Origin of the sequence: Alcanivorax sediminis (assembly GCF_009601165.1) — a bacterium.
Classification (GTDB): Bacteria; Pseudomonadota; Gammaproteobacteria; order Pseudomonadales; family Alcanivoracaceae; genus Alcanivorax; species Alcanivorax sediminis.
In genome coordinates this window covers 2,695,289-2,752,248 of sequence record NZ_WIRE01000001.1, presented here as the reverse complement: position 1 = coordinate 2,752,248, position 56,960 = coordinate 2,695,289, and the positions used below count along the sequence as shown (strand labels likewise).

The 56,960-nt window shown below is 55.1% G+C and carries 54 protein-coding genes and 1 tRNA gene (1 of these 55 cut by a window edge); 38 read left to right on the top strand and 17 right to left on the bottom strand.

Annotation, left to right across the window (positions count from 1 at the left end; genetic code table 11):
* The first annotated feature begins 91 nt into the window (after positions 1 to 91).
* Together thpR and GFN93_RS12575 are read left to right on the top strand one after the other, a co-directional pair.
* Positions 92 to 601, top strand: coding sequence for an RNA 2',3'-cyclic phosphodiesterase (gene thpR, locus GFN93_RS12580; protein WP_153501405.1), 510 nt, complete (start codon positions 92 to 94; stop codon positions 599 to 601).
* A 57-nt stretch (positions 602 to 658) separates the two neighbouring features.
* Positions 659 to 1,285 carry a YbhB/YbcL family Raf kinase inhibitor-like protein gene (locus GFN93_RS12575; protein ID WP_153501404.1) on the top strand — a complete coding sequence of 209 codons (627 nt, stop codon included), beginning with the start codon at positions 659 to 661 and terminating at the stop codon, positions 1,283 to 1,285.
* A 176-nt stretch (positions 1,286 to 1,461) separates the two neighbouring features.
* Here the strand turns inward: GFN93_RS12575 and GFN93_RS12570 are convergent.
* Positions 1,462 to 1,538, bottom strand: a tRNA-Pro gene (locus GFN93_RS12570).
* A gap of 145 nt (positions 1,539 to 1,683) precedes the next feature.
* Here GFN93_RS12570 and GFN93_RS12565 point away from each other — a divergent pair.
* Positions 1,684 to 2,799 (top strand): methyltransferase, encoded by a 1,116-nt coding sequence (locus GFN93_RS12565; RefSeq protein ID WP_153501403.1) that lies wholly within the window; start codon positions 1,684 to 1,686, stop codon positions 2,797 to 2,799.
* A 128-nt stretch (positions 2,800 to 2,927) separates the two neighbouring features.
* Here the strand turns inward: GFN93_RS12565 and mtnC are convergent, their stop codons facing one another.
* The 5 genes from mtnC to GFN93_RS12540 form a co-directional block, all read right to left on the bottom strand.
* Entirely contained in the window at positions 2,928 to 3,632 is a 705-nt protein-coding gene (mtnC, locus tag GFN93_RS12560; RefSeq protein ID WP_153501402.1) for an acireductone synthase, read from the bottom strand.
* A gap of 172 nt (positions 3,633 to 3,804) precedes the next feature.
* Entirely contained in the window at positions 3,805 to 4,347 is a 543-nt protein-coding gene (locus GFN93_RS12555; RefSeq protein ID WP_153501401.1) for a 1,2-dihydroxy-3-keto-5-methylthiopentene dioxygenase, read from the bottom strand.
* A 2-nt stretch (positions 4,348 to 4,349) separates the two neighbouring features.
* Positions 4,350 to 4,985 carry a methylthioribulose 1-phosphate dehydratase gene (locus GFN93_RS12550; protein ID WP_153501400.1) on the bottom strand — a complete coding sequence of 212 codons (636 nt, stop codon included), beginning with the start codon at positions 4,983 to 4,985 and terminating at the stop codon, positions 4,350 to 4,352.
* A 13-nt stretch (positions 4,986 to 4,998) separates the two neighbouring features.
* Complete coding sequence (mtnA, locus tag GFN93_RS12545; RefSeq protein ID WP_153501399.1) at positions 4,999 to 6,030, bottom strand: S-methyl-5-thioribose-1-phosphate isomerase; 1,032 nt, start codon at positions 6,028 to 6,030, stop codon at positions 4,999 to 5,001.
* On the bottom strand, positions 6,020 to 6,490 hold the full coding sequence (locus tag GFN93_RS12540) for a PGPGW domain-containing protein (RefSeq protein ID WP_153501398.1): 471 nt from the start codon (positions 6,488 to 6,490) through the stop codon (positions 6,020 to 6,022). The genes mtnA and GFN93_RS12540 overlap by 11 nt, the downstream gene beginning before the upstream one ends.
* A 106-nt stretch (positions 6,491 to 6,596) precedes the next feature.
* Between GFN93_RS12540 and GFN93_RS12535 the strand changes: the two genes are divergently transcribed.
* Entirely contained in the window at positions 6,597 to 7,070 is a 474-nt protein-coding gene (locus GFN93_RS12535) for a DUF2489 domain-containing protein (RefSeq protein ID WP_153501397.1), read from the top strand.
* Here the strand turns inward: GFN93_RS12535 and GFN93_RS12530 are convergent.
* Complete coding sequence (locus tag GFN93_RS12530) at positions 7,004 to 7,798, bottom strand: DUF3108 domain-containing protein (RefSeq protein ID WP_328594617.1); 795 nt, start codon at positions 7,796 to 7,798, stop codon at positions 7,004 to 7,006. The two genes, GFN93_RS12535 and GFN93_RS12530, sit on opposite strands and share 67 nt — an antisense overlap.
* A 220-nt stretch (positions 7,799 to 8,018) precedes the next feature.
* On the opposite strand from GFN93_RS12530, the gene GFN93_RS12525 reads away from it, so the two are divergent.
* Positions 8,019 to 8,405: a PilZ domain-containing protein gene (locus tag GFN93_RS12525; RefSeq protein ID WP_235901832.1), complete on the top strand. Its 387-nt coding sequence runs from the start codon at positions 8,019 to 8,021 to the stop codon at positions 8,403 to 8,405.
* A gap of 87 nt (positions 8,406 to 8,492) precedes the next feature.
* On the opposite strand, the gene GFN93_RS12520 is transcribed toward GFN93_RS12525, so the two are convergent.
* Entirely contained in the window at positions 8,493 to 9,101 is a 609-nt protein-coding gene (locus tag GFN93_RS12520) for a hypothetical protein (RefSeq protein ID WP_153501395.1), read from the bottom strand.
* 213 nt (positions 9,102 to 9,314) lie between these two features.
* Here GFN93_RS12520 and GFN93_RS12515 point away from each other — a divergent pair, with 213 nt between their 5' ends.
* The 3 genes from GFN93_RS12515 to thrH all read left to right on the top strand — a co-directional run bounded on the left by GFN93_RS12515 (position 9,315) and on the right by thrH (position 12,123).
* Positions 9,315 to 10,232: a 5'-nucleotidase gene (locus GFN93_RS12515; RefSeq protein WP_153501394.1), complete on the top strand. Its 918-nt coding sequence runs from the start codon at positions 9,315 to 9,317 to the stop codon at positions 10,230 to 10,232.
* Between the two features lie 94 nt (positions 10,233 to 10,326).
* A complete protein-coding gene (gene cysB / locus GFN93_RS12510) occupies positions 10,327 to 11,301 on the top strand; it encodes an HTH-type transcriptional regulator CysB (protein ID WP_153501393.1) in 975 nt (324 codons plus the stop codon).
* A 204-nt stretch (positions 11,302 to 11,505) separates the two neighbouring features.
* Positions 11,506 to 12,123, top strand: coding sequence for a bifunctional phosphoserine phosphatase/homoserine phosphotransferase ThrH (thrH, locus tag GFN93_RS12505; protein ID WP_328594616.1), 618 nt, complete (start codon positions 11,506 to 11,508; stop codon positions 12,121 to 12,123).
* A 258-nt stretch (positions 12,124 to 12,381) separates the two neighbouring features.
* On the opposite strand, the gene GFN93_RS12500 is transcribed toward thrH, so the two are convergent.
* On the bottom strand, positions 12,382 to 13,437 hold the full coding sequence (locus GFN93_RS12500) for an anthranilate synthase component I family protein (RefSeq protein ID WP_328594614.1): 1,056 nt from the start codon (positions 13,435 to 13,437) through the stop codon (positions 12,382 to 12,384).
* Between the two features lie 370 nt (positions 13,438 to 13,807).
* On the opposite strand from GFN93_RS12500, the gene filA reads away from it, so the two are divergent.
* The 14 genes from filA to hepT all read left to right on the top strand — a co-directional run bounded on the left by filA (position 13,808) and on the right by hepT (position 29,497).
* Complete coding sequence (filA, locus tag GFN93_RS12495; protein WP_153501391.1) at positions 13,808 to 14,680, top strand: putative pilus system protein FilA; 873 nt, start codon at positions 13,808 to 13,810, stop codon at positions 14,678 to 14,680.
* Positions 14,681 to 14,841: 161 nt separating this feature from the next.
* On the top strand, positions 14,842 to 15,654 hold the full coding sequence (locus GFN93_RS12490) for a C39 family peptidase (protein WP_153501390.1): 813 nt from the start codon (positions 14,842 to 14,844) through the stop codon (positions 15,652 to 15,654).
* 48 nt (positions 15,655 to 15,702) lie between these two features.
* Positions 15,703 to 16,716, top strand: a complete 1,014-nt coding sequence (locus GFN93_RS12485) for a transporter (protein WP_153501389.1) — start codon at positions 15,703 to 15,705, stop codon at positions 16,714 to 16,716.
* A 29-nt stretch (positions 16,717 to 16,745) separates the two neighbouring features.
* A complete protein-coding gene (locus tag GFN93_RS12480) occupies positions 16,746 to 18,413 on the top strand; it encodes an OmpP1/FadL family transporter (RefSeq protein WP_235901830.1) in 1,668 nt (555 codons plus the stop codon).
* Positions 18,413 to 19,264, top strand: coding sequence for a hypothetical protein (locus GFN93_RS12475; RefSeq protein WP_153501388.1), 852 nt, complete (start codon positions 18,413 to 18,415; stop codon positions 19,262 to 19,264). The genes GFN93_RS12480 and GFN93_RS12475 overlap by 1 nt, the downstream gene beginning before the upstream one ends.
* A gap of 32 nt (positions 19,265 to 19,296) precedes the next feature.
* Positions 19,297 to 21,339, top strand: coding sequence for a hypothetical protein (locus GFN93_RS12470; protein WP_153501387.1), 2,043 nt, complete (start codon positions 19,297 to 19,299; stop codon positions 21,337 to 21,339).
* Positions 21,340 to 21,440: 101 nt separating this feature from the next.
* Positions 21,441 to 22,154 carry a GntR family transcriptional regulator gene (locus tag GFN93_RS12465; protein ID WP_153501386.1) on the top strand — a complete coding sequence of 238 codons (714 nt, stop codon included), beginning with the start codon at positions 21,441 to 21,443 and terminating at the stop codon, positions 22,152 to 22,154.
* Positions 22,155 to 22,163: 9 nt separating this feature from the next.
* Complete coding sequence (gene prpB, locus GFN93_RS12460) at positions 22,164 to 23,054, top strand: methylisocitrate lyase (protein ID WP_153501385.1); 891 nt, start codon at positions 22,164 to 22,166, stop codon at positions 23,052 to 23,054.
* 218 nt (positions 23,055 to 23,272) lie between these two features.
* On the top strand, positions 23,273 to 24,418 hold the full coding sequence (gene prpC, locus GFN93_RS12455; protein ID WP_153501384.1) for a bifunctional 2-methylcitrate synthase/citrate synthase: 1,146 nt from the start codon (positions 23,273 to 23,275) through the stop codon (positions 24,416 to 24,418).
* A 132-nt stretch (positions 24,419 to 24,550) separates the two neighbouring features.
* The gene (gene acnD / locus GFN93_RS12450) at positions 24,551 to 27,154 is read left to right on the top strand and encodes a Fe/S-dependent 2-methylisocitrate dehydratase AcnD (RefSeq protein WP_153501383.1); all 2,604 of its coding nucleotides are present in this window, start codon (positions 24,551 to 24,553) and stop codon (positions 27,152 to 27,154) included.
* A gap of 126 nt (positions 27,155 to 27,280) precedes the next feature.
* On the top strand, positions 27,281 to 28,459 hold the full coding sequence (gene prpF, locus GFN93_RS12445) for a 2-methylaconitate cis-trans isomerase PrpF (protein ID WP_153501382.1): 1,179 nt from the start codon (positions 27,281 to 27,283) through the stop codon (positions 28,457 to 28,459).
* A 249-nt stretch (positions 28,460 to 28,708) separates the two neighbouring features.
* Positions 28,709 to 29,098 (top strand): type VII toxin-antitoxin system MntA family adenylyltransferase antitoxin, encoded by a 390-nt coding sequence (mntA, locus tag GFN93_RS12440; protein ID WP_208993739.1) that lies wholly within the window; start codon positions 28,709 to 28,711, stop codon positions 29,096 to 29,098.
* A complete protein-coding gene (locus tag GFN93_RS17375; protein ID WP_235901827.1) occupies positions 29,086 to 29,271 on the top strand; it encodes a hypothetical protein in 186 nt (61 codons plus the stop codon). The genes mntA and GFN93_RS17375 overlap by 13 nt, the downstream gene beginning before the upstream one ends.
* Complete coding sequence (gene hepT / locus GFN93_RS17370) at positions 29,243 to 29,497, top strand: type VII toxin-antitoxin system HepT family RNase toxin (protein ID WP_328594733.1); 255 nt, start codon at positions 29,243 to 29,245, stop codon at positions 29,495 to 29,497. The genes GFN93_RS17375 and hepT overlap by 29 nt, the downstream gene beginning before the upstream one ends.
* 398 nt (positions 29,498 to 29,895) lie before the next feature.
* Here the strand turns inward: hepT and GFN93_RS12430 are convergent, their stop codons facing one another.
* Positions 29,896 to 30,273 carry a type II toxin-antitoxin system VapC family toxin gene (locus GFN93_RS12430; protein WP_153501381.1) on the bottom strand — a complete coding sequence of 126 codons (378 nt, stop codon included), beginning with the start codon at positions 30,271 to 30,273 and terminating at the stop codon, positions 29,896 to 29,898.
* A complete protein-coding gene (locus tag GFN93_RS12425; RefSeq protein ID WP_153501380.1) occupies positions 30,270 to 30,485 on the bottom strand; it encodes a type II toxin-antitoxin system VapB family antitoxin in 216 nt (71 codons plus the stop codon). The genes GFN93_RS12430 and GFN93_RS12425 overlap by 4 nt, the downstream gene beginning before the upstream one ends.
* A gap of 702 nt (positions 30,486 to 31,187) precedes the next feature.
* On the opposite strand from GFN93_RS12425, the gene GFN93_RS12420 reads away from it, so the two are divergent.
* From GFN93_RS12420 to GFN93_RS12400, 5 genes are read left to right on the top strand one after another with little or no spacing between them, the layout of a single operon-like run.
* Positions 31,188 to 33,191 (top strand): hypothetical protein, encoded by a 2,004-nt coding sequence (locus GFN93_RS12420; protein WP_153501379.1) that lies wholly within the window; start codon positions 31,188 to 31,190, stop codon positions 33,189 to 33,191.
* Positions 33,192 to 33,198: 7 nt separating this feature from the next.
* Positions 33,199 to 33,873: a hypothetical protein gene (locus GFN93_RS12415; protein ID WP_153501378.1), complete on the top strand. Its 675-nt coding sequence runs from the start codon at positions 33,199 to 33,201 to the stop codon at positions 33,871 to 33,873.
* A gap of 2 nt (positions 33,874 to 33,875) precedes the next feature.
* Positions 33,876 to 36,074, top strand: coding sequence for a DUF6160 family protein (locus GFN93_RS12410; RefSeq protein WP_153501377.1), 2,199 nt, complete (start codon positions 33,876 to 33,878; stop codon positions 36,072 to 36,074).
* Positions 36,075 to 36,090: 16 nt separating this feature from the next.
* Positions 36,091 to 37,701 (top strand): hypothetical protein, encoded by a 1,611-nt coding sequence (locus GFN93_RS12405; RefSeq protein ID WP_208993738.1) that lies wholly within the window; start codon positions 36,091 to 36,093, stop codon positions 37,699 to 37,701.
* A gap of 15 nt (positions 37,702 to 37,716) precedes the next feature.
* Positions 37,717 to 38,691, top strand: a complete 975-nt coding sequence (locus tag GFN93_RS12400) for a hypothetical protein (protein WP_153501376.1) — start codon at positions 37,717 to 37,719, stop codon at positions 38,689 to 38,691.
* A gap of 845 nt (positions 38,692 to 39,536) precedes the next feature.
* On the opposite strand, the gene GFN93_RS12395 is transcribed toward GFN93_RS12400, so the two are convergent.
* The 3 genes from GFN93_RS12395 to ppsR form a co-directional block, all read right to left on the bottom strand.
* A complete protein-coding gene (locus GFN93_RS12395; protein ID WP_153501375.1) occupies positions 39,537 to 39,812 on the bottom strand; it encodes a helix-turn-helix domain-containing protein in 276 nt (91 codons plus the stop codon).
* 3 nt (positions 39,813 to 39,815) lie between these two features.
* Positions 39,816 to 41,102: a type II toxin-antitoxin system HipA family toxin gene (locus tag GFN93_RS12390; RefSeq protein WP_153501374.1), complete on the bottom strand. Its 1,287-nt coding sequence runs from the start codon at positions 41,100 to 41,102 to the stop codon at positions 39,816 to 39,818.
* Between the two features lie 245 nt (positions 41,103 to 41,347).
* Positions 41,348 to 42,166, bottom strand: a complete 819-nt coding sequence (gene ppsR, locus GFN93_RS12385; protein ID WP_153501373.1) for a posphoenolpyruvate synthetase regulatory kinase/phosphorylase PpsR — start codon at positions 42,164 to 42,166, stop codon at positions 41,348 to 41,350.
* Between the two features lie 561 nt (positions 42,167 to 42,727).
* Between ppsR and ppsA the strand changes: the two genes are divergently transcribed.
* Both ppsA and GFN93_RS12375 read left to right on the top strand, forming a co-directional pair.
* Positions 42,728 to 45,100 carry a phosphoenolpyruvate synthase gene (ppsA, locus tag GFN93_RS12380; protein WP_153501372.1) on the top strand — a complete coding sequence of 791 codons (2,373 nt, stop codon included), beginning with the start codon at positions 42,728 to 42,730 and terminating at the stop codon, positions 45,098 to 45,100.
* 129 nt (positions 45,101 to 45,229) lie between these two features.
* Complete coding sequence (locus GFN93_RS12375; protein WP_153501371.1) at positions 45,230 to 45,526, top strand: Rieske (2Fe-2S) protein; 297 nt, start codon at positions 45,230 to 45,232, stop codon at positions 45,524 to 45,526.
* Positions 45,527 to 45,628: 102 nt separating this feature from the next.
* Here GFN93_RS12375 and GFN93_RS12370 read toward each other — a convergent pair whose 3' ends face one another.
* On the bottom strand, positions 45,629 to 46,267 hold the full coding sequence (locus tag GFN93_RS12370) for a transglycosylase SLT domain-containing protein (protein ID WP_153501370.1): 639 nt from the start codon (positions 46,265 to 46,267) through the stop codon (positions 45,629 to 45,631).
* 239 nt (positions 46,268 to 46,506) lie between these two features.
* Between GFN93_RS12370 and GFN93_RS12365 the strand changes: the two genes are divergently transcribed.
* Both GFN93_RS12365 and gorA read left to right on the top strand, forming a co-directional pair.
* Positions 46,507 to 48,111 carry an FMN-binding glutamate synthase family protein gene (locus GFN93_RS12365; protein WP_153501369.1) on the top strand — a complete coding sequence of 535 codons (1,605 nt, stop codon included), beginning with the start codon at positions 46,507 to 46,509 and terminating at the stop codon, positions 48,109 to 48,111.
* Between the two features lie 46 nt (positions 48,112 to 48,157).
* Positions 48,158 to 49,525, top strand: a complete 1,368-nt coding sequence (gorA, locus tag GFN93_RS12360) for a glutathione-disulfide reductase (RefSeq protein WP_328594611.1) — start codon at positions 48,158 to 48,160, stop codon at positions 49,523 to 49,525.
* A 158-nt stretch (positions 49,526 to 49,683) separates the two neighbouring features.
* Here the strand turns inward: gorA and GFN93_RS12355 are convergent, their stop codons facing one another.
* A complete protein-coding gene (locus GFN93_RS12355) occupies positions 49,684 to 51,027 on the bottom strand; it encodes a cytochrome P450 (RefSeq protein ID WP_153501367.1) in 1,344 nt (447 codons plus the stop codon).
* A 400-nt stretch (positions 51,028 to 51,427) separates the two neighbouring features.
* Between GFN93_RS12355 and GFN93_RS12350 the strand changes: the two genes are divergently transcribed.
* The 5 genes from GFN93_RS12350 (at position 51,428) to GFN93_RS12330 (ending at position 54,945) form a co-directional block, all read left to right on the top strand.
* Entirely contained in the window at positions 51,428 to 52,207 is a 780-nt protein-coding gene (locus tag GFN93_RS12350; RefSeq protein WP_153501366.1) for a ParA family protein, read from the top strand.
* A 67-nt stretch (positions 52,208 to 52,274) separates the two neighbouring features.
* Positions 52,275 to 52,598, top strand: coding sequence for a YkvA family protein (locus GFN93_RS12345; RefSeq protein WP_235901825.1), 324 nt, complete (start codon positions 52,275 to 52,277; stop codon positions 52,596 to 52,598).
* Positions 52,588 to 53,160: a DUF805 domain-containing protein gene (locus GFN93_RS12340; protein WP_153501364.1), complete on the top strand. Its 573-nt coding sequence runs from the start codon at positions 52,588 to 52,590 to the stop codon at positions 53,158 to 53,160. The genes GFN93_RS12345 and GFN93_RS12340 overlap by 11 nt, the downstream gene beginning before the upstream one ends.
* 150 nt (positions 53,161 to 53,310) lie before the next feature.
* Positions 53,311 to 54,105, top strand: coding sequence for a hypothetical protein (locus tag GFN93_RS12335; protein ID WP_153501363.1), 795 nt, complete (start codon positions 53,311 to 53,313; stop codon positions 54,103 to 54,105).
* 96 nt (positions 54,106 to 54,201) lie between these two features.
* Positions 54,202 to 54,945 (top strand): hypothetical protein, encoded by a 744-nt coding sequence (locus GFN93_RS12330; protein ID WP_153501362.1) that lies wholly within the window; start codon positions 54,202 to 54,204, stop codon positions 54,943 to 54,945.
* Positions 54,946 to 55,016: 71 nt separating this feature from the next.
* Here the strand turns inward: GFN93_RS12330 and GFN93_RS12325 are convergent, their stop codons facing one another.
* Entirely contained in the window at positions 55,017 to 56,141 is a 1,125-nt protein-coding gene (locus GFN93_RS12325; protein ID WP_153501361.1) for an alpha/beta fold hydrolase, read from the bottom strand.
* Positions 56,142 to 56,319: 178 nt separating this feature from the next.
* On the opposite strand from GFN93_RS12325, the gene GFN93_RS12320 reads away from it, so the two are divergent.
* Positions 56,320 to 56,820, top strand: a complete 501-nt coding sequence (locus GFN93_RS12320) for a PaaI family thioesterase (protein ID WP_328594606.1) — start codon at positions 56,320 to 56,322, stop codon at positions 56,818 to 56,820.
* On the top strand, positions 56,817 to 56,960 hold the start of the coding sequence (locus tag GFN93_RS12315) for a PaaI family thioesterase (RefSeq protein ID WP_153501360.1). The gene runs 312 nt beyond the window's last position; 144 of the gene's 456 nt are visible here — the first part of the coding sequence; it begins with the start codon at positions 56,817 to 56,819; its stop codon lies off the right edge, out of view. The genes GFN93_RS12320 and GFN93_RS12315 overlap by 4 nt, the downstream gene beginning before the upstream one ends.

Sequence of the window (56,960 nt, the reverse complement as noted above, 5' to 3'; positions counted from 1 at the left end):
CAGCACATTGGCGTAAAATGCGGGTAGCACTGTCTGAGGCGGGTGCGTTTTGGCTACCCCTGCCGGATCGGCAGTTTACAGGGAGAGGCGGATGCGTTGTTTTATCGGGGTGCCAGTGGGAGGCGAGCTGGCTGAAGAATGTATCCTGCTTGCTGCGGGCCACGCGGGTGCGGCACCGCTCGGCAATCTGCATATGACGCTGGCCTTTATGGGTGAGTGTCGTGCCGAGCAGGTCGAGGCGATGGTTCCCCACTTGAAGACATTGGCCGCATCTTTCGCGGCTTTCAGTCTGCCGTTTACCCGTTGTGAGCCCTTCCCTCAGGAAAGGGGCCCCTTCCTGGCTTTGACTGGAGCCTTGTCACCGGAGTTAGAGGCTCTGCACAAGGGGTTGGAGGAACGGCTCTCGGATTGTGGAATTCATCTGGAGCCACGGCCGTTCCGGCCCCATGTCACACTGGCCAGGCCCGGCCACTCACTGCCTGTGCTGACGGGAGAGTGGCGGTTGTTGGTGTCGTCTTTCTGGCTGTACCAGAGCCAGCGTGGCGAAAATGATTTCCCCATTTACTCACCCCTGGCGCGTTTCCCGTTTTCTTGTCCTTGAAAATCGCGGCGGAAGCCTGTGTCATGAATGCATCATTCCGCCAACTGGAGTCCAACCATGCAGCTAGTCAGCAACAGCCTGACCGATCAGCAGCCCATCGGTGAAAAGTATGTGTTCGCGGTGATTGATCCGGAGAACCACGTTGCCCTGTCCGATAACGTCAACCCCCACCTGGCCTGGAGCGGAGCTCCGCAAGGCACTCGCTCCTTTGCAGTGGTGGTGCATGATCCTGACGTTCCCAGTGCGGGCGACGATGTGAATCAGGAAGGCCGTGAAGTGCCGGCTTCGCTACCCAGAGTGGATTTTTACCACTGGACTCTGTTCGATATTCCTGCCGAACAGAGCAGCCTTGAAGAGGGAGCCTATTGCAGCGGTATTACGCCGCGAGGTAAAAGTGGCCCGGATGCGGGGAATGGCCTGCGCCATGGCAAGAACGACTACACAGGGTGGTTTGCCGGTGATGCCGAGATGGCAGGGGATTACTTTGGCTATGATGGCCCTTGCCCGCCCTGGAACGACAGCATCATTCACCACTATGTCTTTACAGTGTATGCGCTGGATGTGGACACGCTGCCAGCAGGAGACGACCTTGGTGGTTCAGCGCTGGCCGAGATCATCAAAGCGCATGCACTGGATTCGGCCAGCCTCACTGTGACCTACACGCTCAATCCGAGGCTGGCATAAGTCACGGCTTGATTGTTCGCGTGAGGAAGGCCGCCGGCTGCCCGGCTCACGCGCTTACCACACCTTGGGGGCAGGCGGGCCCGAGATGACGCTTGCCGCCATGTTTCATGGGGCGCGGGGCTGGAGCCGCCGATGAAGCATAAAAAAAGGCCGCTCGTTTGAGCGGCCTTTTTAATTGGTCGGAATAGCAGGATTCGAACCTGCGACCCCTACGTCCCGAACGTAGTGCTCTACCAGGCTGAGCTATATTCCGGATCTTGTGCTGGCGCATTCTAGCAGCGAAATCTGAAAATACCATACCTAAATGCAGCTCTGTCGGCCGTTTGCGCATATTATGGCCAGCCGGCGCTTCTGTAGGCAGAATGCGCTCCCGATACCTGGTCACCGGAGCTACCCACATGCATCAACTGACACATCCCTGGGGGAGCCTGACCCTTTATCGCTGGCCTCGCCGCCGCAATGAAACCCTGCAGGCCTGGGACAATGCCGACCAGTATCTGCTGAATACTCTTGCCGAGAGGGGGGGCGAGCGCGGTGAGATCCTGGTGGTCAATGATAGCCATGGCGCCCTTGCTCTTGCGGCTGCCAAGAGGGGCGGGGTGGTGTCGAGTGGCGATTCCTGGCTCGCCCTGGATAATATCCAACGTAATGCGGCAGAAAACGGCCTGGCGGAAATCACACACTGCTGGCCTGACGAAAAACTCCCCACCGTGCCAGGCCAGGTGTTGATGCGCGTGCCAAAGTCTCTGGCGCTGCTGGAATCCCAGCTGGTCTGGTTGAGTGCACAATTGAATGAAGGCACGCCGGTGTGGCTCTGCGGTATGGACAAGCACCTGCCCCGACAGCTGGTGCCGCTCATGGAGAAGTACCTGGGCAACGGCCAGGCGGAATACGGCTGGAAGAAAGCGCGTTTGTTTAGTGGCAAGGCGCCTGGCAGGGTATTAGCCGACTCACCATACCCGACCTCCGTGGATACCCCAGTCGGACAATTGCGTGTCGACGCGGGTGTGTTTTCCCAGCAACAACTGGATATAGGTGCCCGCTTCTTTCTGGAGCACCTCCCCAGTGGGTTGGCCGACGGAGCCCGGGTGGTCGATTTAGGCTGCGGCAATGGCGTGATAGGTCTTGCCGTGCTGCAGCACAACCCTTCGGTGCACATGACTTTCTGCGATGAGTCCTGGATGGCCCTGAAAAGCGCGCGGGAGAACGTGGCCTCTTTTCAGGAGGGAGCACAGGCCCGTTTGCATCATGGCGATGGATTGTCCGCTCTGGATGAGCGGTTCGATTGCATCCTGCTCAACCCGCCGTTCCATGAAGGCCACATTGTGGGCGATCATGTGGCGCGCAGGCTATTTCGCCAGGCCAGCAAGCGACTGGCGGAGCAGGGTGAGTTGAGAGTGATTGGCAATCGTCACCTGGGTTACCACAAGGCGTTGGGCCGCTTGTTTTCCGCTGTAGAAGTGGTTGGTACCAACAAGAAATTTGTGGTGTTTTCCTGCCGGGATCCGAAGTAGTCATGCTCAATGAACTAAAGATGGCGAATCAGGACAGGACCGAGCCACCCCTGAGCGGCTTCGATGCCTGATTCCCCTGCGCAAGCCGGGGATCCTGCCCCATAGGAGCGACGCTCGGCAAGCGAGCGTTAATCCGCTGTGGGCCTTTCCTGGAGATTGGCGACATCGATCTGGTTAAAACAGGTGACAACCTGATGCTTGCTAACCCCCTGGCTGCCTTCCCGATCCAGGCGGATGGTCCTCAGGCCGGCTTCGGCTGCGGCGTCCAGCTCTGCCTCCACATCGGACAGGAACAAAAGCTGTTCGGCGGGTAGTCCAATGTCAGCCTGGATATTGCGATAACTCTGTACTTCCTGTTTGTGGCCGGAGGTGGTGTCGAAGTAGCCGCTGAACAGCGCAGTCAGGTCGCCTTCGTCACTGTAGCCAAAAAACAGTTTCTGGGCCGGGATTGATCCTGAGGAGTAGACGTACAAATCCAGCCCATGTTGTTTCCACTGCTTGAGGCACTTCGCCGTGTCGGAATAGAGGTGAGCCGTGTAGTCACCATTCTGGTAACCCTGCTTCCAGATCATTCCCTGCAGCGCTTTGAGCGAGGTGGCTTTGCGGTCTTCGGCAATCCACTGCTGGAACAGGGCGCTGGCCTTTTCCGGCGTTTCCAGTGTCTGCCCACTTTCCTCGGCGGCGGCACTGATCAGAGCCTGCACGGTTTCATCTTGCCAATGCGCGTCCAAAAACCCGGGGAACGCCTTCGCCGCGTAGGGGAACAGCACTTCCTTCACGAACGATATGCTGCTGGTAGTGCCTTCGATATCGGTGACGATTGCCTTGATCATGGTGCTATCCGTAATTGAGGTTCGCTGGGTAGTAAGGTACGGGAAAGCCAGAAGCGGGTTTCGAGTTGCGAAAACCTAAACCACTTTTGCTTCAGGTTCTGGCGGGGTTTGCTCTTCGAAACTCGCTTCTGCTCATCCATCGCCTGCAGGCAGGCTCCTGCGGCGACGGGGGTTAGTCCAGGCGCGAGAAACGGCTGGCGATATCGCTGCCGGTAAAGTTGGCCACCCAGCCCTCGGTGTTGTTGAACAGGCGGATGGCCACAAAGCGAGGTTGTGAGCCCATGTCGAACCAGTGCGGTGTGTTCGCAGGCACGCTGATCAGGTCACCTTTGGTGCACAGGACTTCGTAGACCTTGTCCTCAATGTGCAGGGTAAATAGGCCTTTCCCCTCCACGAAGAACCGAACTTCATCTTCGCTATGACGATGTTCATCGAGAAACTTCTGGCGGAAGGCCGCTTTCTCGGGGTGATCCGGCACCATGCTCACCACGTCCACCGTCTGGTAACCCTCCGTTTCCATCAGGCGATCAATATCACTTTTGTAAGCAGCGATCACTTCATCCTGGCTGGGTTGCTCGGCGAGGGGAGCGGAGGCTTCCCATTGCTCATAACGGACACCGGCAGCAGCCAGTACCTCAGCCATGGACTGTTTGTCGGTAAGGTGCTGTTCCGGGGTGGCCGGGTTATCAGCTCGAAAGACTTTCATCTCGCTCATGATCAGACTCCACTTAGACGGCGGCGGTCCAGCTCAATAGCAAGCAGGACTTCCAGCGCTTCAAGTTGACGGTAGCAGGTTGGCAGGTCCGCCGCCCAGGTGTAGAGCCCGTGGCCTCGAATCAGGTAGGCATGGCTGGCATCACCGTTATCCATCGCGGCATCGACCTTATCGGCCAGGGCGGCAATATCCTGAGTGTTATCAAACACCGGTATGTTCAGGCGGCTCTCATGGGTGGTAATTCCATCCAGCGCCTTGAGTAGTTCATAGCCATCCAGGGTGATGGTGTTGGCTGGCCAGTGCATGGTCAACACAGTACTGGCATGGCTGTGGGTATGCAGCACAGCGCCGACCTTGTCATAACGTCGATATAACTGGGTGTGCAGTAGCGTTTCGGCGGAGGGTTTGCCTGCGCTGGCGGCTTGCCCCTGCATATCCACAGCCATGATGTCGGTCTCACGCAGCATGCCCTTGTCCTTGCCGGATTGGGTAACTGCCGCGTACTGGTCATTGAGCCGAACGGAGTAATTGCTGCTGGTGGCTGGCGACCAGCCGTTGCCATAGATGCGTTGCCCAATGGCGGCAAGGGCGCGGCTGGCTTCACGAAAATCGGCGGTGGAATAGGGGCGTTCGATCATGGTTTTCTCCGCATCATTGCTCGCGTATGTGGGCCAGCACCTTGTCGGTATTGGGTGCCTGAATCACGCCACGCTCGGTGACGATGGCGGTGATCAGCTCGCCCGGCGTTACGTCAAAGGCAGGGTTGTAAACCGATACCTCGCTGGGTGCAACGACTTTGCCCTGGACCTGACGCACTTCATTACCGTCACGTTCTTCAATCACGATGTGGGAGCCGTCCGGGAGCGCCGGGTCCAGGGTGGAAACGGGGGCGGCAACAATGAAGGGAATACCGTGATGTTTGGCCAGCACCGCCAGGTTGTAGGTACCGATCTTGTTGGCGGTATCACCATTGGCGGTTATCCGGTCTGCACCGACAATCACGGCCTGTACCTTGCCCTGCGCCATCAATTGTCCTGCTGTACTGTCCGCGACCAGCGTTACCGGGATGCCGTCGTTGGCCAGTTCCCAGCTGGTCAGCCGGCTGCCTTGCAGCCAGGGGCGGGTTTCACCGGCATAGACGCTATTCAGACGCTTTTGCGCCCAGGCGGTGCGGATGATGCCAAGGGCAGTACCATGGCCGCCGGTGGCCAGCGCGCCGGTGTTGCAGTGGGTATAAACGGTGGCGCCTTCTGGCAGCAGGGCTGCGCCGTGTTCGCCGAGCGCATGGTTGGCTGCAATGTCCTCGTGATGAATGGCTTCGGCATCCTTTTTCAAGGCATTAACCAGCTCGACTCCCTGAAGTGTACCTGCCGTCGCCTGAAGTCGTTCCAGTGCCCAGAACAGGTTGACTGCGGTGGGGCGGCTTGCGGCCAGCACAGTAATAGCCGCAGCCAGATTGTCCGCGCTGGCGGTCTCTCCCTGAAGAGCCGCTTCCAGCGCCAGGCCGTAGGCTGCAGTGATCCCGATGGCGGGGGCTCCGCGAACAACCATATCGCGAATGGCCTGAGCCGCTTGTTGGCTATTGTGGATTGGCAACCACAGGGTTTCGGCGGGCAAGACACGCTGGTCCAGCAATTCGAGAAAGTCCCCATGCCAGCGAATGGCAGCGCTGTTAATCACCATGTTTCTGGTCCTCGGCCCTGTCTTCAGGAGGTTGGTCGTCTGGGTGTTTCAGTGGGCTCCGCTGGTACTTGCGGCGGATCCAGTTAGCCGCCCGGTAAACCCCGGGGCGGCGCATGATAGCGCGTTCCAGACGGTATTTCCCCGGAAAAGTACTGGTCATGATAGCGATCAGAATAGTCAGTAATCCTTGCCCAGGAAGGACGAGCATGAGAATACCGGCGACCAGCAGGATGAGGGCAACAAGATTGCGCAGGGACCACAGTAGCCACCCTGTGGGGTTGCGGTGCGAATAGGGGTGATACTGCTCGGTGAAGTAGTCGGCGGGGACGCGGGCGATAAACAGGGGAATCGCGACGACGGAAGCAATCGCCATGACTATGCCGGTCACTGTCAGCGTGGGTAGCCAGGGCTCAAGCTGCTCAGCGAGGGGGGCCAACCAGTCCGGCATTGAAGGCGTCAAAAGGTTTCTCCGGGGTGAACACAGTGGATCTGATGGCTACAATGGTACCCGACAGAGGGTTTTTCAAACCTTATCTTGATCTATTTATTCTCACGATGGAGAACGCATGAGCCTGGTTTGGCAGATCATCCTTGCGGCCCTGATCGGGCTGGTGATTGGTACGGTGATGGGACTGCTGGCGTGGCGTCTTTGGCTGGCCCGCAAGCAACGTGAAGAAGCAAAGCGTCAGCAACTGGCCGTGCTCGACAGTCTGGGTGTGCTATGTATGGCCATGGTGCAGCAGCAAATAGAACTGAGCGAAGCATCGATACGGATCAGTGCCTTGCTGGACACCCTCCCGGATACTATTTCACCCAAGGTGGATCTGTCAGATTTTCACCAATTTGCCGAAACGTGCCGGCAGTTTGATAGAGGAGACTCCCGCCAGGCACTGACGCCCCGGGTGCGCCACCAGCAGGACAGTTATCGGTGGCAGCTGGAGGAAGATTACAAGGAAAGACTGGAGGCCTGTGCTCAGCGGCTGGAAACGGTGCTGCCAGCTTGGAGGGCTGGATTGGGAGTGTCCTCCTCGTTGAGATAACGGAAATCCGTAAGCTCAATACGTCCGCGCACAAAAGGGTTTTCCTGGTGATCCATGCGGATCATGAAGTAGTCCAGTTCCCTGGCAGCCCAGAAGCGGGATTTTCGCCCACGCTCTTCGTAATCGCGCTCAAGCCCTGTGGCCATCCATTCCCCGGCTGGCGTCTTGATGGTTTCACTCTCGAGAGACCGGTACTGGTATTCGTCCAGGCCATCAGGTTCGGCCACATGATAGGAAAATGCCGAATCCGCCTTGGCCATGTTGCAGCGTGCCACCATGGCGACACTCAAGGCGTCCAGCGCGTCTGCGACCAACGGATATACCGCTTTGCTGCCTTTGGCGGTACGCGTTTTCCAGTCGAACACGATTTCACCGCCGCGGTTAATGCCGAAACCAACGCTTTCGTGACGATAATGATGAGGCTTGGCAACGCAGTTGTCCCAGTCGAACTGGGCAACTTCCTCATGACGGAACAGGCGGTTCTCAACCTTGAAGTGCAGTTGGTAATTGTCAGGTTCCTGGGTCAGCCTGATCATGGCATTGAGCCCGAGCGGGATGCCATTGACCACGACACGGTAGGACGCCTCGACCTCGGGCAATGCTTCCGGGAAAGTTGTTCCAGCTGGAGCGGCGATGCCTTGTGCTGTGTCTGCGGTGACTATTGTGCTGTGTATCAGCAGCAGGCTGAAGACAGAAGGCAGCAGTGCAAGGCGGGGGGTGGCTGTCACGTCCCTGTGATCCTGATCCAAATAAAGTGGCAAGATCATACCACGCTGAGGGTGGCTGGCCAGTAATGCGGTGGACGAGGCGTTCAGGCGTCTTTTAGCTGCCTACCGATGGTCAGCATGTTAATATTTGTAATCTGGTTGCGCGCTGGATTGCCAAGGCGAAAACGCCAGCCAACGCCCGGCCTGGTGTTATTCAGGACAGAACAGACACGGAAAGAATATGGACAACAGAGAATCCCGCGGAGCCAATCGGCGCAAGTTGGCTCGTATAAACACCCAGATGCGAGTGGATGTGTTCAGACATCGTTTATTCGGTGGCTGGCGCTTTGTGACACGGGCCAAGGCATTGGACTATAACCGTTTCGGGATTGGCTTGACCTCGCCGATGCGTCTTTCTCCCGGTACCCACATCAAGCTTGATCTGTATTCTCCGTCGATGATTTTGCGACAGGTTGAGGCGGAAGTGGTGAGTTGCCATCGTGCTGGGCAGGCATATCGCCTGGGGTTACGGACGTACCACACGCTCAAGGAGGTCGCTGGTGAGGTAGACCAACACCAGATTCGCTACCTGGCCGGCATGGAAGACGTTCTCCCCAACCAGACGTGAGAACGGTCTCAAGCTTGATGGAACGACAAAAAAAAGCCCCATCCGAGAGGATGGGGCTTTTTCGTGTGGCTGAGCCAGTGAATCGGCTTAGCCGTCTGCCTTCGGAGCAGGTGCTTTCTTGGCGGCCGGCTTCTTCTTGGCAGCAGCCTTTTTCTTGGCTGGGGCCTTCTTTGCAGCCGCTTTCTTGGTGGCCGCTTTCTTGGCAGGCGCCTTTTTCGCAGCAGCCTTTTTCTTGGCCGGTGCTTTCTTGGCGGTTGCCTGCTTGGGGGTCACCTTCTTTTCGATTTCCTTGGCGCGCTTCTCCAGGTCCTTCTCGTACTGGCCGATCACGCGAGCCAGGCTATGGGCCTGCTTGGCGGTGGCTTTCAGGACCTTGACTTCGGTTTCCAGGATGCGCTTGCGGGTTTCGGAGTCGTCAACTTGCTTGCGGGCATCATCAGCAGCCTTGCGGGCACGGTCCAGCTGGCGCTTGACGGTGGCAGTGGCTTTTTCACGGTATTCAGCCTGCAGGCTCTCGAACTTGTTCAGGTACTCGCGACGACGTTCTACTTCCTTGTTGAGACGATCACGAACTTTATCCAGCTGCTTTTCCAGCTGACCGATTTGCTTCTCACGTTCCTTATCAAAGCGCTCAGCCAACTTGCGGATCTGCGCCTGAAGTTCCTCAACGGTATCTTTAACCTTGTTAGCAGCCATGGACGACTCCCTTTCCCCTACGGATGGTATGAAACAGCTTGGCGATTGCACTGCGATAGTGCTGTTGCAACTTTATGCCACATATATGATGTGAACAACCATTGATCAATTCGTGTCGGACAGAACAGTCAGAAGAAAGGTCGGAAATCATCACATTGCGATTTGAATCCTGCAGCAGGATACTGACCAAAACCGGAATGAATGGAATGAATCATGCCAGTGTCGTTTGACGGGAAGCTTGTTGTTGCCATCAGTTCCCGTGCACTCTTCGATCTTTCAGACAGCCACAAAGTCTATCTTGAGCAAGGCCTTGATGCGTTTCAGGAATACCAGATTGAGCATGAGGAGGATGTGCTCAAGCAAGGCGATGCTTTCCCGCTGGTAAAGAAGCTGCTGGCCATTAATGATCTGGAAGCAGGTGAGGGCAGGGTAGAGGTGATCCTGCTGTCCCGAAACAGTTCAGACACCGGTCTGCGAGTCTTCAACTCTATCGAGCACTATGGATTGCCGATTACCCGGGCGGCGTTTGCGGGGGGCGAGAGCCCTTATCGCTATGTCTCTGCCTTTGGGGCGCACCTGTTCCTGTCCACAGATCCTGACGATGTGCGCCAGGTGCTGGAGGCAGGTTATGCAGCAGCAACCATCATGTCCGGGGGGCAATGTCAGCGCGAGGACGGGATTCTACGGGTCGCTTTCGATGGTGATGCGGTGCTGTTTTCCGATGAGTCGGAGCAGATTTTTCAGTCCGGAGGCCTGGCGGCATTCACAGAAAATGAGAAACGATCGGCTCGTACCCCAATGAACGGGGGGCCATTCAAGCCGTTCCTTGCCGCCTTGCATCAATTGCAGCAGAGCTTTCCCCATGATCAGTGCCCCATTCGAACCGCGCTCGTTACAGCGCGGAGTGCACCGGCCCATGAGCGCGTAGTGAGAACTTTGCGGGAATGGGACATTCGTCTGGACGAGAGCCTGTTTCTCGGTGGCCTTCCGAAGGGAGATTTCCTTAGGGCATTCGGCGCAGACATGTTTTTTGATGATCAGCAAGGACACTGCGAATCGGCTGCACAGCATGTGGCCGCTGGCCATGTTCCCCACGGCATATCCAATGTGGCATCCGGTGGCGACCCGTAATCAGGCAGCGATGAAGGCGTTACGTCTGTATGCTTTTGCTGCATAATTACTTATATTCTTATAACCACCAGCTCGAAAGTGTGCGGAGGCAGGGATGAAGTTGCAGCAATTACGCTACATCTGGGAAGTAGCGCGGCACGACCTCAACGTCTCAGCGACTGCAGCAGCGCTGTATACGTCTCAGCCGGGTATCAGTAAGCAGATCCGAATGCTGGAAGACGAGTTGGGTGTGGAGGTCTTTGCCCGAAGTGGCAAGCATCTGACCCACATCACACCGGCTGGGCAGGCCATCCTGCGTATCGCTGGAGAGATTCTCCAGCAAACGGAGTCCATACGTCGTGTTGCCCAGGAGTTCCGTGATGAGTCCCGCGGTGAACTCAGCATTGCTACCACCCATACCCAGGCGCGTTATGCACTGCCGCCGGTGATCAATCAGTTTACCCAGCGTTTCCCCGATGTATCCCTGCATATGCACCAGGGCACACCCATGCAGATTTCCGAGATGGCGGCGAATGGCAGTGTGGATTTCGCCATCGCGACGGAGGCTCTCGACCTGTTCTCCGATCTGATCATGATGCCATGCTATCGGTGGAACCGGACGGTGGTGGTGCCTGAGGGACATCCGCTGACCCAGGTGACACCGTTGACCCTTGAAGCCCTTGCGGAATTCCCGTTGGTGACCTATGTCTTCGGTTTTACCGGTCGCAGCAAGCTGGATGATGCTTTCGTGGATAAGGGATTGGAGCCCAAAGTGGTGTTCACAGCAGCCGATGCCGACGTGATCAAGACTTACGTGAAACTGGGCATGGGGGTGGGCATTATTGCGCACATGGCCGTGGATCCGGTGGAAGACAAGGGCCTGGTCGCCCTTGATGCAGGTCACCTGTTTGAGTCCAGCACCACGAGGATCGGTTTCCGCAAAGGGACCTTCTTGCGTGGCTTCATGTTCGATTTCCTGCAGGCCTTCGCGCCGCACCTGACCCATGAGCGGGTGGAAGCTGCCATCAAAGCGGCCAATCGTGAGGAGCGGGAGGCCCTGTTTGCGGATGTCGAGCTGCCGATTCGGTAAAGACGGTTGTGCCCGCAGAGGTCAAGAGAGTCAGGGAGTATCTCTCCTAGGCCTCTGTGACATATCTACCTTATCAGCGCTGACACTCGCCACTTTCCCATGGAGTCGGGCACTGCCGGCATAGCCTTTTGCCGACCGCCGGATTGCATTCCAGGGGGCTCGCGGCTACATTGTGCGCGCCTGATCAACCCATAGGGGAATACCGTGGAATTGCTGTGTCTGGACCTTGAAGGGGTCCTGATCCCGGAAATCTGGATCAATTTTGCCGAAAAAACCGGAATCGAAGAACTCCGTGCTACCACCCGGGATATCCCGGATTACGACGAACTGATGCAGATGCGTCTGCGCATCCTGGATGAGAAAGGTTACGGCCTGCCGGACATTCAGGAAGTGATTGATACCCTGGAGCCGCTGGATGGCGCCAAGGAGTTTGTCGACTGGGCCCGTGAAAACTTCCAGCTGATTATCCTTTCAGACACCTTCTACGAGTTCGCCAAGCCCCTGATGAAGAAACTGGGCTGGCCGACCCTGTTCTGCCACCGTCTGGAAGTGGACGAGAACGGCAAGATCACTGACTACAAGCTGCGCCAGAAAGACCCCAAGCGTATGTCCATCAAGGGCTTCCACAGCTTGAACTACCACTGCATCGCAGCAGGTGACTCTTATAACGACACCACCATGCTGTCTGAAGCCGAGCAGGGCATCCTGTTCCATGCCCCGGACAATGTGATTGCGGAGTTTCCCCAGTTCCCGGCTGTTCACAGCTACGAGGATCTGAAGAAGGAAATCGTCAAGGCCAGCCCTCGCGATATTCCACTTTAAGATACGCTCACCGCATCACGTATAACGCATCATGCAACACTGTGGGGTGCGTGTTTTGGTTTAAGCACAAAAGCCGCGCCCGTCATCGGGTGCGGCTTTTTTGTTTGGCTTCGGGCTTCGTCAAGGGTGGACAGATGGAACCGGGAGGGAAAAAGGGCTGAAGATCCTGTAGGAGAGCCAATTTGTTGGCCCGCAGTCTTCAGAGCAGAAAACCTTCGGCCAACAAGTTGGCTCTCCTGCAGGAGGGAAGGGGCCAGCTTAGGGCTTGGCCAGGAACCGCGCTTCCAGTGCTCCCATTAGCTTTTCCACTTTGAAACGACTCTCTTCGTATTCGGCTTCAGGATCAGAGTCGAACACAATGCCCCCGCCGCCATGACAGTAGAGTTTGTCGCCATCAGTCTGCAGGGTGCGAATCAGGATATTGCTGTCCAGATTGCCCTTGTCATCCATCCAGAAAAAGCTGCCGCAGTAAGCACCGCGAGGAGCTGGCTCAAGTTCGGCGATAATTTCCATGGCCCGCTTCTTGGGCGCGCCGGTGATAGACCCGCCCGGAAATGCGTGCAGCAAGGCCGCCAGCGGCGAGACATCTTCCCTTAGTTCACCTGAAATGGTGCTGACCAGGTGCTGCACATTGCTGAAGCGCCGCAGTTCAAACAGCGGGTCTGCCTTCACGGATCCCGCCTTGCAAAAAGCGCCCAGATCATTCCGCAGCAGATCCACAATCATCAAGTTCTCTGCCCGGTCCTTGGGGTTTTGCCGCAGCTCTTCACCGATCAGTCTGTCCTCTGCGTCGTCCTGCCCGCGAGGGCGAGATCCCTTGATCGGTTCAGTGACGACCTTTCTGCCATGGATAGAAAGAAAGCGCTCAGGGGAAACGCCAAACACACTGCCAGATCCGGTATCAAAGTAACAACTGTGAGGGGCTGGGTGGCGTGCCTGCAGTTCCAGCCAGGCTGTAAGAGGTGCTCCCTGAAATGTCGACACAAAACGTTGCGCCAGGTTCACCTGATAACAATCCCCGGCAGCCAGATACCGCTTGATGCGATCAAGGTTGGCCAGGTATGCCGCTTTACTGGTTTCTGGGCGGAAGGGTTCGTTCAGCGTGAAATCACCAGTGAGAAGGCGGCCTTCTATATAGGGGGAAGGTTTCTGGTCATAGAGGTGGACAACCAGCGGTACGTCCGCGTTAGTCATTCCCTGAGTGAGGTTGTAGGGCACAACACCCGCTGCAAAGACACAATGGCTGCTCAGATGCCGTTGAATGCTGGATAACAGGACCGGGATCTCGTCCGGCTGTCTGACAGATAACGTCACCACAGGAGCTGGAAGAGAAACGATTTGCTTATTCAGTGGGAAAAGACAGCTGGGAATCATGGTTCAAGATCAAGCTTGGGGGACAGCCAGTGTACCTGTTACTGAAAATCTTCCCAACTGTGTTACGGCGGGTAACACACAGAACCCGATTCAGTATTATTTGCCTTGATACGAATTGCGTCATCTGTCTCTTGCTTTGTTCATCTCATTATAAAACAGTGGGTTACAGGTTTGTGATGTTATTGAATCTATCTGTAACTGTAGCATTGGCTTTTGTAACTGTTGTGTTAACGTACATGTGTGCTCTGCGAGAACCGGGGCGCATATAAGGATTACAAAAACACACGTTGTGCACACGAGGAGAACAACAATGGGTTTTAAAAAACTCGCAATCGCCGCAGCCGTAGCTGTTGCCCCGATGTCTGCTCTGGCTCTGGAACCAATGCAGGATGAAGCTCTGTCTGCAGTTACTGGTCAGGACGGTATCACTCTTGGTCTTAATGCTAATATTGTGGCACAGGTCATCGTTCATGATACTGATGGTGTCGATGATGATACCGCTACTACTCCGGCATGGACTGGTTATGGCAATGCTGGCGCCATTATTCTGGAAGACTTTGCCATCAATACTGGAGGTGGCAATATCGGTATCGTTATCGATGCAGGTGATAGCGACGCAGCCGGTGCTGGCGCCATGTTGAATGTGGGGATTTCTATTCCTACAGGTACCACAGTAACCCTTGGCAGCGTGGATGTTGCCAACAGTAACCGTGATGAGGCGACTCCTGGTTGGGGGGTGGCTGCAACCGGTCGCGTCGATAATGTGCTGAACCTTGGCTCAGTGACGCTTGGCGCAACCAATCTTAACCTTCAGTTGGGTACTGAGGCTCAGGGCGACATGATCGCAATGAATACTACTATCACAGGTGGTGGTGTTAAGATTGCCAACTTCAGCATTAACGATGCAAATAGCGGTGGTGGTATTACTGTTGGAAATCTTCAGGTGGTAAACACTGGGGCTACTGCAACTGGTGACCTTTCTGTGGGTCTTGGTATTAATGCCACCACTAATGGCCTCGTGATTGACCTTGATCAGGTAGGGGTTGCTGGTACAGGCGCTGGAACTGGTGCAGACGTACGGATGACTAGTGTAAATATCGGTGGCACTGGCAATCTTGGTGATGTAGAACTGGTTGGGTTGAATCTGAATGGTTCTACCCTGACAATCGCTGGCCACAACTAATCGTTGTTCAGCAATATAAAACCCGGCTCCGGCCGGGTTTTTTATTGGCTGAAATGCCATGCCGGGGTGTCAGAATAGGTGGTTGCCTGCGCACGGTGACCTAGTTAACATGTGTCACCATATAAGAAACACACAATAACAATAACGCTGGATGCCATTACATGCTGACTTCCATGCTGGGCGTGGCGCTGATCTTCTTTGCTGCCAATGAGTCCGTGGTGATCGAGCCCCCCAAGAAAGGGGAGATCTACTATGAGCACCCGACCCAACCTGTCCCACTGAGAGACCGTGGCATCGTTGTCGAGAAGCCGGTTTCAGAGTTCCGTTATCACAATGTGGTACGCCAGGCGTACGACTATTCCTGCGGCTCCGCTGCACTGACTACTGTTCTCAACCAATATCTTGGTCGCCAGTTTCAGGAACGGCAGATCATGGAAGGGCTACTGCGTTTTGGCGAGACGGACAAGATTGTAGAACGTCGCGGTTTCTCCCTGCTGGACATGAAGCGTCTGGCGACGGCTCTGGGTCACCCCAGTGGCGGTTTCCGCGCCGAGATGGACGACATCCGCAATCTTGACCACCCAGCCATCGTTCCCATCGCCTATGGTGGTTTCAAGCACTTTGTGGTGCTAAAGAAATACCAGGATGGTCATATTTTTGTCGCCGATCCTGCGCTTGGCAACATCAGCTTCACGGAAAGCAAATTCGCCGAGATCTGGGATCAGAACGTCCTGTTCATTGTTTTTCCCAACGGTTTCGAGCCTCAATCAGGGCTTGAACTGACAGACTACGACCTGCGGTTGCTGGACGAACGCACCATTAACCGCTGGGCGTTTGAAGTTTTTCCGGTGTTTACTGCGCCAATTGAAAACTGGGCGGATAAGGCCAGTACACTGACCCGGGTTCTCGTTACGGATCAGGATGGCTCAGAAAGGGTCATTAATGTTCCGACCCGAACCTATTATCGTAAGTAATACATAGCCTGCAGTGGCAAATAACAAACAGAATAAAGGAAGGCTTGCATGAAGATGATGTCTGGGAAGGTGGCCGTCGCGGCCGCACTCTTGTTGGCGCAGCATGTTGCCTGGGCGGCAGACAGCGTGGATGAGGCCCGTGAAGCGCTGCAGACCCAAGAGGATGACGTCACTCAGGAAAAAAACCTGGAGGAAGTCTTCCAGGCTGCTGAAAAGCAGTATTCCCTGCTGCCCAGTGGCCAGATGTCGCTGAATTTCTCGGGTAACTACAGCTATTACCGGGATGACCGGATTGACATCGCCATTGATGAAGACACGGGGAATATCAGCCGCTTCCGTATTGAGCAGGATGCCCAGCATTCGTTCTCCTCTTCACTTTCAGTGGATTACGGTATCTGGAATAACCTGACCTTCAATACCCGCTTGCCGGTTTCCTACAAGTACGACACAGAGAAGGATGTCTCCCAGGCGGCACTTGGTGACGTTTCCTTCGGCCTGCGTTTTCAGCCGTTCCCGGTGAAGCCCGGCGCCATGAATACCACGCTTTACACCACCCTGAGCACCCCCACGGGGGACAGCCCTTATGAACTGAATGTTCGCGAGGAGGTGTCGAGTGGGTCGGGTTACTACTCTGTGGGTGCAGGCCTGAGTGTCAGCAAGGTGATTGACCCCGTAGTGCTGTTTGGCTCGTTGGGGTACACCTATGCGTTTGATGTAAGTGGATTGAATCAGGTGCGTGGCGGGGAGATCCTCACGGATGTTCACCCTGGTGATAGCCTGAATTTCTCCATGGGCCTTGCGTATTCCCTGTCTTATGAAGTGTCTTTGAGCGCCAGTTATCAGCAGTCTTATAACTTCGAGACAGACTTTGTCTTTGAGGATTACACCGCCTCATCTGAAGACTCCACATCCAGTGTCGTGAATACGTCCTTGGGCTTGCGAACTGCGAGCAACCGTATCGTTAACCTCAGCTTTGGTTTTGGTCTGACCGAAGATTCCCCCGATGTACTGCTAGGTATTTCCATGCCGATTGATTTCTCCGGCCTGAAACCCGGTGCCTAAGCGGTTAATGCAGTTGGATGGGGTGAGCCATGAAGAATAACTATAAACGGCAAGGGTTACGGCTTATCGCCTGCGCCTTTGGGATGATGGCGGGTGTCGCCGGCGCTCAGCTTGCCAATAACATCGCCATTGACGTGAAAGCCATGAGTATGGGGCATGCGGTGGTTGCCGATCCGCCCGGTATTTCTGCTATTCACTTTAACCCTGCTGGTCTGGCCAAGCTGGATGGCCGGCGTATGGATCTTCAGTTTCTGGGTGCGGACTTCTCGCTTGAATCAGAATTTTCTGCACCGCCAGGCTATAACGTATTCGGTTTTTCTGACGACCCGGTGGTGTGTAACGATGTGCCTGACGATGGCGTCGATTATTGCCGCAGCTTCAAAAAGGCCACCAGTACCGTAGAGGGGATTTCCCTTTATGTGCCGTTTCTCAATGACACCGTGGATTTGCCGCCGGGCCCGTTGATTGCTGGTCCCTTGCCCGCGTTCTCTATTCGACCGGCAGGCTCCAAGTTTACTTTTGCAACCGCGACCTACCTGCCTCTTGCAGCGGGTTTCTATCGCGATGAAGACGATGTGGGTAACTACATGGGGGAACGGGTCGCCCTTGAGCGTATAACCTACCTGTCTCCATCCATTGGTTACCGGGTGAATGATGAGTTGTTTCTGGGGGCCTCCATCGGTATGAGCTACCAGGCGATTGCCCTGGAGCAGGACTTTCGTGCCCCCAATGAACTGCTGGGTTTTGCCCGGGTCATCGACGAGAGTATTTGTGCCCCGTTTGAGGGTGAGTCCAACATTGCGTTGGACCTGATTCTGTTTGGTATCTGCCGTCCGCAGGAGGGACTGGGACCATTCAAGAATCTGGCGTCTCTGGAAGTCTCCATGGATCAGCGCTTCAGTCCGTCATACAACCTGGGGATTCTCTGGGAGCCCAGTGAGCGGTTCGCTTGGGGTGCCACTTGGCGCTCGGCTGCCAAAACCCACATGAAAGGGGATTACAAGATCACCTATTCCAATGCTGCCCGCGAGACCATTAATGGCATTGGTGGATCTGCGACAGGAGCACTGGCACTGGCCGTACTGGGGATCCCCTCTTTTGTTGAGGAAGAGGAAGTAGGGCGGGTCAGTATGGATCTGACCATGCCGGCGACTTTTCAGACGGGGATCAAGGTCAAGCCCACCGAGCGTCTGCAGTTTAATGTAGATGCGGTTTGGGCTGACTATAAAGAGTGGGATGCATTTAATATCGTGTTCGACCGCAGTTCTGCCGTATTGAGTCTGGCACGCCTGTTTTCACCAGGATCCAGTCCGACCCGGCTTAGCTACCCGCTGAATTTTCAGTCAACCTGGAATCTGGCCTTCGGTGCGGCCTATGACCTGACGGGTCGTATTCAGCTTCGTGCAGGCTATGAGCCACGTGCATCCGCCATCCCTGACGACCGACGCAGCCCCATGGTGCCTATCAATGAGGCTCGCTATTACAGTCTCGGCCTGGGATATAAGTGGGACAAGGATACGGACATTGATCTGGGTATCGGTATGCTGCACAGCAAGGACGAAATCCCGGCTGATACCAGCTGTGCTGCAAACTGCACGGGTATCGATAATGTGGTGTATAACCCTTATGCTGGCCTGGATATCAAGACAGAGGCCCAGATCACCCTGATCGGCCTGGCATTCAGAACGAAATTTTAATGCGCACACTACTTGTACTGGCTCTGGCGGCTCTGGCGGGCTGTCAGGGCCCGGTGCCAACAGGTAACGAATCCAGTGGCCTGTACGTCTACACCGATGCCCAAGGAAACCTGGTTACCCTGGAGCGTAAGGCCGAGCCTCGCCCGGTCGCGCCGGTGAGCGGGCAAGCAGATACCTCCAGTCCGAATCCGGATGATGCCTCTGCCGTTTCCCTTGAAAATATAGATGACTACCGTCCAAGCGGTGAGGTCGAGCAGGAACTGGAAGATCGCGAAAACCAGCGATTTGTGACCTATATCGACGAAACCGGTCAGCTGGTCAGTCGTCCTGTTGATATGGGCGCGGAACGAGCTGCCGCCCGGGCAGCCCCTGGACCGTATCAGGAGCTGGCAACGGATGGCTTTATGGAAACCTATCGCCCCATTCGGACTGATTGTTGTTTGCATATGCTGGAAGCCGCACGGCCCTTGAGTTCTGGCAGTGAGCAGCTGGTCGCCTTTGACGATGGCAGTTTGCTTATGGCGGGGGACAACGGTTACCGTGCCATCGTGTTTTCAATGGACGAGGGTATATCGGGCCTTACCCTGAATGCCTTTGTCAAAAAGAAGGGCTATCTTGCGGTGGAATTGCTCTGGCTGGATGCCGAGGGCACGCCGGTGATGCTGGTTGATCAGCCTTTCAGCCGCAAGTACCCGGAAACCTGGTACCGCTACGGTTATCTGCAGGGAACCCTTGAGCGGGAAGCAGGTCTACAGTATCTGGTTGTTTTCCTTCCCTATTCTGAAGAGCAGCCGGGTACCGACGGATTATTACAAGTGACGCAGGGAGAGCTGGTCTTGTTGGGCCGCTAACAGGCTCACCTGCAGAATCACAGGAATTCAATATGCGTGTTTTGTTTGCTTTGACTGCCTTGTCCATTGCCCTTGTTGGGTGCAATGGCGGAGAGGATTTCTCGGGTGCCACGGTGAGGGGGTGTCCTGCAGGTGCGGGCTGTACACCTACATCACGAGGTGAGGTACTGGTAGAGCTGGTTGGCCCGAGAGTGGTGAACCTTGGCTACAAGTGTGGTGGTACCAGTGTGGTGTTCTTTACCCAGGAAACCGAGACGACCTCGGTGACTACTAATGGTGAGTCCGTTACAGTCCCTGCTTATCACGCGCTTTGCCCCTCTTCTTCTCAGAGTATTGAGTTTTTCGTGGGGAGCGGCCTGTTCGAAGGAAACTTTGCCTCACTCGGCACGATCTTGTTCCCAAAGCAGGAGGCCCTGGAGAAGTACACCGTTACGTTGGCAGATCTTGAAAACTCTCCCTGGCGTGAATCCTCTGATCTGCCTCAAACCCGTAATATCGCTGCGTTGATATCGGGACTCGATACTGATGCGATGACCCCTGATGTCGTGACGATTCCAGATGAGGCCCACGATCTTGTCGACGATCAGCCTGGACTTGTGAAGCCACTGAATACAGCGGTGTATGACAATTTCAGGAATGACTGGTCGGTGGGCGATGCTGGCGATGATACGTTCTTCGAGGTGCTGTCTTCGCAAGTGGCAGTAGCTGGGCTAAATCCTGATGGAGATATTCCGCTGGCTTTGGTCAAAGGGGCTAATCGTTATACCTCTGCCGGGAATTATAGCTTCCGTTCCTGCCTGTTTATCACTTGCCAGGATGATAATCCTAACTCCGCTGCCGAGAACGATATTGTCAGCGTGAACCTCCCGGGAAGGCTCAGTAATGATGCCTCCTTGGGGGAGCCCCCCCTGATCTTGCCCAATGGCAAGGTGATGGGGCTTGGTTTTGCTGCAAGAGCATCCAGCGCAGCGGATGGGCGGCAAGAGCTGGTGGCCTTTGGTCCTGACTCCAGGCTGAACGACCTGCTACAGCTTGAAAATGCGACTATTGTGTCCATCGAGCCTGGCAGCGCGGATACTGATCTCACAGTGCAGGGTCGCTTTCTTAATAAATTGATTTATAACAACTTCCAGCCTGAAAACAGCGTGGGCACTACTGATATTGAGGTTAACTACCCCGATATTGCTGCTCTTCTGGCTGATGAAGACAAAGGCGCCCTTGATGGCGAGTTACTTTCGGATGCCGTAGTCGACCTGCCATTGTCTGGGGAAATTGAGGCGGCCCCCCAGCCGGACCCAAACCAAGTGGCGATTCAGAATCTGGCGGATAACGGGCCCTACACACTGAGATTGATGCGGGCTTGCCTGGGTGCGAACGAGCCAACGCCTGCGGAATGTTCCGATATCCCAAACCCGGATCTTGAGGCCGCAGCTGACGGTAGTGGTAACTACTTCCCGGAAATTAACAGCAATACCACCACTCAAGAGCAGCCAAAGGGCGATTATTACTCCGGAGATGCAAGTCCAAGCAGCACAGATATCTGTCTTCAGGTTATCTCGGACCCTGGTCAGCCCGATAACGGCATCGTTATGGCGGGAGACTTCGAAGGCAACTGTCCAAATGCCTTGGGTGTAGATGGTTGGGCTGTGGGCTTTGTCAGTCGTACTTTCATGAATGACGCAGGCACAGAAGCTAATTCTGCCAATCTGTCCTTGTTTATTGCCCCTGACGCAACAGCACCCAAGACCACTAGCCATTTTGGGGTAACCGTTTTAGGGAGGGTCGACATGCAGGATGCTTGCCGTCCGATGTTCCGTCTTTCTGATGCAAATTTCGATGACGGCCTGCGAGCAGCCTGGATTGATGGCTTTTATCCTTATGTGCTTGAGAAAGAGTTAATTGCAGCCTTGCCTGATAAGGCAGATGGCTCGGATAACACTTATCTGGATCTTGACGAGGCTGACCAGGAATTGTTGATTGTTCTTGGCAAGCTGGCGTTTGGGAAGGGGGGGGCAGTCCAGTTTTTTGCTGGCTTGCCCGGTGGTGGCTGCGACCCGTTAGCGCCTGCTCCGTGATCCTTTGTGTCACTCATTGTCAACAATGCCTCTTGAAACATCCCGTATAGGGGCGTAAAGTCCAGCCCGGTTGTAAGGATTGTCAACAATCGGGCTGATGTATGTCTGCTACCTCTCCAGACTCTTTATCGGAAAACCAGGCACGAACCCTTGCCGACCAGGTATTTGCCCGGCTGCAGGACGATATTGTGCGTGGAGAGATTCCTCCCGGTACCAAAGTCAGCGAAACCGAGCTGGCCACCCGCTACGGTGTCAGCCGCGGCCCCCTGCGCGAAGCCATCCGTCGTCTTGAATCCCGCAAGCTGCTTGAACGCGTGGCCCATGTGGGCACCCGCGTTGCCTCCCTCAGCTTTGATGACCTGATCGAGATTTATCACGTCCGTGAGGCGCTGGAAGGCATGGCGGCCCGTTTAGCCGCCGAATGTATGACCAGGGCAGAAGTCCGCGGACTCTACGATGTGCTGAGCCAGCACGAGCAACAACAGGATCTTCGTGAAGATACCGCCTACTTCCAGCGTGAAGGGGACCTGGATTTTCACTACCGCATTATTCAGGGTAGCCACAACGCGACGCTTAGCCAGATGCTGATCGGCGAGCTCTACCATTTGGTGCGCATGTATCGCTACCAGTTCAGCTCCGTTGCCAACCGCCCGCAAAAAGCACTCAACGAACATCGTCGTATTGTCGAGGCCATTGAAGCCGGAGATGGCGAGATGGCGGAGCTGCTGATGCGCCGCCATATCAGCAGTGCCCGCAAGAATATTGAAAGCCAATATGCCGCCCACAAGGCGGAGAATCTGAAATCGGATCAATAGGAGAACGCCATGTCAGCAAACCTGACCGCCGGCGGCCGCTTCCGTAAAGCGCTCGCGGAAGAAAAGCCCCTTCAAATCATGGGTACTATCAATGCCTACGCGGCGATGATGGCCGAGCAAACCGGTTACCGTGCTATCTACCTGTCTGGTGGTGGTGTGGCCAACGCCAGCTACGGCATGCCTGACCTGGGCATGACCAGCATGAACGATGTGCTGGAAGACGTGCGTCGTATCTCCAGCGCTGTGGAAACGCCGCTGCTGGTGGACATTGATACCGGTTGGGGTGGGGCGTTCAACATCTCCCGCACCGTGAAGGAAATGATCAAGGCCGGCGCGGGTGCGGTTCACCTGGAAGATCAGGTTGCCCAAAAGCGTTGCGGGCACCGCCCGAATAAGGAAATCGTTTCCCAGGCAGAAATGGTGGACCGTGTTAAAGCTGCCGTTGATGGCAAGATCGACGATGATTTCTTCATCATCGCGCGTACCGATGCATTCCAGATGGAAGGTCTGGAGTCTGCGGTAGAGCGTGCCAAGGCCTGTATCGAAGCCGGCGCAGACGGCATCTTCGCTGAAGCCGTACACACCCTGGAAGATTACAAGGCGTTCAAGGAAGGTCTGGGCGACGTCCCGCTGCTGGCCAATATCACCGAATTTGGTGCCACTCCTCTGTTCACCCGTGAAGAGCTGGCTGAAGCCGGTGCGGACATGATCCTGTATCCGCTTAGCGCCTTCCGTGCCATGAACAAGGCTGCACTGGCCGTGTACCAGAGCATTCGCGAAAACGGTCACCAGAAAGACGTGGTGGACATCATGCAGACTCGTATGGAGCTGTACGATTTCCTCAACTACCACGACTACGAGCAGAAACTGGACGCTCTGTTCGCCCAGAACAAGGGCTGAGCAGCTTAAGGTCTAACCGTAGAAGCCTGCCTGCAGGCGATTTTCTGAAAGATCGCCTGCAGGCAGGCTCCTACGGCGAAAGAACAGATTCAACATCGCAGGTCGGAAATGGGCTCAACCATCTCCGGCAGAGGTAAGAAGGCGCGGATCGGTGTTACCGATTCCCGCCCTGCGGTGATCAAGACATCGTTGTAAACAGATTAACCAGGAGATAAACAATGGCAGAAGGCAAAAAGCTCTCAGGCGCAGGCCTGCGTGGCCAGGTCGCAGGTAAAACCGCTCTTTCTACTGTAGGTGTTTCCGGCTCAGGCCTGACCTACCGCGGTTACGACGTTAAAGACCTGGCGGAAAACTGCGAATTCGAAGAAGTGGCACACCTGATCCTGAAGGGCGCGCTGCCCACTCAGGCTGAACTGGCTGCCTACAAGACCAAGCTGAAAGGGCTGCGTGGCCTGCCTCAGGCACTGAAAGAAGTGCTGGAGCGCATCCCGGCTGACGCTCACCCGATGGACGTGATCCGTACCGGTTGTTCCATGCTGGGCAATCTGGAGCAGGAAGACACCACCGTCATGGGCGTGTTCCCGAACCAGGAAGAAGCCATCGACCGCATGCTGGCCTGCTTCCCGTCCATCATCTGCTACTGGTACCGTTTCAGCCACGATGGCGTTCGTGTTGACGAAAACACCGATGACGATTCCATCGGCGCACACTTCCTGCACATGCTGCGCGGCGAGAAGCCTAACGAGCTGCATGAACGGGTTATGAACGTGTCCCTGATCCTGTATGCAGAGCACGAATTCAACGCGTCCACTTTCACTGCACGTGTGTGTGCCTCCACTCTGTCCGACATTCACAGCTGCATAACTGCAGCTATTGGCTCCCTTCGTGGTCCGCTGCACGGTGGTGCCAACGAGGCTGCCATGGACATGATCGAGAAGTTCACTTCAGCCGATCATGCCGAGCAGGAAATGATGGGCATGCTGGAGCGCAAGGAAAAGATCATGGGCTTTGGTCACGCGATCTACAGCACTTCCGATCCGCGTAATGCCATCATCAAGGAATGGTCCGAGAAGCTGGCCGCGGACGTGGGCGACACCGTGCTGTACCCGGTTTCCGTGCGTTGTGAAGAGGTGATGTGGCGTGAGAAGAAGCTGTTCTGTAATGCCGATTTCTTCCATGCCTCTGCCTATCACTTCATGGGCATCCCGACCAAGCTGTTCACGCCAATCTTCGTGATGAGCCGCCTGACGGGTTGGGCTGGCCACGTGATGGAGCAGCGTGCGGACAACCGCATCATCCGTCCGAGCGCCGAGTACACCGGTGAAGATCTGCGCACGGTAACCCCGATCGCAGAACGCGGCTAAGTAAACGCCAGATGCTCGACGCCCGATGCCTGACGCCGTGTTTCACGGCCTCAGGCGTTTGGCGTCCAGCCTCAAGCGTTGTATTCACATCCAGGCTCAACCTGCCAGCATTCTCAAAAAGAGTCCCAGGCTATGAACACTGAATATCGCAAGCAGCTTCCCGGCACCCAGCTGGACTACTTCGACACCCGTGCGGCTGTCGACGCCATCCAGCCTGGGGCCTATGACAAACTTCCCTTCACCTCGCGCATCCTGGCTGAACAGCTGGTGCGTCGCTGCAACCCTGAGGATCTGACCGATTCTCTCAAGCAGCTGATCGAACGCAAGCGCACCATGGATTTTCCGTGGTACCCGGCGCGCGTGGTGTGTCACGACATTCTTGGTCAGACCGCACTGGTCGATCTGGCGGGTCTGCGTGATGCCATCGCCGAAGCCGGTGGTGACCCCTCCAAAGTCAATCCGGTAGTGCCGACCCAGCTGATCGTGGATCACTCTCTGGCAGTAGAGCACCCGGGTTTTGAAAAAGACGCGTTTCAGAAAAACCGTGAGGTGGAAGAGCGCCGCAACGAGGATCGCTTCCATTTCATCAACTGGACCAAGACCGCGTTTGATAACGTGGACGTGATTCCGCCCGGCAACGGCATCATGCACCAGATCAACCTGGAGAAGATGTCTCCAGTGGTGCAGGTGCGTGATGGTGTCGCCTTCCCTGATACCTGTGTGGGTACCGACAGCCATACCCCTATGGTCGACGCCCTGGGTGTGATCTCCGTTGGTGTAGGTGGTCTGGAAGCTGAAAACGTAATGCTGGGTAACCCGTCCATGATGCGTCTGCCTGACATCGTCGGGGTGGAGCTGACCGGCAAGCTGAAGCCTGGCATCACCGGTACGGACCTGGTACTGGCCCTCACCGAATTCCTGCGCCGTGAGCGCGTGGTCGGCGCGTATCTGGAGTTCTACGGTGAAGGTGCAGACAGTCTGTCCGTGGGTGACCGGGCCACCATTGCCAACATGACCCCGGAATACGGTGCCACTGCGGGCATGTTCTTCATCGATGGCCAGACCATCGATTACCTGAAGCTGACCGGCCGTGAAGACGAGCAGGTGGCGCTGGTAGAAGCGTTCGCCAAGGAAACCGGCCTGTGGGCCGACAGCCTTAAGACGGCGGAGTACGAGCGCGTCCTGCACTTTGACCTGTCCCAGGTTGAGCGTAACCTGGCGGGCCCGTCCAATCCGCACGCACTGCTGCCGGTATCCGAGCTGGGTAGCCGTGGCATTGCTAAAGAGTGGCAAGAAGGGTTGAAGGAAGAAGAGGGCTTGATGCCGGATGGCGCGGTGATCATTGCCGCCATTACCAGCTGTACCAATACCTCCAACCCGCGCAATATCATTGGCGCTGGCCTGCTGGCTCGTAATGCCAACAAGCTGGGCCTGGTGCGCAAGCCCTGGGTAAAAAGCTCCCTGGCGCCCGGTTCCAAGACCGTGAAAATGTATCTGGAAGAATCCGGTCTGCTGCCCGAACTGCAGCAGCTGGGCTTCGACGTGGTGGCCTTCGCCTGTACTACCTGTAACGGTATGTCCGGTGCGCTGGATCCCAAGATCCAGAAAGAGGTGATCGACCGCGACCTGTACGCGACCGCGGTACTGTCCGGTAACCGTAACTTCGACGGTCGTATTCACCCCTATGCCAAGCAGGCGTTCCTGGCGTCTCCGCCGCTGGTGGTGGCCTACGCCATTGCGGGCACCATGCGCTTCGACATCGAGAAAGATGCGCTGGGCAAGGATCAAGACGGCAACCCGATCTACCTGAAGGACATCTGGCCTTCTGACGAAGAGATCGATGCCATCGTGAAGTCCGCGGTGAAGCCGGAGCAGTTCCGCAAGACCTACATACCCATGTTCGAGAAGAAGGGTGACGGTGCGCGCGCAGCCAGCCCGCTGTATGACTGGCGTCCGCAGTCCACCTACATCCGTCGTCCTCCCTACTGGGAGGGCAACATGGCAGGTCAGCGTGAAATGAAAGGTATGCGCCCTCTGGCGATCCTGCCGGACAACATCACCACCGATCACCTGTCGCCTTCCAACGCTATCCTGTTGGACAGCGCTGCGGGTGCCTACCTGCACAAGATGGGCCTGCCGGAAGTGGACTTTAACTCTTACGCAACCCACCGCGGCGACCACCTTACCGCCCAGCGTGCCACCCTCGCGAACCCGAAACTGTTCAACGAGATGTGCCGTGACGAGAACGGTGAAGTGATCCAGGGTTCCCTGGCCCGCGTAGAGCCTGAAGGCCAACAGATGCGGATGTGGGAAGCCATTGAAACCTATATGGAGCGCAAGCAGCCGCTGATCATCGTGGCCGGTGCCGATTACGGTCAGGGTTCCTCCCGTGACTGGGCTGCCAAGGGCGTAGCTCTTGCCGGTGTGGAAGTGATTGCCGCTGAAGGTTTCGAGCGCATTCACCGTACCAACCTGATCGGCATGGGCGTGATGCCCCTGCAGTTCGAGGAAGGCACCACCCGCAAGACCCTGAAGCTGGACGGTACCGAAATCTACGACGTGGAGGGTGAGATCGCTCCCCGTGGCACCATGACCCTGGTGATCACTCGCCAGAACGGTGAGGTAGAGCGCGTACCAATGATCTGCCGTCTGGATACCGCGGAAGAAGTGTCCGTTTACACCAACGGCGGCATCCTGCAGAAATTCGCCAAAGAATTTATGGCGGAAGCGGGCTAAGGCAAAACTGACTGTGGGAGCTTGCCTGCAGGCGATCTTTCGTTTGCAGGCAAGTTCCCACAGAAGCTCTCTGTATATCCAACCCCGCCGGTATCACCGCCGGGGTTTTTTTGAAGGAGCAATATCATGGCTCATGCACCACAGATTAAAATCCCCGCCACCTACATGCGTGGCGGCACCAGCAAGGGCGTTTTCTACAGCCTCAAGGACCTGCCGGAAGTGGCTCAAGTACCTGGCGAAGCCCGTGACAAGATCCTGCTGCGGGTGATCGGCAGCCCCGACCCCTATGGCAAGCACACCGACGGCATGGGGGGCGCCACCTCCAGCACCAGCAAGAGTGTGATCCTCTCCAAGAGTGAAAAAGCGGATCACGACGTGGACTACCTGTTCGGTCAGGTTTCCATCGACAAGCCGTTCGTGGACTGGAGCGGTAACTGCGGCAACCTGACCGCGGCCGTCGGTTCCTTCGCCATCAGTAACGGCCTGGTGGAGGCGGACCGCATTCCGGAAAACGGCATCGCCGTGGTGCGTATCTGGCAGGTCAACATCCAGAAAACCATCGTCGCGCACGTACCGATTACCAACGGTGAAGTGCAGGAAACCGGTGATTTCGAGCTGGACGGCGTGACCTTCCCGGCGGCAGAGGTGCAGGTGGACTTCATGGATCCGGCAGACGGGGAGGGCGCCATGTTCCCCACCGGGAATGTGGTGGACGAGCTGGACGTTCCCGGCGTGGGCACCTTCCCGGCCACCATGATTAATGCCGGCATCCCCACCGTTTTCGTGAATGCAGAAGATATCGGCTACACCGGTACCGAACTGCAGGGCGACATCAACGAGAACAAGGATGCTCTCAAGATGTTCGAAACCATCCGTGCCTACGGCGCCAAGCGCATGGGCCTGATCGAGAACATCGAAGAAGCGGAAGCCCGCCAGCACACCCCCAAGGTGGCTTTCGTCTCCAAACCTAAGAGCTACACCGCCTCCAGCGGCAAGCAAATCAGTGAGGGGGATGTGGACCTGCTGGTGCGTGCGCTGTCCATGGGCAAGCTGCATCACGCCATGATGGGCACCGCGGCAGTAGCCATCGCCTGTGCGTCTGCCGTCCCGGGCACCCTGGTGAACCTGGCAGCAGGTGGCGGAGAGCGTGACAGCGTCACCTTCGGCCACCCCTCCGGCACCCTGCGAGTTGGCGCCGGTGCCAAGCAAGTAGATGGCCAGTGGACCGCCACCAAAGCCAGCATGAGCCGCAGCGCCCGTATCCTCATGGAAGGCAACGTCCGCATCCCCGGCGACTGCTTCTAAGTAGCGTCAAAAGAACGGGTAGGGCGGAAATCGGCACCAGCCGATCTCCGCCATTGCTGCCCAATAATATGGTAATGCTATTCACTCAAACCCTGAGGCGGGCTTTTTGTGGGAGCGTGCTTGCACGCGAAAGGCCCTGACCTAATCAGCAAACGCCCTCACACTTGCAAACACGCTCTCATCTTCATACTTTCTGGTTTATTATCGGCTATATAGGCTGTACCCCAACTAGAACCCCAGCAGGCCACTATGTCCGCGACCATGGAAAGCATTCGTAACTATCTCCAGGGAGACTCCGATGTCTGTCTGGCCTATGTGTTCGGCTCAATCGCAACCGGTAGGGCGAATCTGGAAAGTGACCTGGATGTGGCGGTCAGCACAAAGACGGAGCTGTCACCGGAGAGAAAGGCAGCGATAGTAGGTGACCTGGCCAGTCTTACCGGTAGGCCTGTGGATTTGATTGACTTGAGGCGTGCAGGTGAGCCGCTATTAGGAGAAATCCTGAGAGATGGCAGGCGCCTCAAAGGCTCTCATAGTCAGCATGTAGAACTGGTGCAACGGCATATTTACAACTGTGAAGACTTTCTGCCGATAGTGCGCCGTTTGCTGTCTGAGCGGAGGCAGCAATGGATTCGCTGATCGTCGAGCGAAAACTGGAATGCCTCAGACGCTGCATCAAGCGGGTGGAACAAAAACGTCCGGATAACGCCGCCACACTGGAAACCGATCCGGACATCCAGGACATTCTGGTGCTGAACCTTAGCAGTACAGTTATGTGTCGATATTGCGGCCCATGTACTGCTGGACTATGAGACGATCCCTCCCAATACCATGGGCGAAACATTCGATCGCCTCGCAGACCTGAAGCTCATCGAGCCTGAGCTGCGTGATAACTTGAAGCGTTCTGTCGGCTTCAGAAACATGGCTGTGCATAGCTACGATGTGCTGGACTGGCGCATTGTCTACGCCATCGCCACTCGACAGCTTGAAGATTTCACCCGCTTCGCCGCAGCAGTAACCCCCCTGCTAAATCACTAAACCCTGCTGTAGGAGTTCCACTTGAGGGACGAACCGCCGCAGGCGGAGCCGAAAGGCCCCAGGTTTTCTCCCTGGCAGAAAAGACAAACTTTCGTCCCTCAAGTGGAACTCCTACAGCAGGATCACATCCTGCTGGTTACTTCTATACCTGTTCCAAAGACAGGGCAGGGCGAGAATCGCCGAACGCCGATCTCCGCCATTTCTGCCACATCTCCCGGTTTGCAGGAACTGTGGTTCCACTGAGAAAATTCCACTCAACCCCTTCGTCTGCAAGCAGCCTCCCACTGGGCCTTGCTGGCTGGTAGTCGTCTTGGTTCAGGTGGCTGTTGCTGTGGGAGGCTGCTTGCAGGCGAAGAGCTGGCTCAGGCCGTGTCTCCAACGAAGCGCCTGAAAACGATTTATTTTACGCAGGGATAAACAACCCCAAACCTGTCGGCTAATGTCGCCAGCCGCTTGTCCAGTGTCCACAACCGGCAGCCAGGAGTGATCAGCGTAGAGGCAAGCAGGGCGATATCTACCAGGCCGCAACCCAGTCCATAGAGCGCCTCATGCTCAATAAAACGCATCACCTCATCCATGCTTGCTTCATTGGCATGGCCAAGCAAAGACAAGTCGGAAAGCGTGCGATGTCGTGGCGCAGGCGGTGTGCCGCAAGCAATTTCGGCAAGGATAAATGAGTGGGTCAGCACTTGGTCATTTGAAAGCAACCTGGAGAGTGCTTCGTTGGTATGTTTGAAGTGTGCAACCCAAACTGAGGTGTCAACCAAAACGCTCATGCATCGTCACTACGTTCAATACGAGAATGACGGCGAGGGATGTCTTGCATATCAGGCGCAGTCCCGCCTAACGACGCCAAGCGTTTCGCGGCTTGAACCCGCACATAAGTCCGCATGGCTTCTCGAAACAGATCCGCCTTACCCACATCTGGTCCTGCCATCGCCAGGGCCTGTTGATAAAGTTCGTCTTCAATAGTCACGGTAGTGCGCATTGAAATATCCTGATTGCATCATTGTTGGTGATAATGTGCATCAATTTGTGCGTCATCACAAGTGGCCGCAGGGCGGGGATCGCCGAGCGCCGATCTCCGCCATTCCTGCCGCCCCTCCCGGTTTGCAGGAGCTGTGGTTCCACTGCGAAAGCCCACTCAACCCCTTCGCCTGCAATCAGCCTCCCACTGGGCTTTGCTGGTTGGTAGTCGCCTTGGTTCAGGTGGGTGTTGCTGTGGGAGGCTGCTTGCAGGCGAAATCACCAGGGGCCACTGGTTAAACTATTGCGCCGCATAACCCAGGTTGCTGTGGGGGCGTGCCCCTGATACTTAGCTGCTTGGCACGCCCATCCCACAATCCGCCCCACCTGCCGGAATTCGCTAGCACCCCAGTAAACAGGGCCTATGCTGTCTAGCGACATCAGTAAACACCCCAAACAAATACATTCCGGTGGCATCTGTGCATATCGGTAACAAGTGCTGGCTCACCCGTTGAGTACATATATGCACAAAATGCACTGCAACAAGGGCCCATTCCATAACTCAATGATTTAAAGGGGGTTTTCAGCTAATTCTATTGTATAGGTATTGTTAACATCTGTTGCTGCTCGTGTTGCACCTGTGTAATCTTGTCATTAAAGATGACAAAAACTGCCAGGAAGACACTTTTTCTGCCAGTAATATAACAACAACATCGAGGTCACCGTGCGTCGCAACCTTTCTTCTACCAACCTGTTGTTGGCAGCGACCCTTGCGCTAGGGGTTGGCCAAGTTCAGGCTCTCACAGAGCTGACAGACGAATCTATGTCTGGGGTTACGGGGGAAGGTATAGCGTTTCTTCCTGAAAATCTTCAAGTGATGATGTCAGAGCCTGATGTCAACCAAGCTGGGGCACTGACCAATCGTGGACTGGATACGGGCTACATCCGCCTTATTCCTGTTGGCCCCCTCACAGACGTAGCAACGAACGACCCGATATATGGCTCCTATACCGGAAAAGGTGATGTTTTCCTCTACGGTCTGGGCATCTCGAAAGCTGATGGTAATAGCAATTCGAGGCTAGGTGACCCCATCGCTAGCTGGGGCACTCCAGGGAATCCGTGGTTGGTTAAGGTGCAGAGCGAATCTGACGTGCAGGATTTCAGTACCACCAACATTACCGGAAATACCGTTTCCTATTTGAACCTGGAAGCACCGCTGTATCAGCCTGGCGTGGATGGCGCGGCTGGTGCAGATGCCTACAACCTGAAGCTCGCCTGGTGGGCGGATATCTTTAACCGTGACCCTGGTGTGGCAGAGAACCTGGCTTCCACAGGAACACAATTTGACGTAGGCGGTGCTGGCCGCGCCAATCGCCTGCGGCTGCAAGCCATTTGGGATGGCCTCAGTGTCAATGGCAGCCATGTGCGGCTTTTCCAGACCCAGGGTGGCGCCACCAATAGCGGTGGCATGAGCACTTTCTACAATAATACGCTTGGTGCGGCAGTGCTGGTGAGAATGAACAGCGGCGATTCTACAGGCCTGATAGGCACGTTTAGTGATTCGACTACGGAAAATACAACGTACAGCGGCTGGAATAATGTTCATGGGGGCTGGAATTCAACGCTGAATGCGGCGGCCTCCGGTGGGAATTGCAACAATGGTGGTGCGACAAATACAGCCTATACGAACCAGGGTTCAGCTGGTTGCCGCTACATCGTACAGAACCGAATCCGCACTGATAGCAAAACCCGCACCCAGACCTGGACCCCGCCGAGCATGGATTCCGTGTTCCGCTTCAGCACCCGTGAGTCTGGAGCGGGGCAGGGTTTGCTAAATACCCCGGCTATTGTTGGCGGTTCTGCACCAAGCTTTGATACCGACGAAGGCCTGTATCTTTATGCTCCGAACATCAACCTGCCTATTGGTTCCATTGCGCAACCGTTGATTGCGGGTGTGGCCGCAGACGGGCGCAATATTACATTTGAGTTAACTCGCATCCCCAATAAAGCTGAAACTTACACAGCTATATATAACGGGGGTAACTGCAACGTCCACCAATGTGCCCCTGGCGCGACTCATGGCAGTATCACCATTGGCAGCACCAATTACGACGGGGTGAACAACTTACTGACAGCGTACACCGGTGATGGCGCGGTGGGGGTTTCGTTTGGGAAGCAGGTGGCTGGTTCCGCCACAACTATGGAAACGCGCTCAATTACGGAGGTTCAGTACAAGCAGCGACGGGTTCTAGATTCCACATGGACATCAGCATATTGGTGTAGCACTAATGGTTTGACCATTTGTTACAACTATAGCTCTGCAACGGGGCACTTGTATCAATGGCAAACACGCAACTCAAATGGAACCTGGACAACAAACTCAACAGCAGTAAACACCCCAGGAAATGCAAGTTGTTCGGGCAGGGCTTGTAGTTCCACTTCTGCGCCGACAGGCTATAGCTGCCCAGAAAAAGCAGGTTGTACTTTATGGGGAACCAATACAAACCGTCAGTGGAATTATGCGGTTCATGGGCAATGGTTGACTTCTTCAAGCGCAGAAGTTGACGCACTTATTGGAGCATCAAATGGTGTAACAGGTGCCCCGCTTGTTGGGAATCAGGCTTCGGATCCTTCTGTCCCTGCCACTTCTTTTTCAGGAAACCTTGGCTCGGTGGTCATCGACGGCATCCTAATCCAGCACATGAAATTCACCACCACGGGCCTGTGAGATATCTATGACTAAAAATATCTTCGCTATCTTATGTGCTCTTCCCTTGCTGGTGCGGGCTGATTTACAGCCATTAGAAGAGGGCTATATGAGTTCCGTCACCGCCCAGGGGGGGGCAGAAATCTCGTGGTTGCTGCAACTTAACCAATCGGCCTATCTTGATGCCTCCAGCGGCAATGCTCCGGTTTTTCAATGTGACAAGGATGACTATGTGTATTGCCGTTTAGGGGTTCAGATTGCCAATCGCAGTGTTGATGGCTCGGGCAATCATGTTTACGACGACGACACAGATGCGCGCAAACAATGGCTGGTGTTCAAAAAGATTCAGGGTACTGTCAATTTGCAATACCTGCAGCTCACCGGCAAGGATCTGGATATTGACTCAAACAAAAAAGCCGCTATTCATTTAACCTTTGATCCTGATCGTCCCGTTTTATTTCGCAATGTTGGCTTCGAAGCATTGGCCATTGAAGAGGATAGTGGTCCGGATGCCGGTCCCGGAGGTACTGACACACCCGGATTTTTGCTTCCTGCGGCAACCTATAACACGACCAATGCTCCTGGCTCCGTTTTTGATCATGGACGTGAGCTCGGTTTTACTGGTCTGAACATCAACGCCAACCTGGTGGTGAATGGTTCTGTCAATATGTTCAGCTGCGATGCGAGCCATCCGAGGTGCTGAAAATGAAAATAATCCATTTTGTTTCGTGCGTGGTGGCATTTGGTTATGCAATATCAGCACAGGCGATGCAGCCATTAAATGATGTGTCGCTAAGTCAGGTGTCCGGCCAGGATGGCATTGTTATTGATTCCTCCTTTAGTGAGGCCAGTGTGGATCGCTTGTATCTGGAAGACGGCGCTGGTGTAGGGAATGCTGCTGATCAAACCATGCGTGTATGGACTAACGGTGCGACCCTGAGCGGTGATGATATGGGCACGATGCTCAAGATCGATACCGGAAGTAATGCTGGTAGCACCGGGCTGGATCTGGAGCTAACCGCTAGCCTGGGTACGTTGCGCACGGAAACAACTCAGATTTGCATGGGGGCTATTGCACCGGGAAATGCCGGTGCGAACTGTGGAAGTTCTCTTGGTGCCCTTACTGTGCAGACCGCATCCCCGTTTCATGCACACCTGAAAACCACAAACGGGTTGTTCAATGAAGATGCTCCTGCAACCCTTTCGGCAGGCTTGGAAAATACCAACATCTTCATCACCCAGTACGATGGCAGCCAGTTTAACCAGGGGATTATCAAAGATTTTAACTTCAGTTTTAATGGCGAGGGCTACATATTTGTTGATCCCGCTCGTGGTCTTGTGATGGAAACGCGGGACCCAGCCAATGCGCTGGAAATGGTCCGTGTTGACGATCTGAATAATCCAGGTAAAAAGCTGCCGGGGCTTAATCTGGAGTTGATGTACAAGAGTAATGTGGCAGACCCCAGCGGCGACCCATCTCCGGTTTATAGTACATCTGGTGCGGCAGGTGTTATCAGAGGCGGGATATCCGGTGCGGTAACCGATGCCAGCCTAACGTTTCGCGGTGTCAATGATAGCGCTGGCGCTATCATGGGTAATAGTTATTCCCTCGGAGCAGGTGCAGGCAGCGCGGGCTCTGCTTCTGTTCTTGGCAGTCGTGGCCTTTACCTGAATTTCCAGGGGGCGTTCCTGCGTAGCGGTGATAACCCTGTGGTGTTGGAGCTGGCTCACGCTGGCAATAATGCTTACGGTATCGGGTTTGGCAACTTGTCGCCTTTGCTGGTGCGTACGGATGTTACCGGGAGTAATCCTGCTCTTAATACGGGGCTGGCTTATTTGAACTCGGGTGATATCTATTTCAACCTGATTAATACCCAGTCATTGCTCCTGCCTGAAAACACGGTATTGAATGCCACCAAGGTCGGCGGTAGCTTCCTTACTACTGCCGCGGATTATCAGCATCGTGTTCATAATGAATCCAGTAATCCCCATGCGATAGGTGTAGCGGTTCGTGGGATGGATTTCCAGGCTATTGCCCGCGATAGTTATTTCATCGTGAGCAATGATGTGACCAATCCTGCAGATATACCATCCTCATCTGGCAGTTGGGGTATCGGTTTACCATTTCACAATCTAGATGCCAATGTGGCGCTGTACGGCTTGAATATCGGTGGCGAGGAACGTATTGGTACAGCTTTTGCGTTGAACACTCAGGGCGTGAGTGCGGATGGCAGTAAAACAACCTCAATTTTGCTTATTGACGGTGAGCCTAACCCTAATGACAGCGGCAATCCGACCAACTATTACATGGGGTTGCGCAATATCGATATGTTTATGGCTGGCTATGGTTCTCTCGGCTTTTCTAATGGTCAAATCGGAATCCAGATTGACGATTTTGATCTGGCCATCGCTTCCCAATTTGCCGCCGGTTACTTGCCGGGTTCCAAGTTTCGATCTGGAACAGATGTTTATGCCCCAGTGGACGGCTTTACCAGTAGTGATGGCGTTCTTTTCGGCATCAATCTCAAGCTGGCGGGGAGCGGTAACGTGAATCTGGTGCCCGCACCAGCCAGCAGCACCCTGGCGACCAATTACACTCGCTTTGCAGGGGATCTAACTCTGACCAGTGGTGCCATTCAGCTTGTTGAACCTGTTGATGGTACAACCCTGGGGCTGGACAATATGACAGGAAAAATCGGCTTTGATAACTATATTCGTTTTCAAAAAGATAGCGTGGATTTCCATGCTGAATTGGCCTTGAACCCCGAGCAGACTTCAGCCGGTGTTGTGCGCTTTTCTAATGTGAATCTCTACCCAGACAGTAATGCCGCTGCACAGCGGCTTGGTGAAATCGCGATTAGCGGTGGTAATCTGGTTAGCAATTTGAATATCAAACCGTTCTGAACAATTAGGGCGTGTCATGAATTGGCGAAATGTTAAAGAGGCTGTTGCCGTGAAGAATAATAACTCTGTATTGCTGCTGTTTTGCTGCCTGCTTGCCAGCCCCGCAGCTTCCGCGTCAGTGGATACGAAAATGCCAGGGATGCAGTCGCTCAGTGACGATGAATTGTCGGAGATGACTGGGCAGGCACTATTCAACCTCGCTTATCTTGCACCTGGTGAGGCGAAAGATGCTAATGGCGCTCCTATTTCCTCTTCATCGAATCAAAATATAGGTTTTTATAATATTGGTATGGAGGCGGAACTAGAGCTTAATGCCAATATCAAAAACCTGCAGCTCGGCTGTGGCGGAGTCAACAACAGTGTAAGACCTGCAGCCTGCGATATTGACATTAAGAATTTATCTCTAAGTGGCATTCCATCCGGTTTTATTGGCAGCGGCTCACAAGAAGGTTCGCCAGATTATTCAGGGGATGGTGGACGAGCAGCCACCAGTGCTTTGTTAACCAACCCTTTCGTCGAGTTTGCGATCAAAAATCCTAATTCCGCTACCATGAGAGAGATTGTCGGTGCCCGCTTTGGGGCGGCGGAGATTCTCGGTATGCTGAGTGCAGGTGTTTTAAATGGGACAGCCCCCATACCTGGTGACGGTATTCAGTCGCTGAGTGGCTATATGAGGGTCGCCGCAACTACGGGCGAAGTTTATACCCAGGCAACAACTTTCGGGAGCAATAGTGTTGGCTGTGTTCCTTTATCCGGTGTTCCGGGCTGTCAATCCCTTGGCGGTAAAGTAGAAACCTTGCTCGGTAATCGCTATTTCAGAAGCCTGCCAACTGATGGTCAAACTACAGGTGTTTCTGTGCCCAGCCTGAATGTTGGGTTCAACTTGCCTTCGTTCACGGTAACCGGCAAACGCATGACGCAGGCAGTGGCGACAAATGTAAGTGCGACTATTCCATGGTTTCCTATTGCCGACGCTGGATCATGCCCTGCTGCATATGCCGCAGAATGTGCGGCGGCAAATGCACAACTTATTCCAGGCACCTTTGACGATGATATCTTACGTGTTCTCCTAACTGAGGATGGTAATTCTTCCACATGGAATGGTTGTGGCATTGGGTTGCTTGGTGGATGCCGGTCACTTGTTGAGTATGCTCGATTTAAAATGGCTCCAGGCTCAGCCATCACTGATCTAAACCTTGATATTACCTTCAAGCAATCGTTAAGCATGTTTCACAACATTCCGCTAACAGGCAGTGGCGGGTACCTTTCCTTGCAGGGGCAGGATGTTCATTGGCCCGGCGCGAATGTCGATGATATCGCGCAGCAGGGCTGGTGGATGTCATTTCAGGAGCCGATTGATTTAGGCTATTTACAAGCTCAACAACAGGTGGATGTCAGTGATGTGCTTCCCCAGCTAGCTGACGCCGTTACTACTAGTCTGCTCGAAGGTGATCGCATTGATGTTAGCAGTTTGGGTGATTCTATTGACGCGCTGACTAATGCTGTTTTGGAAAAGCGATTGGTGGTTCCACTGACCGGACAAACCGCATACCTCACCTTGGAAAACCAGCAGTTAAAAAGTCAGCATGTGGTTGCTAACTGCTGGGGTTCCAGCACCTTCTGTTAAATGTGGAGCATGATCATGAATATAACTGGCATGTCCATGATCTTTAGTGCGGTCTTGGTTTTGCCCGCTTATGCGGCGGCGATGGAGCTTTTGGCTGATGAATCCTTGTCGAAAGTCAATGGCCAGGATGGCATCAGCGTGGGAGTGCAGTTACCAAATGCAGCGCTGAAATTCAGCCAGCTAAGCTTGCTTGACTCCAATGGTGTTGCTGGTGGTAGTCATGTGGGGGAGCTGGATTACACCAGCCCTGGAGCTTGGCTTTACGCACCCAAAAACTATGATGCTAACGGCGCAATACAGTTTTTTGCCGATGAAAATTTTTCGACTGCAAGCAGCCAACCTATTACTGTCAATATCGATGCGGGTACTGGTACGGCTGGAGCGACTCTGAATGTGACCCTTGCCATGCCTGCCGATATGCATGGATTGAGGTTAAATCCTTTTTCACTTTATCTGTGGGATGGTCCGGGCAACATTTTTAATCCAGCTCGTCCGACGCTGCAAACTGGGGTGACGGAAGTGCTTCGCTCCGGGGCCATCAATATGCTGTTTAGCTCCAACCCAATCATGAATTTTCAGCTTGGCTCAGAGCCTCAGGGACATATGATGTCTTTAAGCGCCGGGACGCTGTCTTGTATTAGTAATGTTGACTCGCTTTGTGGCCCTATCTCTGCGGCGAGCGAGGATAAAATCAGCCTCCTTTCTGATAATGTCTCTACCGATAGTCAGATAAGTCTGGATTTTCTATTTGATGCTAGAGCTTATGGCGGTTTTGGTTTGGCTGGTATGTATGCTGACATTGAATCTACGGGGCTGGTTTTGGGGCGTGAGGGTACTACGACAAAGTTTGATATTCACCTGCTTAATGTCGATTTTGGTACTGTGGGCACCGCAATCCCAGGTGGACCTGCTAATGGTCAGGCCATAAGCCGTATGGGAGCTGAGGGTGTGACCATTACCGATCTTCAGACGCGCATTCACGGAATCTGATTTTTTATGATCGGTTAGGGGGCTGCTACCTCAATTTCTCCGCCTATGAAGGTCGAGGCCCCCATTTCCCATTTCGGGAGAGGGCAGGCCTGCCTCCGGGTTTGTAGGGGGAGGGCAGCACTGTGAAAAGCCCACCCCAAACCCTTCGTCTGCAAGCAGCCTCCCACAGTAATTTCCATTCTCTGTAGTACAGACCACGAGGCACGGGGCTGCCATTTTCCAATGGTGTTGATCTGCTGTGGGAGGTTGCTTGCAAGCGAATATGATTTCGATGGCCTAATGCTTTCGAGGGCCCACGCACCCGGGGCCAGGTCTCCCATTTCCCATTTTGGGGAGAGGGTAGGCCTGCCTTCTGGTAGTTCCCGAAAAAACCCACCGAAAGCGCTTCGGCTGCAAGCAGCCGCCCACAGAAATTTCCATTCTCGAAGTCCCCCGGTAATCACCCCGAAATTTAGCCCTGCTCAAAAGTAGAATTTTCTCGTAACCTAGCAAGCTTCTCGGGGCCAGGTCTCCCATTTCCCATTACCGGGGAGAGGGCTGGCCTGCCTCCCGGAAGTCCCCGAAAAAGTCCACCCAAAACCCTTAGGCTGCATGCAGCCTCCCACAGAAATTTCCATTCTCAGTAGTACAGACCACGATACGGGTCTCACATTTTTCCAATGGTGTTGATCTGCTGTGGGAGGTTGCTTGCAAACGAAGCTTGTCCCAACCTCGCCAAAAACTTCGCGTGCAAGCACGCTCCCACAAAAAATCACCCATTCTTCTCATCCTGAGCGTTGGTTCCACTACAAAAACCCAAGGGAAGTGTCTGGATCCGCCATTCCACGGAGATCTAAACGGCCGGATTATCGAAATACCCCCATACGCAACCCAAACGGCTTTAATAACTTCTCGGCTGTGGCAAGGGTTGGGTTGGCCTGCTGGTTTTCGATGCTATGGATCACCCGCACGGATACGCTGGTCAGTCTGCTCATTTCTTCCAGTGTGAGCAGCAGCTCTTTTCTGGTTCGGGTGATGACTTCGGCCAGAGGTAAACCGGGGTGTTCGGTAATGAATTGGTAGAGTGACTCTCTGCGAGCCATTTGCTCTTGGGGGGAGAGTTCTGTGTGGCGTTTGTCCATGATTTATAGCTCTTTGAGTGTATTCAGGACGCCTTGCGTCAGCCGCTCGGTGCGAGCGATCAGGTCGGTCGGCAGGCCTAGTCTGTGCATTTCTTCAACCAGTGTGGTGAGCGGTAGCTCCATTTTCTTGATGCTTTGTGCAAGGCTGGAAGCGGGGAGGCCGCTGGCCTGGGCTGCCTGAGCGATGACGCTGCCCCATTCTGGTTGGCCATTGTCATCCCGCTCCCAGCGGGTAGTGCGGGCTATTCCCTCTGGGTGAAGGTACATGGGCGCGAAGTCGTACAATGGCGTGAGGGCAATGCCGTTATCTGCGGTGCGGGTGATCGCCGTGTTTCTAGCGTGGTTGTCCTTGTTGCCGAGGATAATATTGGCGATGTCTCGCTTGAGATATTCAGCAATTTCCTTTTCTGGCTCGGTGCAGACGGCTGCCAGTGACTTGCAGACTTCGTTGTGCGTCATGCGTTGGCCAAAGCCGGCCTTCTGGCAGAGTGATGCAACACTTTCCTGGCCCAAGCGGATTACCTTGCCGTCGCTGCTGTGGCGATCAAAGCGAGGGATGAACAGGGCGCCATTGTGCGTTTCCAGCTGGCCATGAACGCGCAGGCCAAGATGTTCCGCCAGCGTCATGTAGCGGCTCTCACATTCCAGAATCAGTTTCAGGTCGCTTTGGTTGTGACGCTGGAATTTGACTAGCCAGTGTTTACGAGCGCGCTCATCGGGCAGGGTGTGGTCCAGATACAGCAAGCCATCATCCGCTTCCGTCAGCAGGACCTTGGGCCATTCCCCTTGAACACCGGAGGAGCCGGCGACGAAGAGGCCGTGCCCGGCCAGGTATTCAATAAAGTCTTCGTGGCGATTGGCCACATCTTGATAACGAAAGCCGGTTGCTGGCGTGTTGATGTTGTCGAGGTATTCAGCTGCTTCCTTGATTCTCAGGTTGCCGATGGGGTTGCCGGCTCCCGCTAGCAGTAGCGGCCAGTCTGCAGAAAAGGTGGCAGTTTCCGGCAAGCCCAGTTGGCGGTGCAATTCTTGCCTGCCGAACCCTTGGGGCAGCAGGTCCAACAAGAACGGCGGCCAGCTATCGTGCATGAGGAGGTCCATGCTTACCGGCCAGCGGACTGTGCAGGCGTGAGCGTCCTGACACCCCTGAAAACCAAGGACATGGTCGAGTGTATAACCCGAGTGGGTGGCAGCCTTCCAGCCCTGCTGTTCATCGCCGGTGAGTGTGACAGTGGCGGCGTCGTGCCATCGGTTGGTGATGAATAGCTGAATAGTGCAATAATTATTCATTCATGCACTTTATGGCAAAAATTGGAGGCTTTCCAGTTATTACTTTTGCCATATGAGTAAAAACTGAAGTGGGTGACTGGAGCCCTTGACCATTATGCGCCCGTCTTGTCCTGATGGATGCTTGGTGACCTTGCAGGTGGGCCCCTTATGAGCGTTGAGCATCAGGCTGCCTGGCTGCGGAGGTCGAATGTCGGGTTCAGTGGAGTCTGGCTGACAGAGTCTACCGCTACCCCGGGATGAACCTTTTACTGCAACCGCCGCTTCAGCCCCTTCATTGCCAGCACCCGCGTACTGATCTCTTCGATCGACAGCTCAGTCGCGTCCAGGTAAGGAATGTTGTGCTTGTTATACATGGCCTCCAGCGCCCGCAGCTCCATATCGCACTGGCGTAACGAAGCGTACTTGCTGTTGGCCTTGCGCTCACTTCGGATGGCGCTGAGACGTTCAGCATTGATAGTGAGCCCGAACAGCTTGCTTTTGTGTTCCTGAAGAGGCTTGGGCAAGCGCAGGTCGTCGAAGTCATCTTCGGTCAGTGGGTAGTTCGCGGTAAACAGGCCGAACTGGAGAGCCAGATAAAGGCTGGTGGGGGTCTTGCCGGACCGGGAGACACCAATCAGGATGATGTCTGCCTGATCATAGTGTCGAGTGCGGGCGCCGTCATCGTTGTCCAGCGCGAAGTGCACCGCGTTGATGCGGATCCGGTAGGAGTCTGCATCACGAATAGCGTGGCTCTGGTTAACCTTGTGGCTGGAGCGAACCCCGAGCTCTGCTTCCAGAGGGTTCAGGAAGGCACCGAAAAGATCGAGCACCAGACCTTTGCAGCTGTGAAGGATTTCCCGGTGGTCACTGTTGACCAGCGTGGAGAAGACAATGGGCTTGGCGCCATCTGCCTCTCCTGCCTTGTTGATTCTCTCTACCGCCTCCCGGGTTTGTTCATCTGACTGGACGAAGGGCAGGGTGACTTGCAGAAACTGGATATCACCAAACTGGCTCAGCATGCTGTGCCCCAATGTCTCTGCAGTGATGCCGGTACCGTCGGAAAGATAGAAGGCTGTTCGGGTCATGGTCTGTTCGCCGTTGTTGTCATGATTGACGACTGTTTCGGATGCAGCAGGCGTCTTTCGAATCCATCAAGCGCGTTCGTTGCCTACGGATGACAGGCCGTGGATCGGGCGACAATTCTCCGTCATTGGCCTGATTTGGCTGCACTTTGGATGCTAAGTCGTTGTTTTGTGGAAGCAGTCTAGTGTTTCGTGACGCGGTGCGCCACCGTCGGAGGTCGCATATCGGGCAATTTTGCCGTTGTCCCTGCCTTTATACGTCATTACACTCCGCGCGCCGGCCCGTTAGCGCAATTTGCCCAGTAAATTCAAAGGGGTACTTCCCTTAAGCAGGCGGTCTATCGCCCTTTGCCGGTCCGAAAACTAAAGTGATGCTCATTTTCACGTGAAGGGCAGGCAAAGCGTGACGGTTTTGAGTAGAATGTCGGCTCGATTTGATCCGGCAACGCCGGGGAGCGCCGTGTAGCAAGCTCATACTGTGGGTTTTCACCCCGAGCAGTGCAGATTCGGTGGCTTCCGTGCCATCAGGATTTACCCGGTATACATGTATTTAAGGAGACGACCTTGGCGGAATATGTAGTCTGGTTTCAGGATCTGGGGAAAGACGACGTAGAACACGTTGGCGGCAAGAATGCCTCCCTGGGTGAAATGATCAGCAATCTGTCGGCAGCGGGTGTCTCCGTTCCCGGCGGCTTCGCGACCACTGCTGAAGCCTTCCGTGAGTTCCTCGAGCACAACAACCTGACCCAGAAGATCAACGAAGCGCTCAGCGCGCTGGATGTTGAGGACGTGAATGCCCTGGCCAAGACCGGTCAGGAAATTCGCCAGTGGGTCATTGATGCTCCGTTCCAGCCGGCGCTCGACGCCGCTATTCGTGAAGCTTACGAGCAGATCGGTGAGGGCAATGCGGAACTGCCGGTGGCCGTTCGTTCTTCTGCTACCGCGGAAGATCTGCCGGATGCTTCTTTTGCCGGTCAGCAGGAAACCTTCCTGAATATCCGTGGTATCGACAGTGTCATGGTGGCGGTGAAGGAAGTCTTTGCTTCCCTGTTTAATGACCGCGCTATCAGCTACCGCGTTCACCAGGGCTTTGATCACAAACTGGTGGCCCTGTCCGCTGGCATTCAGCGCATGGTGCGTTCCGAAACCGGTGCCGCTGGCGTCATGTTCTCCATGGATACCGAATCCGGCTTCAAGGATGTGGTCTTTATCACTGCGTCCTTCGGTTTGGGGGAGATGGTGGTGCAGGGCGCGGTTAACCCTGACGAATTCTATGTTCACAAGAATACCTTGCTGAACAACAAGCCTGCTGTACTGCGCCGCAATCTGGGCAGCAAGATGCAGAAAATGATCTACGGCGCTGAAGCTTCTGCGGGTAAATCAGTACAGATTGTCGATGTGGATCGCGAAGAACGCATGGGCTTCTGTCTGACTGATGAGCAGGTAGAAAACCTGGCTCACCAGGCCATCGAGATCGAGAAGCACTACGGTATGCCTATGGATATCGAATGGGCGCTGGATGGTGATGATGGCAAGCTTTACATTGTTCAGGCACGTCCTGAAACCGTGAAAAGCCGCTCTGACGCCAACGTGATGGAGCGTTACCTGCTCAAGCAGACCGGCAAGGTTCTGGTAGAAGGCCGTTCCATCGGCCAGCGCATTGGTGCCGGTGTGGTACGTGTCGTACACAGCATCAAGGAAATGGACAAAGTGCAGCCCGGTGACGTGCTGGTGACTGACATGACCGACCCTGATTGGGAACCGGTAATGAAGCGCGCAGCCGCCATCGTGACCAACCGTGGTGGTCGTACCTGTCACGCGGCCATTATTGCTCGTGAGCTGGGTGTTCCGGCCATCGTGGGCTGTGGTGATGCCACCGATATCCTCAAGGACGGCATGGAAGTGACGGCGTCCTGTGCGGAGGGCGACACTGGCAAGATCTATGAAGGTCAGCTGGACTTTGATATCCAGCGTAACTCCATCGAATCCATGCCCAAGCTGCCGTTCAAGATCATGATGAATGTGGGTAACCCGGATCGAGCCTTTGATTTCGCCGGCCTGCCTAACCAGGGCGTGGGCCTGGCGCGCCTTGAATTCATCATCAACCGCATGATCGGTGTTCACCCGAAGGCACTGTTGAATTACGACACCATGCCCAACGACATCAAGCAGAATATCGACAAGCGAGTTGCAGGCTACGGCGACCCGGTTGATTTCTATGTCGAGAAGCTGGTTGAGGGCGTTTCCACTCTGGCTGCGGCTTTCTACCCTGAGAAGGTCATTGTTCGTTTGTCTGACTTCAAGTCCAACGAATATGCCAACCTGATCGGCGGCAAGCTGTACGAGCCTGAAGAAGAAAACCCGATGTTGGGCTTCCGTGGCGCCAGCCGTTACATCAGCGAGAATTTCCGCGATTGTTTCGAGCTTGAGTGTCGTGCAATGAAGAAAGTCCGTGACGTCATGGGCTTCACCAACGTGGAACTGATGGTGCCCTTCGTGCGTACTGTTGGCGAGGCAGAGCAGGTAATCGATCTGCTGGGCAAGAACGGTCTCAAGCGTGGCGAGAATGACCTGCGCGTGATCATGATGTGCGAACTGCCCACCAATGCCTTGCTGGCGGATGACTTCCTGCAGAACTTCGATGGTTTCTCCATCGGCTCCAACGATCTGACCCAGCTGACTCTGGGCCTGGATCGTGACTCCGGCATCGTTAGCCATCTGTTCGATGAGCGTGATCCGGCGGTCAAGAAGCTGCTGAAAATGGCGATTGATGCCTGTAACGCCCAGGGCAAGTACATCGGTATCTGTGGTCAGGGCCCGTCCGACCACCCGGATCTGGCCAAGTGGCTCATGGAGCAGGGGATTTCCTCTGTGTCCCTGAACCCTGACTCGGTGCTGGATACCTGGTTCTACCTGGCGGAAACGCACGGCGAGTAAGCCTCTGCTTGACCCGCCTCGTGCTTGATAGCACAGTAAAAAGCCCGCTTCTGCGGGCTTTTTACGTTGTGGGTATTCACAGTTCCGGGTGGGATGGAGACGCGACTCTCCTGCTCAAGGGGGTGACTTATGTTTCATCGTCTGATTCGTACTCTGGACCTCTACGATGGTCTTCGGTTGCCTGTACAGGTGGGAAGGGAAGAGTTGCTGCTCATTCATGAGGACGGGCAGACCTGGCTGGTGCAGCGGCGCTGCCCTCATGCGGACTTCCCAATGGACCGCTGTACGGTGACGGGTAACCAGCTGCGATGCCCGGGCCACGGCATGGAATTTTCCCTGCGCACCGGTCAATGTCTGACCGCCAACTACCGCATTAAACAGTACCGGATTGACTTCGACGGCCCCTGGATGGGCGTGGAGGCATGAAATCAGTTGCTAGCGACGTGTTTCGAATTGCGAAGGTCAAATGACAGGCCAGGGCGGGGGCTTATGATTTTTGTCCCCCGCTTCTCGTAACTCTTGACTCGCTTATCTCGCGGCGACGACTTCTTCTTCACCCATGCCGGAGGCGAAGTGACCAGCATAGCGTTGCTTGAGCTGTTTCACCTTGCGCACATAGGCCTGGGTTTCCTTGAAGGGCGGGATGCCACCGTAACGACGAACGTTCCCTTCGCCGGCATTGTAGGCTGCCAGGATATCGTCGAGGCGACTGAATTTGCCTTTCAGATAAGCGATAAACTGGGTGCCGCCAAGAATGTTCTGGCGTGCATCAAAGGGGTTGCTGACGTTGAGGTAGGTGGCCGTCTCTGGCATGAGCTGCATCAGGCCCTGTGCGCCTACCCGTGAAACCGCTTTGGGGTCGAAAAGGGATTCGGCGTGAATCACTGCCTTGATCAGGGCCGGCTCCACATCATAGCGGGTAGCAGCCAGGGAAATCATGCTGTCGTAGCGGTCCCGTTCTTTGGCGGTCAAGGCGCGAGCGGTGTAGGTCCAGCCTTTTCGCACCGAAAGCAGCGTGTGATCGCTTCCGACCCGTTCCTGAGGCTGGTCGGTAAACAGGATAGTGCCGTCCGCCGCGCGATACTTGTAGATATCGCTTGCGCAGACTGAACCTGTGAAGCCTACGGTGCCGCTGACCAACAGTGCCAGCAGGGCGCGCTTGAGCATGTGTGTACCCGATTATTGGTGGCCGGTTTGGCTGGCCTTTTATTCTGCTTTATCGTCCTCTACAGATAAGGACGATTTCCCCCAATCCTAATCTGTATGTCATTGCTGGCCGAGGCTTGCCCGATAAAATGGCATGATGGACGGGCCAGCGTTCATACAGACGGCCTACCATCATACAACTTGCATAGCTCACGCCCAAGACCCGCGGTCTTTTTGGCGAATCACGACAAGGAGAGTGTATGTTTCCGGAGAAACTCCAGCCCTTGCTGGGTGGAATGCTTGCCTGGCTGGCGCTGGCTTTTCTGGTGCTGGTGTTGCTATTGGTGCTGGTCGGGTTGGCCCTGTGGGTTCAGGACCGGTTTTTTCAGAAGCAACATGCTATCCGGCGTAATTTCCCGCTGGTTGGCCGGTTCCGGTATTTCTTCGAGCACATGGGGGAGTTTTTCCGGCAGTATTTCTTCGCCATGGACAGGGAAGAACTTCCTTTTAACCGTGCCCAGCGTGGCTGGGTTTACCGTGCGGCGAAGAATCTCAGCAATACCTCGGCGTTCGGATCGACCAAGCAGATCGGAGCAGGGCGGGTCATCTTCATGAACTGCCCTTATCCCACCCTGGAGAAAAATGCCGCCAAAACCTTGCCCATCATGGTGGGCCCTCACTGTGAACAGCCCTATGTGGCAAAGAGTATTTTCAACATTTCGGGGATGAGCTTTGGTGCGTTATCCCGACCGGCAGTGCAGGCCTTGTCACGGGGGGCGGCCATCGCCAACTGCTGGATGAATACCGGCGAAGGTGGGTTGTCTCAGTATCATCTCGATGGTGGCTGCGACATTGTTTTCCAGATCGGTACTGCCCGTTACGGTGTGCGTGACGCTGAAGGCAACCTGGATGATGACAAGCTTCGCGCGGTAGCGGCTCATCAGCAGGTAAAGATGTTTGAAATCAAGCTGAGTCAGGGTGCCAAACCTGGCAAGGGCGGTATCTTGCCCGCAGGCAAGGTGACTGAAGAAATTGCCGCTATCAGGGGTATTCCCGCCGGCAAGGCATCCATCAGTCCCAACGGGCAGCCTGATGTGCATGATGCCGACTCCTTGCTTGATTTGATCGAACGGGTGCGTGAGGTCACAGGGAAACCAACGGGGATCAAGCTGGTGTTGGGGGCCTGGGGCTGGCTGGAGGATCTGTTTCTGGCGGTGCATGAGCGTGGTCTGGAGTCCGCGCCGGACTTCATCACTATCGATAGTGGTGACGGTGGTACCGGTGCTGCTCCCATGTCCCTCATGGACGATGTGGGCCTGTATCTGGCGGAATCCTTGCCGATGCTGGTGGACTTGCGGGATGGTTACGGTCTCGCCGACCGTATCAGGATTATTGCCTCCGGCAAGCTGATCAACCCAAGCATGGTGGCCTGGGCCATTGCCGTTGGGGCTGATTTCTGTGTGTCGGCTCGGGGATACATGTTTGCGCTGGGCTGCATTCAGGCTCTGCAGTGCAACCGGAATACCTGTCCAACCGGGGTAACCACCCACAACCCGCGTTTGCAGAGGGGCCTGGTGCCTGAGGACAAGGCCCAGCGGGTAGCCCACTTTCATGACAATCTGGTCAAGGAAGTGGAAACCATTGCCCATTCCTGTGGCGTTACGGAGCCCCGACAGTTGAAGCGTTACCATGCGCGCATGTTGAGTAGTAATGGTGAGTCGATCCCGCTGGACTATCTGTGGCCGGGTGTAGAAGCGGGTTACCATCTCCAACATGGCAGGCCCAGTGCGCAGCCGGTAACAGTTCGCTGGCAGGCTGGCATGCGTAACATTGCGGTTTCGCCTGCATCGAAAGGCAGCGAGTAAGTCGACATTTTGATTGACCTTCAATACGTGGTTTAGGGAGCAGCGTGTGACAAGCGAATTTGATCTGGTGGTGATTGGTGCGGGTTCTGGCGGCGTACGAGCGGCTCGCATGGCCGCAAGCCATGGTGCCAAAGTTGCCATCGTTGAAGAGCGTTTTTTTGGCGGCACCTGCGTCAATGTGGGCTGTGTTCCGAAGAAACTGTTCTCCTATGGCGCGCATTTTCCTGACGAATTTGCACTTGCCGAAGACTATGGCTACTCCGTTTCCGGCTGGGAATTCGACTGGCACACACTCAGAAACAACAAGACCCGTGAAATCGAGAGGCTCAACGGGATTTACCGACGCATTCTCGAACAGGCCGGTGTGACCATTTTAGAAGGGCATGGTCGTGTAGAAGCGCCGGGAAAGGTGTCCGTGGGTGACAAAATTATCAGCGCAAGCAACATTCTGGTGGCGGTGGGCGGCAAGCCGTTTGTGCCGGAATTTCCGGGGAATGAGCTGGTCAGGATTTCTGACGACCTATTCTATCTAGAGCAGCTACCGAAGCGTGTCGCTGTGGTGGGTGGAGGCTATATCGCAACGGAGTTTGTCGGCATTCTGCAGGGGCTGGGGTGCCAGGTAACCCAAATCTATCGTGGAGAGTTGTTTCTGCGTGGGTTTGATGAAGACATTCGTTCATTTGTCGCTGAGCAAATGGCCGAGCATGGCAGCACGCTACGCTTCAATACCGATGTGGTTCGCATTGAGGAAGGCGCAGGCGTCAAGCAGCTCATTACCGATAGCGGAGAGCAGCTGGAATTCGATGAGGTCTTTTACGCTACCGGGCGGGTTCCACTGCTGGATAACCTGTTCGCTGAAGGGGCCACGCCTGAGCTTAACGCGGGGGGCGCAATTGTTGTCGATGAGCGTTACGAGACCAGCATTAAAGGGGTCTTCGCGCTTGGGGATGTGATTGATCGCCTTCAATTGACCCCGGTGGCACTGGCTGAAGGCATGTGGCTGGCCGCCTACCTGTTTGGCAAGGACAAGCCGTGCTCGCCACTGAACTACCGCAATGTTGCTACTGCCGTTTTCAGCCACCCGAATATCGGCACTGTGGGCATGACCCAGGAAGAGGCCTTGGCGACAACCGGGTCCATCCGGGTTTACAAGAGCAGCTTTCGGCCCATGCGCTATACACTGGGCGACCGTCAGGTGAGGACTTTGATCAAGCTGATTGTGGATGATGAATCTGACCGCGTGCTTGGCCTGCACATGGCGGGCGAAGATGCCGCGGAGGTCACCCAGGGGTTCGCTGTGGCGATCAAGATGGGCGCGACCAAGGCAGATTTTGATGCCACGGTAGGCATTCACCCCACGGCGGCAGAAGAACTGGTCACGATGCGTCAGGGAGAGTTGGTCACCGCTGGATAAAGCCGCAAGGGAAGCAGGAGCTTGCTGGCGAGCGATCTTGCAGGGCCCTGGAATAGTGACGAGTTACGAGAAGCGAGTTTCGAAATACAAACCCTGGCAGCCTGTCAGGTTTTTGCCTTTGATCTTCGGGACTCGAAACTCGTAACTCGAGACTGGCTTTACAGCCTTTCCAGCTTCACTGGCAAACCATCCGCTGGCACGGGCAGGCTGGTCAAATCCACCGGCATTTCATAGTCACCCGGTACGCTCCAGCGATAGTTGAGGAGTACCTGGTGGAGTATGGCTTTAACCTGCATTTCGGCAAAATGCAGCCCGATACACTTGTGGGCGCCGCCCCCGAAGGGGACCCAGGCATAGGGGTGGACTTTGTCTTCCCGGCGTTCCTCACTGAATCGGTCGGGATCAAACTTGTTCGGCTCAGGCCAGTACTCCTCCATGAAGTGGGTAAAGTAGGGGCTGATGGTGATGAAGCTGCCTTTGGGAATCAGATAGCCATTAAACTCCACATCCCTCACGGTTCTTCTCGGCATTGAAGGGACGGGAGCACACAGCCGTAGCGCTTCTTTCATGGCCATGCCGATGCCTTCAAGCGAGGCCAGATCATCATACTCAATACAGGTTTTGTTCAGCGCGAGGCTTTCCTCACGTAAACGTTCCTGCCACTGAGGGTGCTTGGCGAGATAATAGAACAGGGTAGACAGTGTGATGGTGGAGGTGTCATGTGCCGCCATCATCAGGAAGATCATGTGGTTGACCACATCATCATCCGAGAACTGGTGACCGTCCTCTGTGGATGCATGGCATAGCACACTGAACAGATCGGAATCCTTGCTCGTTCGCTTGGCGGGCAGTTCCTTGCGGAAAAAGTCTTCCAGTACCTTTCGGCCCTTCAGCCCCTTGGCCCAGCGACCACCCGGTACATTGGCTCGCACGAGAGCGGTTCCTGCCCGAACGGTATCAATGAAGGCCTTGTTGATGGCATTGGCCTCAGGTCCCAGTTCATAACCCATGAACACATCGGTAGCCAGGTCCAGAGTCAGTTGCTTGACGGCACTCAATACGTGGAAATCAGGGATGTCCTGCCAATTCTGAAGTCCCGCCTCAATATGAGGCCCCATGCGCTGCAGATAGCCTTTCAGCACGTCACGGTTGAACGCCTGCTGCATGATCTTGCGATGCCATTTGTGCTCATCGAAATCCAGCAGCATGATGCCACGATGGAAAAATTTGCCGATGAAGTAGTCCCAGCCATCATGGTTTGAAAACAGGTCGCCCCGATTCAGCATGACAAACTGGTTCGCGTCAGGGCCGATCATCTGTACCAGTCGCAGGCCGAATGCACTGGTCCAGGAAATCGGGCCGTAGCGATCGTAACGCTTGCGTGTCATGCCGATAGGGTCCTTCATCAGTGCCAGGGTGTTGCCAATCAACGGCAGGCCACGGTTACCAGGAATGGCTTTGAGATGGCTGTTGGCGGGGACACTGCTGAATGGTTGAGACATTGTTATTCTCCAGTCGACACATTGTTTACTTTTAGCGCCCCTGGCAGAGCTTGAGCAATAGGGATGAGATAGATTTTGTGCTGCTGTTTACCCATTACACTGAATCGGCCTGAGATGATCACTGGTGGTGTATTGCCGATGGGTAGCAGGATTTGTGGAACGTTTTTTGTACAGTTTTCTGAAGAATCAGTCTCGTCTGGCCCAGGGGAAGTACTCAAGAGGTTATCAAAGGGGTTATCCACAGCTTTTGTGAGTAACTCAGGCCACGGTGACCACTGTGAGTCGGCAGGGGAGCTGTGTATGATTCAGCATCAATTGGCTGCCGCCAGGCAGCGTCGTGCCCAGGGTCTGTAGTGGCCGGCCCTGAGCCATCATCCGAGCTGTTTAAGGAGAACAAGGAATGCGTCGTGTGGTGTTTAACCAGAAAGGGGGCGTGGGTAAATCCAGTATCACCGTAAATCTGGCAGCCATGAGTGCAGCAGAAGGTAACCGTACTCTGGTGGTCGATCTGGATCCGCAATGTAACGCCAGCCAGTACCTGTTGGGAATGGATGCTTACAGTCATGGCGAAGGGCCCAAGCCCAATATCGGCACCTTTTTTGCCCAGACGCTGTCTTTTCGGCTAAAGGAGAAAGAGCCGAGGGAGTATGTGCATGCCACACCGTTCGAGAATCTCTACGTACTGCCTTCGGATGGTGAGTTGGGTGAGATCGAGCACATGCTCGAATCAAAGCACAAGATCTACAAGCTTCGCGGCCTGCTCAAGACCCTGTCGCGGGACTTCGACACCATTTTTGTTGATACGCCACCGGCCTATAACTTTTATACCCTTTCTGCACTGATTGCCGCGGACCGGGTATTGATTCCGTTTGACTGCGATGCGTTTTCCCGCAAGGCACTGTACACCCTGCTGGAGAACATCCAGGAAGCCCGGGAAGACCATAATGACGAGCTCAAGGTTGAGGGAATTATCGTTAACCAGTTCCAGCCACGAGCGCGTCTGCCTCAGGAGCTGGTGGCTTCACTTCAGGAAGAAGGATTGCCGATTCTGGAGAGCAAGCTGTCTTCCAGCGTGGTGATGCGCGAATCTCACGAACGTGCTACGCCGCTGGTCAACCTGCAGCCGCGTCACAAGCTGACCGACGAATATCGGGCCCTGTTCCAGGAGCTGTCACATTAATCCGTTTCGGCGTCAGTCGCTGGCCCGGGCAGGGCGGATTCTGCAATCGGTTTCTGCAAGCCGCTGGTTGGCAACACTGGCTGGTCAGCGCAGCGAGAAACTGGCGAATCGGTTAGGGGAGGGCGCTGGGCAGCTGAAGTTGCTAGCCCTGATGTTGTACGACTGGGCTGCGGGCAGGTATCCGAACCTGCCGCGCACCACCTTGCTGTCCATTACCGGCGCACTGGTCTATTTCATGATGCCGCTGGATGCGATTCCTGATCCCATTCTGGCCCTGGGATTGCTGGATGACCTCGGTGTGTTGGCGAAAGTGTGGCAACAGTGCCAAGCCGACATTGTGAAATATCAGGATTGGAAACAGGACAAGGAAGGGGAAACCAGTGAACAGTGATCTCTACGATGCGCCCTTGAAGCCGGGTTATAAGGGCAAGGGAACCATCGTCTATGAGCCGCTTTCCGCATTAAGCCTGACCCAGCGACTTGGGCGTTTGCGATTTGCCTGCTATCAGCTGACGGCTTCAGTGATAGCGGGTTTGTTGCTCGTCATGATTATGCTCTTTTCGCAAAAGCTGATCCCGGCGCTGGCGGGGCAGCTGGTGAGCCTTGTAGTCATATTTCTGCTTGCCATTTATCTGATCGGATTGATGGTTCGTCGGCTGCACGACATGGGGTTGAGTGGCTGGTGGGCGGTGTTCAGCCTGGTGCCTGTGGGCAACCTGCTATTGATGCTGTACCTGCTGTTAGGTGACGGCAGTAGTACCGTTAACCGGTTTGGTACACCCAATCCGCCGCCCGGAACCCTTGTTATCCTTGCTGGCGGCCTGTATTGGGCCCTGAATGTACTGAGTTTGCTTGTTTCGATCGGGTTGCTGGTGATGGCCTGGCAGTTCCCGGAAAAGCTGGTCGAGATTATGAAAATAATTCCTTATCAGGAGCCCTTAGCTCGTTGGTGAAAGTCTGGCAAGGGATCGCTGTGCCATATTCCTCTTTTTAACGATTTTTGTGATAGTGTTTGCTTATTGCTCCGACAGACGGGTTTTCTGCGGACCACTAACAATAAAGTAAAACCTTAAGAACAATTCTACGCAAAAAGGGAGAAGCTGATGGCAATGCGTTTGCTGGGGTGTCTGGTGTCACTCGCCATCTTGCCATTGAACGGCATGGCTGCCATTACCAATGCCGATCTGGAAGAGTTTGAACTGGGACTGTGGCGTGTCCGTTCCGATTTTCACATGCTCACTATCATGACCGGCGGACAAACCTACGCCGCAGATCTTGAAAGCTCCATAGACAAGGCGCGTCGTACCTTGAAGCGTATTGAAAGTGATGCGGAGGGCAGTGAAGAGCGCAAGTTGGCAGTAGAGCTCAACAGCGAGTGGAAAAACTTTGAAAAGGCGGCCAGCTCAAACACCATGGCCGAGCAGGGCTATACTGACACCTACACCATTCAGGATGTGAACGAGATACCCGCGTTGATGCTGGAAAAGATGGATGGCTTCAAGAGTGGTATCCCGGGTAATTATGATGATGTGCACGAACTGGCTGCTTTTTTGCAGCGCATGACTTCGGAGTACCTTAACCTGGCGGCTGATCCAAGTGGCGGCATGGCGGCGGGCACGGATGAAGGGCGCCTTGAGTTCAAGGACGCCGTGCCCCGCTTTGAATCCATGTTGGCCAGTGCCAAGAAAAAACACAGTGGTGATGAAGCCATGAGCCGTGCTCTGGCCCAGGTGGGTCTGAAGTGGACCTTTATCCGCGAGTCTATGGTCAAGTTCTATGAAAATGCGGTCCCGTTTCTGGTATACCGTTATACTAAGCAAATGGTAGATACGCTGGATCAGGCCGTGAATCTGGCCTCCACGGAAGTAGAGAAACCTACGTTTGGCCCGGTTGAATAACACTGGAAGCAAAACGTATTAGAATAGATGCCCCGCTACGGCGGGGTTTTTTGTTAGTCATGAAAGCAGGGGTGTCGGGTGAGAAAGACGTTATGGATGACGATAACCGGGGGGCTGCTGGCGTTGGTTTCCAGCGGTCATGCTGCCATCAAGGCCACGGATCTGGCTGTCGTTGAGGCGAATGCCTGGCGAGCCAGAATGGGCTTCCATCTGCTGGCTATCAGGGGTGACAACCCGGAGGACAGAGAAGCGCTGAGGGTACTCCTCGCCGAGGGTGAGAAAGATACGGCGGCCCTCAAGGCTGAGGCGGAGCCCGCCAGTGAGAAGGACGCGGCAGCCATTGGTGATGCCTGGCAGGCGCTGTCCGCAAGGGCGGTGGATAATCCTCTGGCCTCACTGGGTTACGCTGACTACGCGGCCATGAGCGAAATGAATACCACCACGCTTGCGGTGGTGGAGCTGGCCGATAGCGCACAGGCGGACGATTCTGCCTATCTTGATATTGTGGACCTATCTGTTGCCATGCAAAGAGTGGCCAGCGAATACGTGGCTCTCGCGGCCTTTCCGTCTGCCGGTTTGCCGACCGGAACGGGCCTTGAACCTATGGACTTTGCCATGGAGGCCAAGCAGATTGATGACAGCCTGGTAAACCTGCAGAAGAAGTATCAGAACGATGCGGTTGCCAGCGGTGTTCTCGCTTTCGTCTCTCAGCGTTGGACTTTCGTGCGCAGTTCCGTACCCAAAATGAACGATACCGAGAGCAGCAAGGTGCCGTATCTGTTCTACCGCTATGCCACGCAGGTGGCTGAGCGAGTCGATGAACTGGTAGCTGGACAGTAAACGCAGCGGCACTGCGTTTTGCATTGAGCAAAGAGGAAAGCCCTGGCGGGTTTTCCTCTTGAAACTGGTTTTCAATCCGAGCGGCTCGAAAGCCAGTCTGCACTGATTCTCCACGCATGGCTGGGCGCCTTGGAACCGGAAAATACGCCGGCATGGCCTCCTGGCACCTCTTCAAAGCGCTTATTGTCGCTACCCACCAGCCTCATGATGTCTCGTGCTGCGCGAAGGCTGACAATATTGTCGGTGGTCCCGGCAAAGGCCAATAAATCCTGCTTGATAGAGGAAAAGTCCACTTCGCGCCCGCCCACCCGGATGCGACCACGGGCAAGACTGTTGGCGAGAATCATCTTCTCAATGACTTCCCGGACGACGGCGCCCGGGTAATCCACCATGTCATTGAACCACTGCCCCATGGTCATGTAGCCGGTGACATACTCCCGATCGGCCAGGTTGCGAATCAGGTCCATGTAGGCTTGAACCACACCAGGAGGGTTGGTCATCTTGAAGCCAAGTGTCAGCATGCTGGCGGGAATGTGGAAGAGCTTGTCGTCCAGCGGCTTCAGCCTCACTTTGAACCAGTCGTGCACCTGCATGGCGGGGATGGCTGCGAGACCTGCTACCTTGCCGAAAGGGCCGCTCTTGTGGAAATTGACCGGGCTGGCGATCGTGATCAGGCTGCGTACGGGCGCATCCGGGTGTCCCCCCAGATACATCAAACAGAGCAACCCGCCCATGCAATAGCCCATCAGGTTGACCTGCGAGGAGCCTGCGTGTTCTTTCACTGTCTCCACCGCTGCCGGTAGCCAGCGGTTGACATAGGTGTCCAGGCCAAGGCTTCGCTCTGCTTGTGATGGCTTGCCCCAATCCACCAGATAAATGTCGTAGCCACGGGCCATCAAGTAGAGCGCCATGGAGCGATTGGGCATCAGGTCGTAGGTCCAGCAGTGAATCCCAAGCGCGGGCACCAGCAGTAGGGGGGTACGGTGTTTGGTCCGTTCTACCGGCAGGGTTTCATCGTTCAGCGGGATGGTGTCGCCAGGTGGCAGGCTGTAATGACGCACCGCCATGATGCCGTCACGGTAAATCTCGTCCCAGGGAGCCTTGTCGACCTGAATAAAGCGCTGAGGATAGCGGCGACGCTCCACAATATGACCCACTGCACGTAGACCTGTCTGCAGTTTTGACGAAGTTGCCAACGTGAATCTCCCTGATGAAGTTTCAGCCAGAGTAGGCTACGGCCTGCGGTATTCCACAGTAAAAAAAGTAACAGAGAACCGGCCATTGTTACCCTGTATCGGTATAATTACCAACCCGGGTGAAAGATGTTTATCCGCAGGTGCGGATGGAGATGGTGATAACACCCCGGAATGTATCGTGTTTTTCGTGAAGGAGGCATTGGCCGCCGTGACAGACAGTAGCCCCACGTTTACCCGCCTGGATATCTGCAATCGTTTTCTGGAGTCCGTTCGCCACTCGAAGGTGTTGGGGATGGAGGTACTGAGCGCAGAGGAAATGTGCGTCCGAGCCCGCTTGCCGTGGCGTGAAGACCTGGTGGGTAACCCGGATAGCGGCGTGATGCATGGTGGTGCCATCTTTGCCATGATGGATCAGGCCGGTGGCATGGCCGTCACTTGCCGTACGTTTCCTGCCTTTGAAATTACCCCAACCATCGACTTCCGTGTTGATCACCTGCGAGGCCCTGCCAAGGGGGTTGCGGTGGTCTGTGAAGCCAGTTGTTACCGTCTCACCAATCATGTGGCGTTTGTCCGCCTGACAAGTTGGGAAGAGGGCAATGATGAAGAACCCATTGCCACCGGATTGGCAACCTATACCCGAATGAAAATTGATAATGCCGGCAAGGTGGTAGGGCAATGAATCAACTGAAATCTTTGATCGAGGATTGCCGAAACGGTAAAGCGGAATATCAGGCCCTCATTGATCACGTACCCTATGCGCGTTTTCTCGGCATCCAGGTGGTATCCCAGGGGGATGAGCTGACTTTTGTCCTGCCGAAA

Excerpts from the sequence above, each read along its gene's own strand:
- GFN93_RS12425 (WP_153501380.1), bottom strand. The coding sequence starts at position 30,485 with ATGCGCACTACCGTGACTATTGAAGACGAACTTTATCAACAGGCCCTG.
- GFN93_RS12400 (WP_153501376.1), top strand. The coding sequence starts at position 37,717 with ATGAATATAACTGGCATGTCCATGATCTTTAGTGCGGTCTTGGTTTTG.
- thpR (WP_153501405.1), top strand. The coding sequence starts at position 92 with ATGCGTTGTTTTATCGGGGTGCCAGTGGGAGGCGAGCTGGCTGAAGAA.
- prpC (WP_153501384.1), top strand. The coding sequence starts at position 23,273 with ATGGCAGAAGGCAAAAAGCTCTCAGGCGCAGGCCTGCGTGGCCAGGTC.
- GFN93_RS12415 (WP_153501378.1), top strand. The coding sequence starts at position 33,199 with ATGACTAAAAATATCTTCGCTATCTTATGTGCTCTTCCCTTGCTGGTG.
- GFN93_RS12390 (WP_153501374.1), bottom strand. The coding sequence starts at position 41,102 with ATGAATAATTATTGCACTATTCAGCTATTCATCACCAACCGATGGCAC.
- GFN93_RS12490 (WP_153501390.1), top strand. The coding sequence starts at position 14,842 with ATGCTGACTTCCATGCTGGGCGTGGCGCTGATCTTCTTTGCTGCCAAT.
- prpB (WP_153501385.1), top strand. The coding sequence starts at position 22,164 with ATGTCAGCAAACCTGACCGCCGGCGGCCGCTTCCGTAAAGCGCTCGCG.
- cysB (WP_153501393.1), top strand. The coding sequence starts at position 10,327 with ATGAAGTTGCAGCAATTACGCTACATCTGGGAAGTAGCGCGGCACGAC.
- GFN93_RS12525 (WP_235901832.1), top strand. The coding sequence starts at position 8,019 with ATGGACAACAGAGAATCCCGCGGAGCCAATCGGCGCAAGTTGGCTCGT.
- prpF (WP_153501382.1), top strand. The coding sequence starts at position 27,281 with ATGGCTCATGCACCACAGATTAAAATCCCCGCCACCTACATGCGTGGC.
- GFN93_RS12535 (WP_153501397.1), top strand. The coding sequence starts at position 6,597 with ATGAGCCTGGTTTGGCAGATCATCCTTGCGGCCCTGATCGGGCTGGTG.
- GFN93_RS12395 (WP_153501375.1), bottom strand. The coding sequence starts at position 39,812 with ATGGACAAACGCCACACAGAACTCTCCCCCCAAGAGCAAATGGCTCGC.
- GFN93_RS12370 (WP_153501370.1), bottom strand. The coding sequence starts at position 46,267 with ATGCTCAAGCGCGCCCTGCTGGCACTGTTGGTCAGCGGCACCGTAGGC.
- ppsR (WP_153501373.1), bottom strand. The coding sequence starts at position 42,166 with ATGACCCGAACAGCCTTCTATCTTTCCGACGGTACCGGCATCACTGCA.
- GFN93_RS12465 (WP_153501386.1), top strand. The coding sequence starts at position 21,441 with ATGTCTGCTACCTCTCCAGACTCTTTATCGGAAAACCAGGCACGAACC.
- GFN93_RS17375 (WP_235901827.1), top strand. The coding sequence starts at position 29,086 with ATGGATTCGCTGATCGTCGAGCGAAAACTGGAATGCCTCAGACGCTGC.
- GFN93_RS12550 (WP_153501400.1), bottom strand. The coding sequence starts at position 4,985 with ATGATCGAACGCCCCTATTCCACCGCCGATTTTCGTGAAGCCAGCCGC.
- GFN93_RS12430 (WP_153501381.1), bottom strand. The coding sequence starts at position 30,273 with ATGAGCGTTTTGGTTGACACCTCAGTTTGGGTTGCACACTTCAAACAT.
- GFN93_RS12365 (WP_153501369.1), top strand. The coding sequence starts at position 46,507 with ATGTTTCCGGAGAAACTCCAGCCCTTGCTGGGTGGAATGCTTGCCTGG.
- GFN93_RS12520 (WP_153501395.1), bottom strand. The coding sequence starts at position 9,101 with ATGGCTGCTAACAAGGTTAAAGATACCGTTGAGGAACTTCAGGCGCAG.
- GFN93_RS12480 (WP_235901830.1), top strand. The coding sequence starts at position 16,746 with ATGAAGAATAACTATAAACGGCAAGGGTTACGGCTTATCGCCTGCGCC.
- GFN93_RS12565 (WP_153501403.1), top strand. The coding sequence starts at position 1,684 with ATGCATCAACTGACACATCCCTGGGGGAGCCTGACCCTTTATCGCTGG.
- GFN93_RS12330 (WP_153501362.1), top strand. The coding sequence starts at position 54,202 with ATGACGATAACCGGGGGGCTGCTGGCGTTGGTTTCCAGCGGTCATGCT.
- GFN93_RS12410 (WP_153501377.1), top strand. The coding sequence starts at position 33,876 with ATGAAAATAATCCATTTTGTTTCGTGCGTGGTGGCATTTGGTTATGCA.
- GFN93_RS12375 (WP_153501371.1), top strand. The coding sequence starts at position 45,230 with ATGTTTCATCGTCTGATTCGTACTCTGGACCTCTACGATGGTCTTCGG.
- mntA (WP_208993739.1), top strand. The coding sequence starts at position 28,709 with ATGTCCGCGACCATGGAAAGCATTCGTAACTATCTCCAGGGAGACTCC.
- GFN93_RS12335 (WP_153501363.1), top strand. The coding sequence starts at position 53,311 with ATGGCAATGCGTTTGCTGGGGTGTCTGGTGTCACTCGCCATCTTGCCA.
- GFN93_RS12355 (WP_153501367.1), bottom strand. The coding sequence starts at position 51,027 with ATGTCTCAACCATTCAGCAGTGTCCCCGCCAACAGCCATCTCAAAGCC.
- GFN93_RS12575 (WP_153501404.1), top strand. The coding sequence starts at position 659 with ATGCAGCTAGTCAGCAACAGCCTGACCGATCAGCAGCCCATCGGTGAA.
- acnD (WP_153501383.1), top strand. The coding sequence starts at position 24,551 with ATGAACACTGAATATCGCAAGCAGCTTCCCGGCACCCAGCTGGACTAC.
- GFN93_RS12470 (WP_153501387.1), top strand. The coding sequence starts at position 19,297 with ATGCGTGTTTTGTTTGCTTTGACTGCCTTGTCCATTGCCCTTGTTGGG.
- GFN93_RS12475 (WP_153501388.1), top strand. The coding sequence starts at position 18,413 with ATGCGCACACTACTTGTACTGGCTCTGGCGGCTCTGGCGGGCTGTCAG.
- GFN93_RS12350 (WP_153501366.1), top strand. The coding sequence starts at position 51,428 with ATGCGTCGTGTGGTGTTTAACCAGAAAGGGGGCGTGGGTAAATCCAGT.
- GFN93_RS12555 (WP_153501401.1), bottom strand. The coding sequence starts at position 4,347 with ATGAGCGAGATGAAAGTCTTTCGAGCTGATAACCCGGCCACCCCGGAA.
- mtnA (WP_153501399.1), bottom strand. The coding sequence starts at position 6,030 with ATGGTGATTAACAGCGCTGCCATTCGCTGGCATGGGGACTTTCTCGAA.
- GFN93_RS12515 (WP_153501394.1), top strand. The coding sequence starts at position 9,315 with ATGCCAGTGTCGTTTGACGGGAAGCTTGTTGTTGCCATCAGTTCCCGT.
- mtnC (WP_153501402.1), bottom strand. The coding sequence starts at position 3,632 with ATGATCAAGGCAATCGTCACCGATATCGAAGGCACTACCAGCAGCATA.
- GFN93_RS12485 (WP_153501389.1), top strand. The coding sequence starts at position 15,703 with ATGAAGATGATGTCTGGGAAGGTGGCCGTCGCGGCCGCACTCTTGTTG.
- filA (WP_153501391.1), top strand. The coding sequence starts at position 13,808 with ATGGGTTTTAAAAAACTCGCAATCGCCGCAGCCGTAGCTGTTGCCCCG.
- GFN93_RS12405 (WP_208993738.1), top strand. The coding sequence starts at position 36,091 with ATGAATTGGCGAAATGTTAAAGAGGCTGTTGCCGTGAAGAATAATAAC.